The organism is Kitasatospora sp. NPDC059088 (assembly GCF_042738155.1).
In the GTDB taxonomy this organism is placed as follows: domain Bacteria; phylum Actinomycetota; class Actinomycetes; order Streptomycetales; family Streptomycetaceae; genus Kitasatospora.
In genome coordinates this window covers 121,750-177,865 of record NZ_JBHYGR010000004.1, presented here as the reverse complement: position 1 = coordinate 177,865, position 56,116 = coordinate 121,750, and the positions used below count along the sequence as shown (strand labels likewise).

General features: G+C 73.6%; 51 protein-coding genes. 31 read left to right on the top strand and 20 right to left on the bottom strand.

All coding sequences use genetic code 11. From position 1 onward, the window contains the following. The first annotated feature begins 76 nt into the window (after positions 1–76). Positions 77–1,594 carry an MFS transporter gene (locus tag ACFWXO_RS03645; protein ID WP_380521911.1) on the top strand — a complete coding sequence of 506 codons (1,518 nt, stop codon included), beginning with the start codon at positions 77–79 and terminating at the stop codon, positions 1,592–1,594. Between the two features lie 63 nt (positions 1,595–1,657). Here the strand turns inward: ACFWXO_RS03645 and ACFWXO_RS03640 are convergent, their stop codons facing one another. Then, positions 1,658–2,176, bottom strand: a complete 519-nt coding sequence (locus ACFWXO_RS03640) for a GNAT family N-acetyltransferase (protein WP_380521909.1) — start codon at positions 2,174–2,176, stop codon at positions 1,658–1,660. A 46-nt stretch (positions 2,177–2,222) separates the two neighbouring features. On the opposite strand from ACFWXO_RS03640, the gene thpR reads away from it, so the two are divergent. Then, positions 2,223–2,810, top strand: a complete 588-nt coding sequence (gene thpR, locus ACFWXO_RS03635; RefSeq protein WP_380521907.1) for an RNA 2',3'-cyclic phosphodiesterase — start codon at positions 2,223–2,225, stop codon at positions 2,808–2,810. Positions 2,811–3,089: 279 nt separating this feature from the next. On the opposite strand, the gene serC is transcribed toward thpR, so the two are convergent. Both serC and ACFWXO_RS03625 read right to left on the bottom strand, forming a co-directional pair. Continuing rightward, positions 3,090–4,214: a phosphoserine transaminase gene (serC, locus tag ACFWXO_RS03630; protein WP_380399203.1), complete on the bottom strand. Its 1,125-nt coding sequence runs from the start codon at positions 4,212–4,214 to the stop codon at positions 3,090–3,092. A 151-nt stretch (positions 4,215–4,365) separates the two neighbouring features. Then, positions 4,366–5,466 carry a citrate synthase 2 gene (locus ACFWXO_RS03625; RefSeq protein WP_375888543.1) on the bottom strand — a complete coding sequence of 367 codons (1,101 nt, stop codon included), beginning with the start codon at positions 5,464–5,466 and terminating at the stop codon, positions 4,366–4,368. A 417-nt stretch (positions 5,467–5,883) separates the two neighbouring features. Between ACFWXO_RS03625 and pdxH the strand changes: the two genes are divergently transcribed. The 13 genes from pdxH to ACFWXO_RS03560 all read left to right on the top strand — a co-directional run bounded on the left by pdxH (position 5,884) and on the right by ACFWXO_RS03560 (position 23,238). Next, positions 5,884–6,516 (top strand): pyridoxamine 5'-phosphate oxidase, encoded by a 633-nt coding sequence (pdxH, locus tag ACFWXO_RS03620; RefSeq protein ID WP_375888851.1) that lies wholly within the window; start codon positions 5,884–5,886, stop codon positions 6,514–6,516. Positions 6,517–6,723: 207 nt separating this feature from the next. Continuing rightward, positions 6,724–6,918 carry an FxSxx-COOH cyclophane-containing RiPP peptide gene (gene fxsA, locus ACFWXO_RS03615; RefSeq protein ID WP_350504982.1) on the top strand — a complete coding sequence of 65 codons (195 nt, stop codon included), beginning with the start codon at positions 6,724–6,726 and terminating at the stop codon, positions 6,916–6,918. A 133-nt stretch (positions 6,919–7,051) separates the two neighbouring features. Then, positions 7,052–8,449: a TIR-like protein FxsC gene (locus tag ACFWXO_RS03610; protein WP_380521903.1), complete on the top strand. Its 1,398-nt coding sequence runs from the start codon at positions 7,052–7,054 to the stop codon at positions 8,447–8,449. Further along, positions 8,446–12,459, top strand: coding sequence for an FxSxx-COOH system tetratricopeptide repeat protein (gene fxsT / locus ACFWXO_RS03605; protein WP_380521901.1), 4,014 nt, complete (start codon positions 8,446–8,448; stop codon positions 12,457–12,459). Before ACFWXO_RS03610 ends, fxsT (ACFWXO_RS03605) begins: the two co-directional genes overlap by 4 nt. A 44-nt stretch (positions 12,460–12,503) precedes the next feature. Next, positions 12,504–13,745: an FxsB family cyclophane-forming radical SAM/SPASM peptide maturase gene (locus tag ACFWXO_RS03600; protein WP_380521899.1), complete on the top strand. Its 1,242-nt coding sequence runs from the start codon at positions 12,504–12,506 to the stop codon at positions 13,743–13,745. Between the two features lie 80 nt (positions 13,746–13,825). Further along, positions 13,826–14,914: an aKG-HExxH-type peptide beta-hydroxylase gene (locus ACFWXO_RS03595; RefSeq protein ID WP_380521897.1), complete on the top strand. Its 1,089-nt coding sequence runs from the start codon at positions 13,826–13,828 to the stop codon at positions 14,912–14,914. A 349-nt stretch (positions 14,915–15,263) separates the two neighbouring features. Beyond that, positions 15,264–15,449, top strand: coding sequence for a hypothetical protein (locus ACFWXO_RS03590; RefSeq protein ID WP_380399192.1), 186 nt, complete (start codon positions 15,264–15,266; stop codon positions 15,447–15,449). Positions 15,450–15,505: 56 nt separating this feature from the next. Next, a complete protein-coding gene (locus ACFWXO_RS03585; RefSeq protein ID WP_380521917.1) occupies positions 15,506–17,905 on the top strand; it encodes an FxsB family cyclophane-forming radical SAM/SPASM peptide maturase in 2,400 nt (799 codons plus the stop codon). Between the two features lie 31 nt (positions 17,906–17,936). Continuing rightward, the gene (locus tag ACFWXO_RS03580; RefSeq protein WP_380521894.1) at positions 17,937–18,731 is read left to right on the top strand and encodes an aminoglycoside N(3)-acetyltransferase; all 795 of its coding nucleotides are present in this window, start codon (positions 17,937–17,939) and stop codon (positions 18,729–18,731) included. A gap of 209 nt (positions 18,732–18,940) precedes the next feature. Next, positions 18,941–20,161, top strand: a complete 1,221-nt coding sequence (locus tag ACFWXO_RS03575) for an FG-GAP repeat domain-containing protein (protein ID WP_380521892.1) — start codon at positions 18,941–18,943, stop codon at positions 20,159–20,161. 246 nt (positions 20,162–20,407) lie between these two features. Further along, on the top strand, positions 20,408–21,076 hold the full coding sequence (locus ACFWXO_RS03570) for a DUF4097 family beta strand repeat-containing protein (RefSeq protein ID WP_380521890.1): 669 nt from the start codon (positions 20,408–20,410) through the stop codon (positions 21,074–21,076). Positions 21,077–21,129: 53 nt separating this feature from the next. Next, a complete protein-coding gene (locus ACFWXO_RS03565; RefSeq protein WP_380521888.1) occupies positions 21,130–22,233 on the top strand; it encodes a serine hydrolase domain-containing protein in 1,104 nt (367 codons plus the stop codon). A 126-nt stretch (positions 22,234–22,359) separates the two neighbouring features. Continuing rightward, positions 22,360–23,238 carry a hypothetical protein gene (locus tag ACFWXO_RS03560; RefSeq protein ID WP_380521886.1) on the top strand — a complete coding sequence of 293 codons (879 nt, stop codon included), beginning with the start codon at positions 22,360–22,362 and terminating at the stop codon, positions 23,236–23,238. Positions 23,239–23,333: 95 nt separating this feature from the next. On the opposite strand, the gene ACFWXO_RS03555 is transcribed toward ACFWXO_RS03560, so the two are convergent. Then, on the bottom strand, positions 23,334–23,747 hold the full coding sequence (locus tag ACFWXO_RS03555) for an SRPBCC family protein (protein WP_380521884.1): 414 nt from the start codon (positions 23,745–23,747) through the stop codon (positions 23,334–23,336). Between the two features lie 32 nt (positions 23,748–23,779). Beyond that, positions 23,780–24,169 (bottom strand): VOC family protein, encoded by a 390-nt coding sequence (locus ACFWXO_RS03550; RefSeq protein WP_380521882.1) that lies wholly within the window; start codon positions 24,167–24,169, stop codon positions 23,780–23,782. Between the two features lie 128 nt (positions 24,170–24,297). Here ACFWXO_RS03550 and ACFWXO_RS03545 point away from each other — a divergent pair, with 128 nt between their 5' ends. Beyond that, positions 24,298–25,122 (top strand): helix-turn-helix domain-containing protein, encoded by an 825-nt coding sequence (locus ACFWXO_RS03545; RefSeq protein ID WP_380521880.1) that lies wholly within the window; start codon positions 24,298–24,300, stop codon positions 25,120–25,122. On the opposite strand, the gene ACFWXO_RS03540 is transcribed toward ACFWXO_RS03545, so the two are convergent. Together ACFWXO_RS03540 and ACFWXO_RS03535 are read right to left on the bottom strand one after the other, a co-directional pair. Further along, complete coding sequence (locus tag ACFWXO_RS03540; protein WP_380521878.1) at positions 25,119–25,313, bottom strand: DUF397 domain-containing protein; 195 nt, start codon at positions 25,311–25,313, stop codon at positions 25,119–25,121. The two genes, ACFWXO_RS03545 and ACFWXO_RS03540, sit on opposite strands and share 4 nt — an antisense overlap. A gap of 2 nt (positions 25,314–25,315) precedes the next feature. Then, positions 25,316–26,185 carry a helix-turn-helix domain-containing protein gene (locus ACFWXO_RS03535; RefSeq protein WP_380521876.1) on the bottom strand — a complete coding sequence of 290 codons (870 nt, stop codon included), beginning with the start codon at positions 26,183–26,185 and terminating at the stop codon, positions 25,316–25,318. Between the two features lie 142 nt (positions 26,186–26,327). Here ACFWXO_RS03535 and ACFWXO_RS03530 point away from each other — a divergent pair, with 142 nt between their 5' ends. The 4 genes from ACFWXO_RS03530 to ACFWXO_RS03515 all read left to right on the top strand — a co-directional run bounded on the left by ACFWXO_RS03530 (position 26,328) and on the right by ACFWXO_RS03515 (position 28,083). Then, positions 26,328–26,705, top strand: a complete 378-nt coding sequence (locus ACFWXO_RS03530) for an ATP-binding protein (protein ID WP_375888510.1) — start codon at positions 26,328–26,330, stop codon at positions 26,703–26,705. Then, on the top strand, positions 26,702–26,947 hold the full coding sequence (locus ACFWXO_RS03525) for a hypothetical protein (protein WP_375888509.1): 246 nt from the start codon (positions 26,702–26,704) through the stop codon (positions 26,945–26,947). Before ACFWXO_RS03530 ends, ACFWXO_RS03525 begins: the two co-directional genes overlap by 4 nt. Positions 26,948–27,050: 103 nt before the next feature. Next, complete coding sequence (locus ACFWXO_RS03520; protein ID WP_380521873.1) at positions 27,051–27,509, top strand: MarR family winged helix-turn-helix transcriptional regulator; 459 nt, start codon at positions 27,051–27,053, stop codon at positions 27,507–27,509. Positions 27,510–27,555: 46 nt separating this feature from the next. Next, the gene (locus ACFWXO_RS03515; protein ID WP_375888505.1) at positions 27,556–28,083 is read left to right on the top strand and encodes a hypothetical protein; all 528 of its coding nucleotides are present in this window, start codon (positions 27,556–27,558) and stop codon (positions 28,081–28,083) included. 56 nt (positions 28,084–28,139) lie between these two features. Here ACFWXO_RS03515 and ACFWXO_RS03510 read toward each other — a convergent pair whose 3' ends face one another. The 4 genes from ACFWXO_RS03510 to ACFWXO_RS03495 form a co-directional block, all read right to left on the bottom strand. Further along, on the bottom strand, positions 28,140–28,721 hold the full coding sequence (locus ACFWXO_RS03510) for a hypothetical protein (RefSeq protein WP_380521870.1): 582 nt from the start codon (positions 28,719–28,721) through the stop codon (positions 28,140–28,142). A 105-nt stretch (positions 28,722–28,826) separates the two neighbouring features. Then, the gene (locus ACFWXO_RS03505; RefSeq protein ID WP_380521868.1) at positions 28,827–29,387 is read right to left on the bottom strand and encodes a GNAT family N-acetyltransferase; all 561 of its coding nucleotides are present in this window, start codon (positions 29,385–29,387) and stop codon (positions 28,827–28,829) included. A 115-nt stretch (positions 29,388–29,502) separates the two neighbouring features. Beyond that, positions 29,503–30,063, bottom strand: coding sequence for an NIPSNAP family protein (locus ACFWXO_RS03500; protein ID WP_380521866.1), 561 nt, complete (start codon positions 30,061–30,063; stop codon positions 29,503–29,505). Beyond that, positions 30,060–30,566 (bottom strand): hypothetical protein, encoded by a 507-nt coding sequence (locus tag ACFWXO_RS03495; protein WP_380521864.1) that lies wholly within the window; start codon positions 30,564–30,566, stop codon positions 30,060–30,062. The genes ACFWXO_RS03500 and ACFWXO_RS03495 overlap by 4 nt, the downstream gene beginning before the upstream one ends. A gap of 56 nt (positions 30,567–30,622) precedes the next feature. On the opposite strand from ACFWXO_RS03495, the gene ACFWXO_RS03490 reads away from it, so the two are divergent. Then, on the top strand, positions 30,623–31,567 hold the full coding sequence (locus tag ACFWXO_RS03490; protein ID WP_380521861.1) for a helix-turn-helix transcriptional regulator: 945 nt from the start codon (positions 30,623–30,625) through the stop codon (positions 31,565–31,567). Positions 31,568–31,631: 64 nt separating this feature from the next. Here the strand turns inward: ACFWXO_RS03490 and ACFWXO_RS03485 are convergent, their stop codons facing one another. Continuing rightward, positions 31,632–31,829, bottom strand: coding sequence for a DUF397 domain-containing protein (locus tag ACFWXO_RS03485; RefSeq protein WP_375888879.1), 198 nt, complete (start codon positions 31,827–31,829; stop codon positions 31,632–31,634). 198 nt (positions 31,830–32,027) lie between these two features. On the opposite strand from ACFWXO_RS03485, the gene ACFWXO_RS03480 reads away from it, so the two are divergent. The 3 genes from ACFWXO_RS03480 to ACFWXO_RS03470 are packed head-to-tail and all read left to right on the top strand — an operon-like array spanning position 32,028 to position 38,699. Beyond that, positions 32,028–33,713, top strand: a complete 1,686-nt coding sequence (locus tag ACFWXO_RS03480) for a TIR-like protein FxsC (RefSeq protein ID WP_380521858.1) — start codon at positions 32,028–32,030, stop codon at positions 33,711–33,713. Next, the gene (gene fxsT, locus ACFWXO_RS03475) at positions 33,710–37,708 is read left to right on the top strand and encodes an FxSxx-COOH system tetratricopeptide repeat protein (RefSeq protein ID WP_380521856.1); all 3,999 of its coding nucleotides are present in this window, start codon (positions 33,710–33,712) and stop codon (positions 37,706–37,708) included. Before ACFWXO_RS03480 ends, fxsT (ACFWXO_RS03475) begins: the two co-directional genes overlap by 4 nt. A 28-nt stretch (positions 37,709–37,736) precedes the next feature. Then, complete coding sequence (locus tag ACFWXO_RS03470; protein WP_380521854.1) at positions 37,737–38,699, top strand: 2-hydroxyacid dehydrogenase; 963 nt, start codon at positions 37,737–37,739, stop codon at positions 38,697–38,699. 6 nt (positions 38,700–38,705) lie between these two features. Here ACFWXO_RS03470 and ACFWXO_RS03465 read toward each other — a convergent pair whose 3' ends face one another. The 3 genes from ACFWXO_RS03465 to ACFWXO_RS03455 form a co-directional block, all read right to left on the bottom strand. Then, positions 38,706–39,560, bottom strand: coding sequence for an alpha/beta fold hydrolase (locus ACFWXO_RS03465; protein WP_375889199.1), 855 nt, complete (start codon positions 39,558–39,560; stop codon positions 38,706–38,708). Between the two features lie 22 nt (positions 39,561–39,582). Further along, entirely contained in the window at positions 39,583–40,482 is a 900-nt protein-coding gene (locus ACFWXO_RS03460) for a DUF4231 domain-containing protein (RefSeq protein ID WP_375888890.1), read from the bottom strand. A gap of 193 nt (positions 40,483–40,675) precedes the next feature. Continuing rightward, complete coding sequence (locus ACFWXO_RS03455) at positions 40,676–41,440, bottom strand: SIS domain-containing protein (RefSeq protein WP_375888891.1); 765 nt, start codon at positions 41,438–41,440, stop codon at positions 40,676–40,678. Between the two features lie 220 nt (positions 41,441–41,660). On the opposite strand from ACFWXO_RS03455, the gene ACFWXO_RS03450 reads away from it, so the two are divergent. Further along, the gene (locus ACFWXO_RS03450; RefSeq protein ID WP_375888894.1) at positions 41,661–42,359 is read left to right on the top strand and encodes a metal-dependent transcriptional regulator; all 699 of its coding nucleotides are present in this window, start codon (positions 41,661–41,663) and stop codon (positions 42,357–42,359) included. A 443-nt stretch (positions 42,360–42,802) separates the two neighbouring features. On the opposite strand, the gene ACFWXO_RS03445 is transcribed toward ACFWXO_RS03450, so the two are convergent. Continuing rightward, positions 42,803–43,507: a bifunctional DNA primase/polymerase gene (locus tag ACFWXO_RS03445; RefSeq protein WP_375888897.1), complete on the bottom strand. Its 705-nt coding sequence runs from the start codon at positions 43,505–43,507 to the stop codon at positions 42,803–42,805. Positions 43,508–43,812: 305 nt separating this feature from the next. Here ACFWXO_RS03445 and ACFWXO_RS03440 point away from each other — a divergent pair, with 305 nt between their 5' ends. Further along, positions 43,813–45,189, top strand: coding sequence for a transcriptional regulator (locus ACFWXO_RS03440; protein WP_380399140.1), 1,377 nt, complete (start codon positions 43,813–43,815; stop codon positions 45,187–45,189). Between the two features lie 164 nt (positions 45,190–45,353). Next, on the top strand, positions 45,354–46,568 hold the full coding sequence (locus ACFWXO_RS03435) for a hypothetical protein (protein ID WP_380521849.1): 1,215 nt from the start codon (positions 45,354–45,356) through the stop codon (positions 46,566–46,568). A 97-nt stretch (positions 46,569–46,665) separates the two neighbouring features. On the opposite strand, the gene ACFWXO_RS03430 is transcribed toward ACFWXO_RS03435, so the two are convergent. Then, complete coding sequence (locus ACFWXO_RS03430; RefSeq protein WP_380521847.1) at positions 46,666–47,967, bottom strand: ABC transporter substrate-binding protein; 1,302 nt, start codon at positions 47,965–47,967, stop codon at positions 46,666–46,668. Between the two features lie 175 nt (positions 47,968–48,142). On the opposite strand from ACFWXO_RS03430, the gene ACFWXO_RS03425 reads away from it, so the two are divergent. Together ACFWXO_RS03425 and purU are read left to right on the top strand one after the other, a co-directional pair. Further along, positions 48,143–48,658: a hypothetical protein gene (locus ACFWXO_RS03425; protein ID WP_375888906.1), complete on the top strand. Its 516-nt coding sequence runs from the start codon at positions 48,143–48,145 to the stop codon at positions 48,656–48,658. Positions 48,659–48,772: 114 nt separating this feature from the next. After that, the gene (gene purU / locus ACFWXO_RS03420) at positions 48,773–49,639 is read left to right on the top strand and encodes a formyltetrahydrofolate deformylase (RefSeq protein WP_380521845.1); all 867 of its coding nucleotides are present in this window, start codon (positions 48,773–48,775) and stop codon (positions 49,637–49,639) included. Between the two features lie 15 nt (positions 49,640–49,654). Here purU and ACFWXO_RS03415 read toward each other — a convergent pair whose 3' ends face one another. Together ACFWXO_RS03415 and ACFWXO_RS03410 are read right to left on the bottom strand one after the other, a co-directional pair. Beyond that, positions 49,655–50,872: a zf-HC2 domain-containing protein gene (locus ACFWXO_RS03415; protein WP_380521843.1), complete on the bottom strand. Its 1,218-nt coding sequence runs from the start codon at positions 50,870–50,872 to the stop codon at positions 49,655–49,657. 37 nt (positions 50,873–50,909) lie between these two features. Next, on the bottom strand, positions 50,910–51,485 hold the full coding sequence (locus ACFWXO_RS03410) for a sigma-70 family RNA polymerase sigma factor (RefSeq protein WP_380399131.1): 576 nt from the start codon (positions 51,483–51,485) through the stop codon (positions 50,910–50,912). Positions 51,486–52,144: 659 nt separating this feature from the next. On the opposite strand from ACFWXO_RS03410, the gene ACFWXO_RS03405 reads away from it, so the two are divergent. Continuing rightward, a complete protein-coding gene (locus tag ACFWXO_RS03405; protein ID WP_375888915.1) occupies positions 52,145–52,618 on the top strand; it encodes an ATP-binding protein in 474 nt (157 codons plus the stop codon). A 447-nt stretch (positions 52,619–53,065) separates the two neighbouring features. Here ACFWXO_RS03405 and ACFWXO_RS03400 read toward each other — a convergent pair whose 3' ends face one another. After that, entirely contained in the window at positions 53,066–54,037 is a 972-nt protein-coding gene (locus ACFWXO_RS03400) for a GlxA family transcriptional regulator (protein ID WP_380521841.1), read from the bottom strand. Between the two features lie 185 nt (positions 54,038–54,222). Here ACFWXO_RS03400 and ACFWXO_RS03395 point away from each other — a divergent pair, with 185 nt between their 5' ends. Then, positions 54,223–55,548 (top strand): MFS transporter, encoded by a 1,326-nt coding sequence (locus ACFWXO_RS03395; protein ID WP_380521839.1) that lies wholly within the window; start codon positions 54,223–54,225, stop codon positions 55,546–55,548. Positions 55,549–56,116: the final 568 nt, after the last annotated feature.

Genomic DNA, 56,116 nt, shown 5'->3' with positions numbered 1-56,116 from the left:
TCTCCCCCCCGCGCCGCTGGGCCCCGGGGCCGGGCCCCCCCGCCCGCGCCCCGCCCCGCCGCGAGGGGAGACCACCGTGACACCGCCGGCCGCAGCCAGCGCCGCCGCCCGTACCGACGACCCGACCAACGACCCCGCCGCGGACCGCACCGCGGCCGCCGACGCCCAGGCCCCCGCCCCCAGCGGGCTGCCCGGCAGCGGCGACGACGACCCCGACGAACGCACCGCGGCGCACCCCGCCGCTCAGCGCCGGACCCACCCGGCCGCATCTCCCACAGGAGCCCGCTTCACCAGGCCCGGGGGGATGTTCTCCTCCCTGCGCGTTCGCAACTACCGCTACTACTTCGCCGGCCAGGTGGTGTCCAACACCGGCACCTGGATGCAGCGGATCGCCCAGGACTGGCTGGTCCTGAGCCTCACCGGCAGCCCGCTCGCGGTCGGCATCACCACCGCCATGCAGTTCCTGCCGATGCTGCTGCTCGGCCTGTTCGGCGGTGTGCTCGCCGACCGGATGCCCAAGCGCCGACTGCTGATCTGCACCCAGGGCGCGATGGGCCTGCTCGCCGCCGGCCTGGCCGTGCTGACCGTCGGCGGCGTGGTGACGCCGTACTACGTGTACGCCTTCGCCCTGCTGCTCGGCCTGGTCACCGTGGTCGACAACCCGACCCGGCAGGCCTTCGTGTCCGAGATGGTCGGCCCCAAGGACCTGGCCAACGCCGTCAGCCTGAACGCCGCCAACTTCCAGACCGCCCGGCTGGTCGGCCCCGCCGTCGCGGGCCTGCTGATCGCCGCGGTCGGCAGCGGCTGGGCGTTCGCCGTCAACGCGCTGTCCTTCGCCGCCGTGATCGGCGGACTGCTCGCGATGCGCGAGTCCGAACTGCGCCCGACCGAGCCGATCGCCCGCGAGAAGGGCCAGCTGCGCGAGGGCCTGCGCTACGTGAAGGAGCGGCCCGAGCTGCTCTGGCCGATGGTGCTGGCCGGCTTCATCGGCACCTTCGGGTTCAACTTCCCGACGCTGCTCGCCGGATTCGCCCACGACACCTTCAAGGTCGGCGCCGGGCAGTACGGCCTGCTGAACACCATGATGGCCGTCGGCTCGCTGGCCGGCGCACTGCTCGCCGCCCGCCGCGGCGCGCCCCGGCTGCGCCGGCTGGTCGGCGCGGCCCTGGCCTTCGGCGTCCTGGAGGTGGTCGCGGCCCTCGCGCCCGACTACTGGACCTTCGCGCTGCTGCTGACGCTGATCGGGGTGTTCGGGCTGAGCTTCAACACCTCGGTCAACTCCATGCTGCAGCTGTCCACCGACCCCGAGATGCGCGGTCGGGTGATGGGCCTGCTGGTGCTGGTCTTCACCGGCGGCACGCCGATCGGCGCCCCGGTCGTCGGCTGGGTCACCGCCTCGTACGGGCCCCGGCTGGGCCTGTTGGCCTGCGGCGTGGTGTCCGCGCTGGCGGCCGGCGCGGTCGGCCTGGTACTGGCCCGCAGCGCGGACCTGCGGGTGCGGTTCGACCTGCACCCCGGTCGCGGCGGGCGCGTGGTGGCCGTCGTGCCGCGGCACGTCCCGGCCCGCACGTCGGAGCTGGCCACGGCCTGCTGACGGCTCGTCAGGACGCCTCGGGGCTCGACCTCCGGGCGTCCTGACGCTGTGTCAGGACCGGATTCAGAGCCGGATCTCCAGCACCTGGCCGAGCCAGGTGCCGGTCGGCTGCTCGACCTCGAAGTCCGCGGTCTCGGTGAAGCCGAGCGCCCGGTACTGGCCGACCAGCTTGCGGTCGTCGCCCGCGTAGCAGTCCACCCGCAGCAGGTCGAGGCCGCGCCGGCGGGTCTCCTCGACCGCGTCGGCGATCAGCGCCGCGCCGATGCCGGAGCCCTTGAGGCTGCGGTCGGTGACCAGCAGGCGGACGAACAGCTCGGGCTCCTCCGAGACCGGGACGAACTTGCCCCGCTGCTCGGCCAGCACGCAGCAGCCGATCGTGCGGCCCTCGTCGTCCACCGCGATGCGGACCAGGAACGACTCCCCGGTGTACGAGGCGACCTGGTCGACCCGGGCCTGGTCGGTGCTGAACGGCCGGTCGCCCCACTGGCCGGTGCGTTCCCCGGCGGCCAGCCAGGAGACGGCGCCGTCGAGCAGGGACAGGATGTCGGGGACGTCCGCGGGCCCCCCGTTGCGGATCTTCATGGAAAACCGTTCTACACCGAACGGCCGGGCGAGGGAAGCTTGGATCATGAGACTGTTCGTCGCGGTCCTGCCGCCCGCCGAGGCACTCCAGGGGCTCTCCGACGCGGTCGCGCCGCTGCACGGGCTGCCCGGGGCGGACCGGCTGCGCTGGACCGCCGTCGAGGGCTGGCACCTGACCCTGGCCTTCCTCGGCCAGGTACCGGCCGAGCGGCTGCCGGAGCTGGAGACCGCCCTGGCGGCCGTCGCCGGGGCGCACCCGGCCCACCCGCTGCGGATCGCCGGCGCCGGCCGGTTCGGCGACCGGGTGCTCTGGGCCGGGGTCGAGGGGCGGACCCGGGCGCTGCGCGGGCTCGCGGAGGCCGTGGCCGGGGCCACCGCCGAGTTCACCGGGGAGGCCGACGCCCTCGCCTTCCACCCCCACCTCACCCTGGCCCGGGCCGGCTCCTCGCGCGGCCACCGGCGGGCCGCCCAGCGGGTCGCGGCGGCCGAGCTGGAGGGGCCGGCGGCGGCGCTGGCCGGCTACCGGGGGCCGGAGTGGGAGGCCGCCGGGCTGCACCTGATGAGGAGCGACCTGGCCGGGGGGTTCGCCCACTACGAGTCGCTGCGCTCCTGGGCGCTGGCCGACTCGGGCTGAGGGGGTCGAGGGGTGAGCTCTGAACAGGGCCTCGGATTCGCGCGGGTGCGAGCCGCAGGTACGCTCGTTGACCGTGGATCCCAAGACTCGAATGCGCATCGTCTCCGGCACCCTGGTGCTGCTGCTGGTCGTCGTGCTGATCAGCTCGCTGTCCGGCAAGTAGCCCGGGCCCGAACGGCCCGAGTGGACTGAACGGTCCGAGCAGCCCGAACGGCCCCGGAAAGGCGAGAGGGCCACCGCCCGCAGGCGGTGGCCCTCAGCCGTGTCCCTCGGGGCGGCTCAGCCGGCCAGCTGCTCGACCACGTGGTCGATGCAGTGGGTGAGCGCCTCGACGTCCGCCGGGTCGATCGCCGGGAACATCGCGACGCGCAGCTGGTTGCGGCCCAGCTTGCGGTACGGCTCGGTGTCCACGATGCCGTTGGCACGCAGTGCCTTCGCGACCGCGGCGGCGTCCACCGACTCGTCGAAGTCGATGGTGCCGACCACCTGGGAGCGCTCGGCAGGGTTCGCCACGAACGGGTTCGCGAAGGAGGACTTCTCGGCCCAGGCGTACAGCCGGGACGAGGAATCAGCCGTACGGGCGACGGCCCAGTCCAGCCCGCCGTTGCCGTTGATCCACTCCAGCTGGTCGGCCAGCAGGAAGAGGGTGGCGAGCGACGGGGTGTTGTACGTCTGGTCCTTCGACGAGTTGTCGATGGCCGTCGGCAGCGAGAAGAACGGCGGGATGTAACGGCCGGAGCCGGCGATCTCGGCGGCGCGCTCCAGGGCGGCCGGGGAGAAGGTGGCCAGCCACAGGCCGCCCTCGGAGGCGAAGGACTTCTGCGGGGCGAAGTAGTAGACGTCGGTCTCGGTGATGTCCACCGGCAGGCCGCCGGCGCCCGAGGTGGCGTCCACCAGCACCAGCGAGCCCTCGTCCGCGCCCGCCGGACGCCGGATCGGCATCGCGACGCCGGTCGAGGTCTCGTTGTGGGTGAGGCCGTAGACGTCCACGCCGGCCTCGGCGACCGGCAGCGGGTGGGTGCCCGGGGCGGTCTTGATCACCGTCGGCTCGGCCAGCCACGGGGCGGCCTTGACCGAGGAGGCGAACTTCGAGGAGAACTCGCCGAAGTCCAGGTGCTGGGACTTCTCCCGCACCAGGCCGAAGGCGGCGATGTCCCAGAAGGCGGTGGAGCCGCCGTTGCCGAGGACGACTTCGTAGCCCTCCGGCAGCGAGAACAGGCTGCTCACGCCCTCGCGCACGCGCTTGACCAGGTTCTTCACCGGGGCCTGGCGGTGCGAGGTGCCGAGCAGGGAGGTCTGGGTGGCGGCGAGGGCACTCAGGGCCTCGGGGCGCACCTTGGACGGTCCGCAGCCGAAACGGCCGTCTGCGGGCTTGATGTCAGCGGGGATCTGGATCTGAGCCACGCGCGCAGCCTACCGGCGCGGGACTCGCCCGGGATACGGTCGTCCGCCCGCTGAGACTGTGATCTCCGTTGCTCGGGGGACGCCGACAGCGGGCCCGGACGGAGCCGGACCCGCTGGTCAGAGGCGTTTGTTCGGGTGTGCGGGCGCGGGGTCAGTGCGCGATGGCGTCCCAGCCCTCGATCTCCTCGGGGCGGCGCGGGCCGGGGCCGATGTAGCGCGCGGAGGGGCGCACGAGGCGACCGGTGCGCTTCTGCTCCAGGATGTGCGCCGACCAGCCGGCGGTGCGCGCACAGGTGAACATCGAGGTGAACATGTGCGCGGGGACCTCGGCGAAGTCCAGCATGATCGCGGCCCAGAACTCGACGTTGGTGGCCAGCACGCGGTCGGGGCGGCGGTTGTGCAGCTCCTCCAGCGCGGCCTTCTCCAGCGCCTCGGCGACCTCGAAGCGCGGCGCGCCGAGCTCCTTGGCGGTGCGGCGCAGCACGCGGGCGCGCGGGTCCTCGGCGCGGTAGACGCGGTGGCCGAAGCCCATCAGGCGCTCGCCCTTGTCCAGCGCGTTCTTGACCCAGGCGGTCGCGTCGCCGGTGCGCTCGATCTCCTCGATCATGCCGAGCACGCGGGACGGGGCGCCGCCGTGCAGCGGGCCGGACATCGCGCCGACCGCGCCGGAGAGCGCGGCCGCGACGTCGGCGCCGGTGGAGGCGATGACCCGGGCGGTGAAGGTGGAGGCGTTCATGCCGTGCTCGGCGGCCGAGGTCCAGTAGGCGTCGACGGCCTTGACGTGCTTCGGGTCCGGCTCGCCCCGCCAGCGGATCATGAAGCGCTCGACGACCGTCTCGGCCTTGTCGATCTCGCTCTGCGGGACCATCGGCAGGCCCTGGCCGCGGGCGGACTGGGCGACGTAGGACAGCGCCATCACGGCGGCCCGGGCCAGGTCGTCGCGGGCCCGCTCGGCGGAGATGTCGAGGAGCGGCTTGAGGCCCCAGACCGGGGCGAGCATGGCGAGCGCGGACTGGACGTCGACCCGGATGTCACCGGAGTGCACGGGGATCGGGAAGGGCTCGGCGGCGGGCAGGCCGGGGTTGAACTTGCCGTCCACCAGCAGGCCCCAGACGTGGCCGAAGGAGACGTGGCCGACCAGGTCGTCGATGTCGACACCGCGGTACCGCAGGGCGCCGCCCTCGCGGTCGGGTTCGGCGATCTCGCTCTCGAACGCGACGACTCCCTCAAGCCCGGGTACGAAATCGGACATGCGACGGCTCCTTCAGTTCTGCGATCGGTGCTCCGCCGTGGTGGGGCGGCGCTCCAGTGACCGAATCGTGGTTGGCACTCGGTGCCAGAGTGACAGGCACGGGGTGCATTGCGCCATACACCACCGCGGTGATGTTTCCCGTGGGACCACTTGACTTCCCCGTCGAGGGTCGGTCGTGCCCGGGGGACTCCCGGAACCAAACGTCAAGTTCCGGACAATTCCCCGTACGGCGGGCAGTCAAGCGGTGGCGAGTCACCATATCTCCGACCGGGGTTTGTCCGGAGGTAGCGGTGCCGGTTGCTTGTCGTACGGGATGATGTTGGCGTGCAGACCCCGGAACGCGCCCAGTCGACGCCCCTGAGCCCCGCCACCCGGACCCCGGCCGACGAGCCCCGCCCCGGTCCGGACCCCACCGTGATGCGCAAGCACTACGTCCACGAGGGCCTGGCCGAGGACCAGCTCGCGCCCGAGCCGGTCGGGCAGTTCGCCCGCTGGTTCCACGAGGCGGACGACGCCGGGGTGGCGGAACCCAACGCCATGGTGCTCTCCACCGCCGACGAGCGGGGCCGGCCCAGCTCGCGCACCGTCCTGCTCAAGGGCTTCGACGTCCGCGGCTTCGTGTTCTTCACCAACTACGGCTCCCGCAAGGGCTCCGAGCTCGCCGCCAACCCGTACGCCGCGCTGCTGTTCCCGTGGATCGTGCTGGGCCGCCAGGTGATCGTCCAGGGCCCGGTGGAGAAGGTCGGCCGGGACGAGACCGCCGCCTACTTCCGCACCCGCCCGCACGGCTCCCAACTCGGCGCCTGGGCCAGCGAACAGTCCAGCCCGGTCGAGAGTCGCGCCGTCCTCGAACAGCGCTACGCCGACCTGGAGCGCCGCTACCCCGAGGGCGAGGGCGTCCCCGTCCCGCCGTTCTGGGGCGGCTACCGGGTCGTCCCGGAGGCGGTCGAGTTCTGGCAGGGCCGCGAGAACCGGCTGCACGACCGCCTCCGCTACCTCGCCGACCCGACGGCCCCCGGCGGCTGGCGGGTGGAGCGCCTCTGCCCGTGACCGCCGCGGCGCGGGGCGGTCACGGGGGTGCCGTGCGTCCGGGTGGTGCGTCCGGGCGCGGCGGGCGACCGGATCTGATGAACCGTCACCGTTTTGTGTAGAATGTGCGCGTCACGGACCGGGGTCGAGGATTTTTCGGCCGCCGGCCCGCTGCACCTGCGTGATCGGGTCGTGCCTGCGTGCATCGTAGTGAGGACTAAGGGACTGATGGGCGTCACCGGTGCGGAAACCGTCGCTGGCCTCGACTCCGACCTGGTCGACGTCGCCGCCCTGCCGCTCGACGAACTCGACGCCCTGCCCGACACCGTCCTCGGCGACCTGCTGCGCAGGGTCGTGGCGGACGCCCTGACCCCCGGGGCCGAGCCGCTCGCCGCGTTCCAGTCGGCACTCGAGCTCCGCTGACCCCGCCGCTGACCGCCGGTTAAACCCCCGTTGGCGAATGAATTCGCCAACTCTTGCACCAGTGGGTGCGGTTGGCGACATGCTGGGTAAAGAACCAGCGCCGTCACGGCACCGTCAGGGTCGGGGGGAACAGGTGAGTGAACGGGAACAGCAGCAGCGCCCGTACTTCTTCTTCAGCTACGCGCGTCGGGACTTCGAGGCGGGGGACGCCTTCGTCGACCAGTTCTTCAACGACCTGAGGGACGAACTCGGGCGCATCCTCGGGCCCGCCGTGCAGGCCGACGAACTCGCCTTCCGGGACACCGAACGGCTCCGGCTGGGCGACGAATGGGCCGAGAAGCTCGCGCTGATGCTCGGCCGCAGCCGGACCATGGTCGCGCTCTACTCCCCGGCCTACTTCGCCAGCCTCTACTGCGGCAAGGAGTGGACGGCCTTCCGCGGCAGGGTCCGGCGCCACCACGAGGAGACCGCGGAACTGGTCTCGGCGCTGATCCCGGTGCTCTGGGAGCCCGTCGCGCCCGGGGACCTCGTCACCGAGGTCACCAGGATCCAGTGGGCCCAGCCGGACATGGGCGAGGCCTACGCCCGGCACGGCCTGCGCGCCCTGCTGCGCACCGCCCAGCAGGACGCCTACCGGCAGGTCGTCCGGGTCGTCGCCGGACGGGTCCGGGACGCCGCCGTCCGGCGGCTCGCCGAACTCCCCGAGTTCGACCTGGAGGCCGTCCGCGGCTACTTCCCCGGGCCGGCCGCGCCGGCGCCCGCCGCCGAACCCGGGATGGTCCGGCTGTTCATCGCGGCCGGCCGGGCCTCGGAGGCCGCCGCCGAGGGCGGCTCCCGCTCGGGCGGCTGGTACGGGGCCAGGCCGTGGAACTGGACGCCGTTCTACCCGCCCGCCCAGCCCTCGCTGGCCTCGCGCGCCCAGCAGGTGATCACCAACGCCGGGCACATCACCACGCTGGAGGAGATCGGCGCCGGACTCGGCGAGAAGCTCGACCAGGCCCGGGAGGACAGCCAGGTCAGCGTCCTGCTGGTGGACCCGTGGGCGGCCGAGGCCGAGCGCTACCGCTTCGCCCTGCGCGAGTACGACGACCAGAACCACCCGGTCACCGGCGTGGTCGTGCCGATCGGCGGCAGCGACCCGGACGGGGAGCGCGAACCACCGTGGACCGGCGTGCGCGCCGTCTTCCGACGCAACTGGTTGCGCCGGCGCGACCCGGAGCACTTGTTCCGGGTCAGAGTGAGCCAGGAGAGCTTCGACAGCGACCTCGCCATCATGGTGACGGTTGCTCAGAACAAGCTCATGGACGACAACTTGGATTGGGGGGACGATGGCGGCGACGCCTTCGGCTTCGGCCCGGGCGGCGGCCCGGACATGCCGGGCCTCGCCATTCCGGCCGGTCCGCCCGGCCCCTCCGGTCCGCCGCGGAGCCCGTCCGCGCGCCGGGAACCCGAACCGCCACCGAAGGACCTGCCCGGCCAGCGCCCGGGCAGCCACGACGGCTCAGTCCCGCTGAGGGGAGACGGACGATGAGCATCGAGCCCGGCACGGAGCCCGGACGCGGCGGACCGGGATCGGTCGTCACGTTCTACTCCTTCAAGGGCGGCACCGGCCGGACGATGGCGCTCGCCAACGTCGGCTGGATCCTCGCCAGCCGGGGCCTGCGCGTCCTGGTGGTCGACTGGGACCTGGAGGCGCCCGGCCTCCACCGCTACTACCACCCGCTGCTGGTCGACCCCGAACTCCACTCCACCGACGGCCTGATCGACCTCCTGCGCGGATACGTCAAGCAGGCGCTGCCCTCCGCCGCCGGCCCCACCGGCCGGTCCCCGGCCGCCTGGCTGGACGAACCCGGGCGGCTGGACGGCTACATCTGCGGCCTCGCCCTCGACCTGCCGGCCGGCGGGCGGCTCGACTTCCTCCCGGCGGGCCGCCAGAACGCCGCCTACGCGGCCGCCGTCACCAGCTTCAACTGGCGCAGCTTCTACCACGGCCGGGACATCCGCGGCGGCGAGTTCCTGCGCGAACTGCGCGAACGCTGGGCCCGGAACTACGACTACGTGCTCATCGACAGCCGCACCGGGGTCAGCGACACCTCCGGCATCTGCACCGTCCTGATGCCCGACACCGTGGTCGACTGCTTCACGTTCAGCGCCCAGAACATCCGCGGCGGCGTCGACGCCGCCAAGGCCATCGCCGAGGCCGAGGAACGGGCCATCCGGGTCCTGCCGGTGCCGATGCGGGTCGAGGACGCCGAACAGGAACGCCTCGAAGCCGGCCGGGACTTCGCCCGCGAGGCCTTCGCCCCCTACCTCGGCCGCTGGCTGCCCGGCGACCGCCGGGCCGCCTACTGGGCCGACGTCGAAGTGCCGTACAAGCCCTTCTACGCCTACGAGGAGGTGCCCGCCACCGTCGCCGACCGGCCGCAGGAGGCGCGCAGCCTGCTCAACGCCTTCGAGCGGCTGGCCGAATGGATCACCGACGGCCGGGTCCGCTCGCTGCGCCCGCTCGGCTCCGAGGCGCGCCGCCGGCTGTACAGCGCCTACCTGCGCTCCGCCCGGGCGGTGCCCCGCCAGGTCTACGTCAGCTACGCGCCCGAGGACCGGATGTGGGCCGAATGGGCGGCCGGCACCCTCACCCGCTTCGGCTACCAGACCTCCCTGCACAACGCCGCCGAACCGTACACCGGCCAGCGGCCGCCGGAGGTCACCGGACCGCTCGACGGCCAGGGCCGGCTGCTCGCGCTGCTCTCGCCCGAGTACACCGCGCTGCCCCGGGCCGGCGAGGTCTGGCAGCTCCTCCAGGGGCGCGAACTCCCTTCCGGCACCTCGGCGTTGGTCGCCCTGCGGCTGCAGGACTCGGACGAGCCGGTGCCCCGGCCGTTCATCGGCCAGGCGGTGCCCGACCTGGTCCGTTCCTCGGCGACCGGCGCCGAGGCCCAGCTGTACGGCGAACTCGGCCCACCGCCCGGCAGCAACCGCCAGTTCGACACCGACAGCGGCGAGTTCATCGCCCCCGCCCGCTTCCCCGGCACCGCCCCGCAGGTCCAGGACGCGCCCTCGCGCAACGCCGCCTTCATCGGCCGCGGCAAACTGCTCGAACTGCTCCGCAACCGCTTCACCGGCGGCCCCGCCGCCGTCCTCAGCCAGGTGCTCTACGGCTTCGGCGGTGCGGGCAAGTCCCAGATCGCGGCCGAGTACGCGCACCGCTTCAAGTCCGCCTACGACGTCATCTGGTGGGTGCCCGCCGAGGAACCCGCCAACATCCCGCAGAAGCTCGCCGAACTCGCCCCCCGGCTCGGCGTGCCCACCAGCGACGACGTCGCCCACACCGCCGCCGCCGTCCTGGACGCGCTGCGCCGCGGCCACCCGTACCGCCGCTGGCTGCTGGTCTTCGACAACGCCGGCACCCCCGAGGAACTCGCCCCCTGGCAGCCCGGCGGCTCCTCCGGCGGGCACGTGCTGATCACCTCGCGCAACCAGGGCTGGGCCCGGCACGCCGGCCTGGTCGAGGTCGACGTCTTCCTGCGCGAGGAGAGCATCCGACTGCTGCGCCGCTTCAACGGCGGCCTCTCCCCGGAGGACGCCGACCAGGTCGCGCACCGCCTCGGGGACCTCCCGCTCGCCGTCGGCCAGGCCGCCGTCTGGCTCCAGGAGACGTCGATGCCGATCGCCACCTACCTCGAACTGCTCGACGACGAGCTCACCGAGATGCTCGAACGCACCCGGCTGCGCCCCGCCGAGTACCCCCACTCCGCCGCCGCGACCTGGCGCATCTCGGTCGAGGAACTGCGCCGGATGAACGCCCCGGCCGCCCAGATACTGGAACTCTGCGCCTTCTTCGGCCCCGACGCCATCCCGATGCGGCTGCTCTACAGCCGGGCCGTCACCCGCGCCCTGCGGCTGTCCCCGCGCGCCCCGCGCGACAAGCTCGCGATCGGCGAGTTCCTGCGCGCCATCAACCGGTTCGGGCTGGCCCGCACCGACCAGGGCAGCGAGACGATCACCGTCCACCGGCTGGTCCAGGCCGTGCTCCGGGACCAGGTCGAGGAGGAGCGCCAGGCCGCACTGCGCGGCGTCGTGCACGCGGCCCTGGCCACCGCCAACCCCGGCGACCCGGACATCCCCGCCAACTGGGCCGAGTACGCCGAACTCCTGCCCCACCTCTGGCCGTCCGGCGCCGTCGACAGCGGCGACGAGGACGTCCGGCAGTGGATCATCGACTCGGTCCGCTACCAGTGGAAGCGCAGCCTGCACGAGTCCGGCCGGGAACTCGCCGAACGGGCCCTGGAGCACTGGCGCGCGGACGCCTACGGCGGCGCCGACTTCGACGTCGACAACGACGCCCAGACCCTCATGCTGCGCACCCAGCTGAGCAACATCCGCCGCTCCCAGGGGGCCCTCCAGGAAGCCTACGAGATGGACCGGGACATCCTGGAGCGGTTCACCGCGACCCTGGGCCCGGAGCACTCCCACACCCTCGCCGTCGCCAACAGCCTCGGCGCCGACCTGCGCTTCCTCGGCCGCTACGACGAGGCCAGGGCGCTCGACCGCAGGACCCTGGACGCGGCCCGGCGCACCCTCGGGCCCGACCACCCGCGCACCCTGATGATCACCAACAACCTGGCCGTCTCCGACTACCTGGCCGGGGACCGCTACGCCGCCCTGGAGCGGCACCGCAGCAACTACCTCCAGCAGCGCGACGCGCTCGGCGCGCACAGCCTCTACGCGCTCTCCTCCGCCTCCAACTACGCCCGCGACCTGCGCGAGACCGGGCGGCTGCGGGAGGCGCTGGACCTGCTGGAGGAGACCGTGCGGATCTACCAGCAGACCATCGGCGACAGCCACACCGACACCCTGCGGGCCCGCAAGAACCTCGCCGTCGCGCTGCGCCGGGCCGGGCGCTACCACGAGGCGCTGGAGATCGACGAGGACATCTACCAGCGCTACCTGGACATCAACGGCCCCGAACACCCGGACACCCTGGCGGCCGCCACCAACCTGGCCAGCGACCTCAACGCGCTCGGCGACACCGAACGGGCGATCCCGCTGGCCGAACGGGCCCTCGCGCGGTACCGCGACTACCTGGGCGAGAACCACCCGGTCACGCTGGCCGGCGCCAACAACCTCTCGGTCTACCTGCGGCTGGCCGGCCGGATCGCGGAGGCCCGGGAACTGTCCGGGCGCACGCTGGCGCAGTTCCGGACCGTCCTCGGCCCGGACCACCTGTACATCCCGATCGCGATGATGAACCACGCGAACGACCTGGCGCTGGGCGGCGAGATCCGGGACGCGCTCGCCCTGGAGCAGGAGGCCGAGCCGCTGATGACCAGGGCGCTCGGACCGGACCACTACGACTCGATCGGCATCAACTCCAACCTCGCGCTGTCCCTGGCGGCGGTCGGGGAGACCGAGCGGGCCGCCGAACTGCGGGCCGACTGCATCCGGCGGGCCCGGATCACGCTGGGGGAGGAGCACCCGACCACCGTCGCCGTGAAGGCCGGTACCAGGCTCGACTCGGACGTGGAGCCCCCGCACGTGTGACGGACGATCAGGAGATGCCGCCGGGCGGTGCTAGGTTCACGCGCATGGTGCCGTTCCGGCAGTTCCTGCTGAAGATCCACAGCCGTTGCAACCTCGCCTGCGACTACTGCTACGTGTACGAGGGCGCCGACCAGAGCTGGCGCGACCGGCCGCGGCGGATGGAGCTCGCCACCGTCCGCCGCACCGCCCGCAGGATCGCCGAGCACGCGGCCGGACAGGGGCTCGACGAGGTCTCCGTGGTGCTGCACGGCGGCGAGCCGCTGCTCGTCGGCGCGGCCCACCTGGACGCCCTGCTCGCCGAGTTGGCACGGATCGCCGAGACCGGGCCGCGCGTGCGGTTCAGCCTGCAGACCAACGGGCTGCGGCTGCTGGACGAGCCCGCGCTGCTCGACGTGCTGCACCGCCACCGGGTCGGCGTCGCCGTCTCGCTGGACGGCACCCGGGCCGACCACGACCGGCACCGCCGGCTGCCCTCCGGCGCCGGCAGCTGGGAGCGCACCGCGGACGCGGTCCGGCTGCTCGGCTCCGAGCCGCACCGGGAGCTGTTCGCCGGCTTGCTGTGCGTCGTCGACCTGGCCGCCGACCCGGTCGCCACCTACGAGGCGCTGCTGGAGTTCGCCCCGCCCAGGCTCGACCTGCTCCTGCCGCACGCCACCTGGCGGAGCGGACCGCCCGGCGTCCACCGCGGCCTCCCGACCGGCCCGCCCGGCCCCGCCGACCCGGCGCCGTACGGGGAATGGCTGATCGCCGCCTTCGACCGCTGGTACGACGCGCCGTACCGGGAGACCGGGGTGCGGCTGTTCGAGGAGCTGGCCGTCCTGCTGCTCGGCGGGCGGGCCGCCAGCGAGGCGGTCGGGCTGGCGCCGGTCGACCTGGTGGTGGTGGAGGCGGACGGCACCGTCGAGCAGGCCGACAGCCTCAAGGCGGCCTACGACGGCGCCGCCGGGACGGGCCTGGACGTGTGGCGGCACGGCTTCGCGGAGGCGGCCGCCCACCCGGCCTTCCGGGCCCGCCAGCGGGGCCTGGCCGGGCTCGGGCCGGAGTGCGCGGCCTGCCCGCTGGTGCGGGTCTGCGGCGGCGGGCTGTACGCCCACCGCTACGCCGGGGACGGCTTCGCGCACCCCTCGGTGTACTGCGCCGACCTGGACCGGCTGATCCGGCACATCGCGGGGCGGCTGCGGGCCGGGGTGGCGGAGCTGGCCGGGGGCCGGGCGCCGGCGGTAGCGGGGGTGTCGGCGAGGGGCGTGCTCACCCGTCCGGGTCATGCACGGGCCGGGACCGGCTGAGTCGGCGTCGCGCGGGGAGACTGCGGGCGGACCGGGCGGGGCGCCCGGCGATCCAGGGGACCTCACGAGAGGACGGACCGGTGACGGGTACGGGCGAGGCGGTGGCGGCCGGGCTGCCGGGCGCGCGCGGGAAGCAGGGGAGCGGTGCGGCCGGAAGCGGTGCGGCCGGGTTGCCGCGGCACGGCCTGGACCGGGCGACCTTCCGGGCGGTCGCGGCCGCCCGGGGCGGCCCCGAGGCCGTCCGGCTGCTGCGGGCCGGCCAGTTGAGCAAGCGGGCGCTGCTGCTGCTGGCACTGCGCCGCACGGCGCCGCAGGACGAGGGCTACCGGGAGGCCTACCGCGCGGTCCGCGAACTCCAGCGGGCCGACCGGGCGCGCTGGGAAGAGGTGCTGCTGCGACCGGAGTTGGACGCCTGGGCGGCGGACTGCCTGCGTGCCCTCGCGCTGGACCGGGCGGCGCCGCTGGACGGCCTGGGCGAGTTCCTGCGGGCCGGGGCCGGACCGGCGCTCGACCTGGAGTGCGAGGGGCTGCGCTGGACGCCGGTGATCGACCACCTCGGACCGCGCCGGGTGGACTACGGACGGCCTCCGGACGGCCCGCTGACCGCCGCCGAACTGGACCGGTGGGAGCACCAGTTGGCGAGGGCCTGGGAGGTCCTGGTGCGCCGTCACCGGCGACACGCGGAGGCCGTGGCGGCCTGCGTCGCCGTGGTGGTGCCGCTGCGGCCCGCTCCCGGCGGGGAGGCGGTCAGCGCCGCCGCCCGGCGGGCGTACGGGGCGGTGGCGGCCTCGCTGCCGGCCGAGCCGGTCCTGCTCGCGCTGGCCCTGGTGCACGAGTTCCTGCACGTCCAACTCGGCGCCCTGCTGGACCTCGTACCGCTCCACCGGCCGAACGGACCGGCGGTCTACCACGCCCCCTGGCGGCCCGACCGCCGCCCGGCCGGCGCGCTGCTCCAGGGGACGTACGCGCACCTGGGGGTGGCCTCGTTCTGGGCGGCCGAGGTCGCCGCCGGGGTGAGTGAACCGGCCCGCGCGGAACGGGAGTTCGCCTGCTGGCGGGCGCACACCCTGACGGCGGCCCGGACTCTGCTGAACTGCGGCGAACTCACGCCGAGCGGAAGGGAGTTCACCGAGGAGCTGGCGCGTGCCGTCCGGGAGCTGGGGGTCTGAGGCGCGGCGCTCCGGACGGATGCGGCCGGTCGGGCGACGGTGCGGCGGCGCCGGGGGCACCCGCGCGGGGCGCCGCCCGTGCCCCCGGCGTGCATCCGTACGGCGACCGGCCGGACGGCTCGAACGCCTGCTCCGGTCAACGCGCTTCGGCGCGCGCGATGGCGAAGCGCGCGACCGCTGAACGGGTGAATTCTCGGGCTTTCGCGCGCCGTGGTACGGCGTCGGCCAGCTGGGCAGACCAACTTGGGGAGGCAAGGTGCCGCGCGGAGACCTCGCGGGCACTACATTGGTCGCAACCGGGTGACCTACCCGGACTCGGCAGGTCCTAACCGCGCCTAAGGAAACGAATATGACTCCGGTAACCAGCACCAGGCCGGCCCGTAACCTCACTGACACTCAGGAGACGCCGGATCGCCCGTCCCTCGCCGAGCTCGCCGCCCTGGGTGCGGAGGAACTCGCCGCCCGGCTGCAGCGCGCCCTTCCCGGCGCGGAATCCGGCCTCGTGCCGGTCGCGGCCTTCAACTCCTCGATCTGACCCGCTCCGGAACCTCGAAACGGACCCCAGGCCGAGCTGAACCCGCCACACCCATGATGACGCGAATTCCGGTGCCACTGACGCAATTCGTGGTCAAGATGCACAGCCGGTGCGATCTCGCATGCGACCACTGCTACGTCTACGAGCACGCGGACAGCAGCTGGCGCTCCCGCCCCAAGGTGATCGGGGAGGGGATCCTGGCCAAGGCCGCCGAGCGGATCGGTGAGCATGCGGTCGCCCACCGGTTGTCCGCCGTCCGGGTCGTCCTGCACGGGGGAGAACCCCTGCTCGCCGGCCCGGACCGGTTGCGCCGCGCGGCCGAAGCGCTGCGGGCGGCGCTCCCGCCCGGCTGTGCCCTCGACCTGCGCATCCACACCAACGGCGTGCTGCTCAGCCGTGCGTTCTGCGAGCTGTTCGCGGAGCTGGACCTCAGGGTCGGCATCTCGCTGGACGGGGACCGGGCCGCCAACGACCGGCACCGGCGCTTCGCCGACGGGCGGAGCAGCCATCCACAGGTGCTGCGGGCGGTCGGGCTGCTGAACGAGCCCGAGTTCCGGCACCTGTTCGCCGGGCTGCTGTGCACCATCGACATCGAGAACGACCCGGTGGTCGTGTACCGGGCGCTGGTCGAACTGCGGCCCCCCGCCGTCGACTTCCTGCTTCCGCACGCGACCTGGGAGGACCCGCCGAAGCGGCTCGCGGGCGGCCCGGAGGACCCGTACGCGGACTGGCTGCTGGTTGTCCACAGGCTGTGGGAAACGGACGCGCGGCCGTTCGCCGTGCGCACCTTCGAATCCGTGCACCGGACGGTGCGCGGACTGTCCAGCCTCACCGAGTCGCTCGGGCTGGAGCCCTCGGACCTCGCCGTGCTGGAGACGGACGGGACCTTCGAGCAGGCGGACAGCCTCAAGACCGCGTACGACGGGGCGCCCGTCACCGGCATGAACGTTTTCGCGCACAGCCTCGACGACCTCGCCCGCCACCCCGGCATCGCCGCCCGCCAGTCCGGCCTGGACGGGCTGAGCGCGACCTGCCGGGCCTGCCCGGTGGTCCGCGCCTGCGGCGGCGGACTGTACGCCCACCGCTACCGGGCGGACAATGGCTTCGACAATCCCTCCGTCTACTGCGGTGACCTCATGACGCTCATCAACGGCATTGCGGGCAAGGGGGGTTCGGCCTCCGCGCCGGCGCCCGTGCCCGCTCAGGGCGGCCGTCCGCTGCTGCCGGCCGCACTCACCCCGGCCCAACTCGACGAGCTGGCACGGGGATACGGCGGCACCGACACCATCGCCGCCCTCGGCGCCGCCCAACTCTCCCTCACCCGGGCGATGCTGGCCGCCGCCTGGGACGCCTCCGGGCACGGCCGGGCGGCCGCCTGGGAGCTGCTGTCGGAGCTCGACGGGGCGGCGGCCGGGGCCGTGGACGCGGTGCTGGCCCACCCGTACGCCCGGGCCTGGGCCGCGCGGCGGCTCGCCGGGGACCTCACGGTCGGCCTCGGGCCGATGGCGGCACTGGCCGCCGCGGCCGCGGTGCGGGCCGGGCGCGGGGACGCCGTCACGGTGCCCGCCCGGGGCGGCCGGCTGCACCTGCCGACGCTGGGGCGGATCGCGGTGCCGGACGGCGAGGCGGTGGTCACCGGGCACGCCGACGGCTTCGAGGTGCGGGCCGCCGACGGGACGGTGTTCACGGAGCTGGACGACCCGCTGCGACGGATCCGGCTGGCCGGCGGCTGGACGGTCGCCCTGGAGGACCTCGACCCGCTGCGCGACAGCCACGACCACCCGGTGGCCGACCGGCTGCCCGAAGCCGAACTCCTCGGCTGGACGGGCGCGTTGCGCGAGGCCTGGGAGCTGCTCGGACGCGACCTGCCCGACTACGCGGAGGGCATCCGGGCCGGGCTGACGACGATCACCCCGCTGCGGCCCGGCCCCGCCGGGCGCGACGTCAGCTCGGCGGCGCGGCAGGCGTACGGCGCGGTCGGCATCGCCCGGCCCGCCACCGCGCCCACGCTGGCGCTGCTGCTCGCCCACGAGTTCCAGCACGTGAAGCTCGGCGCGGTGCTCGACCTGTACGACCTGTACGACCGGTCCGACGACCGGCTGTACTTCGCCCCCTGGCGGCCCGACCCGCGCCCGCTGGAGGGGCTGCTCCAGGGCACGTACGCCCACCTGGCGGTCACCGAGTACTGGGGCACCCGCACCGCCGCGTACGACGGCCTGGCGGGGGAGGCCGCCGACCGGGCGCGGGCGCAGTTCGCGCTCTGGCGGCAGTACACCGCCGAGGCCGTCGAGCGGCTGGCCGGATCCGGGGCGCTGACCGGGCTGGGGGCCCGGTTCGCCGCAGGGATGGGGGAGAGCGTCGCGCCGTGGCTCGCCGTACCGCTGCCGGCGGCGGCGGAACGGGACGCGGAGAAGGCGCGGGAGGAGCGGAGTCGGCTCCGGTACGTCGAGGCCTGAAACGAAGTGGTGTTGAACGAAGGGGTGTCGGATGATCTCCACCGCTGAACTGGCCGACGGCTTCGCCCGGTTGGGCGTGCGGCCGGGCACGGTGCTGCACGTCCAGGCGTCGCTGCGGACGCTCGGGCCGGTCGAGGGCGGGGCGGCCGGGGTGGTCGACGCCCTGCTCGAAGTCCTGGGGGAGGAAGGGACGTTGGTGGCGTTCACCAGCACCCCCGAGAACTCCTCGACCTCACGGATCCACCAGGCCGCGACCGCCGGGCTGACCCCGGCCGAGATCGCGGAGCACCGGGCGCGGATGCCGCGCTTCGACCCGGCCACCACCCCGGCCTCCCCGACCCTGGGCGCGCTCTCCGAAGCCGTCCGCACCCGGCCCGGCGCCCTGCGCAGCAGCCATCCGCAGACCTCCTGGGCGGCCCTGGGCCCCCGGGCGGAGGAGATCACCTCCCGGCACCCGCTCACCTCCCACCTCGGCCCCGACTCCCCGCTCGGGCGGCTGTACGAGCTGGACGCCCGGGTGCTGATGCTCGGCGTCGACATGGCCCGCTTCACCGCCTTCCACCTCGCCGACCTGCGCCAGGCCGACGTACGGCACCGCGAGTACGGCTGCGTCACGACGGACGGCTGGATGTCCTTCCAGGCGCCCGACCTGGACGACCTGCACTTCGCCGAGCTCGGCGCGGAGGTGCTCGCCGCGGCCGAGGGCGTCACCACCGGGCGGATCGGCGACGCGGACTGCCGGCTCGTCCCCGTCCAGGAGGCGGTCGACCTCGCCGACGGGCTGCTCCGGGCGCGGGCGCGGGCGCGGGCCCGGGCTTCGGGCTGAGGGCGCCGGGCTGGGTCCAGGGCCGTCGGGTCCTGGGTCGTCGGGTCCTGGGTCGAGGCCGTCGGGTCGGGCTCCTGGATCGCCGGTTCGGGCGGTCCGGGGGCCTCCCAGGGTGTCGGGGCCGGCACCGCGCTCCCGTTCGGGCGACCATCGCGCCGAGAGCGGTGCCGAGCGGCGCCGAGCGGGCGTCCGGACGGGAGAGGTGCGGAATGCGTGGACTGAGGCGTGGTCAGGCCGTCGCGGCGGCGGTCGCGGTCGTGGTGGCGGCGGGGGCGGTGCCGGCGCTGCCCGGCGGCGCGTCGGCCGTCGAGCCGGCGGCCCCGAGGGCCGGGGTGTTCGCCCCGAAGACCGACTACCCGGTGGGACACAACCCGCGCGCGGTGGCCGCCGGGGACTTCACCGGCAGCGGCCGGGCCGACCTGGCGGTGGCGAACGCCGCCGACGGGACGGTGTCGATCCTGCTGAACGACGGCCACGGCGGGTTCGGCCCGCAGCGGACCTTCCCGGCCGGCCCCGGGCCGACCTCCGTCGCGGTCGGGGACCTCCGGGGCATCGGCGTGCAGGACCTGGTGGTCGCCGACCAGGACGACAGCGGGGTCTCGGTGCTGCTCGGCAACGGGGACGGCACCTTCCGGGCGCCCACCCGCTTCGCCACCGGCTCGCACCCGGACGCCGTCGCGATCGGCGACTTCCGGGGCACCGGCACGCTCGACCTGGCCGTCGCCGACCTGGGCGACTTCGGCGACGGCAGCGTCTCGCTGCTGCTGGGCAACGGGGACGGCACGTTCCAGGCGCCGCGCACGTACTCCACCGGCACCGACTCCAACCCGGCCTCGATCGCGCTCGCCGACCTCGGCGGCAGCGGGCACCTGGACCTGGCGGTCGCCCTCGACGGCGTCGGCGAGGTGGCCGTCTTCCCCGGCAACGGGGACGGCACGCTCGGCACCCTGACGGACTACCGGGTCGGGGGTGTCCCGTACTCGCTGGCCGCCGGAGACCTGCGCGGTGACGGCCGGTACGACCTGGTGGTCGCGGACGGGGAGCACTCCGCCGTGGTCCTGCTGGGCAACGGGGACGGCACGTTCCAGCCGGCGCGGGCGTACCCGGCGGGCGGCGGGCCGGTCTCGGTCGTGGTGGGCGACTTCACCGGCCACGGCACCCCCGACCTGGCGCTGGCGACCGACGACAGCTCGGTGGCCCTGCTGCGCGGGAACGGCGACGGGACCTTCCGGGCACCGGAGTCCTACCCCACCGGGTCCGGCGACGGCTCCATCCCGGACACCGTGGTGGCCGGCCGGTTCCGGCAGCGCGGGCGGCTCGACCTGGCGGTCACCAACGCCCAGGACAACAGCGTCTCGGTGCTGCTGAACTCCCACGGCCACCGCACGACGCGGGCGGCGGCTCCGTCCGGTGCGGACCGGCTCCGCTAGCGCCTGCTGCCTGCTGTCCGCCGCAACGCCTGTGCATAGCGTTCACCCCCAGTCCATTGCAATAGATGGGCTGGGGGTCGTTGCATTCCCGGCAGAGTTGTTGCAATGATATATAGGCGTTCACCTGCAACTATTGGTTCTCCGTGGGGGCTGTCGGTTGCCTGAACTCCGAACGCAACGTAGCGTTTCTCTTGCCAGAAAGCGGCGGGCCACCGGGCCCGCGCCGCAGAAGCGAAGGAGAGCACGATGCAGAAGTTCGCCACCCCCGCCCCGGTCTCGGCCGTCCTGGACATCCCCGCCGGCCGCATCCGGCTCATCGCCGCCGACCGTGCCGACACCGTGGTCGAGGTCCGGCCCGCCGACGCCGGGAAGAGCCGCGACGTGAAGGCCGCCGAGCGGGTCGAGGTCGCCTACGTCGACGGCGTGCTGCGGGTCGAGGCCCCGGAGGCCGGGAACCGCCTCCTCGGCAGCTCCGGCTCCGTCGAGGTCACCGTCCAACTGCCCACCGGCTCCCGGGTCGATGCGACGGCCGCGCTGGCCGAGTTCCGGGGTGTCGGCCGCCTCGGCGACGTCACCATCGAGGCCGCGCAGGGCACCGTCAAGCTCGACGAGACCGCCGGCGCCCGCCTCGACCTCCAGGCCGGCGACATCGCCGTCGGCCGACTCGGCGGCCCCGCCGAGATCCGCACCCAGAAGGGCGACCTGCGGATCACCGAGGCCGTGCAGGGCACCGTCGCCCTGCGCACCGAGTACGGGCAGATCGAGGTCGGCGCCGCCCGCGGGATCTCCGCCGCCCTCGACGCCGGAACGGCGCACGGCCGGATCCACAACGCGCTGCGGAACGCCGACAGCACCCCCGGCCTGACCATCCACGCCACCACCGCCTACGGCGACATCACCGCCCGCAGCCTCTGATCCGCCCGCAGCCTCTGCTCCGCACTCCACGACCCGCGAGAGAAGGAACGACGATGAACGCCGCCACCACCACCACCACCACCACCCAGGACCGTCCCGAACTCCACAAGGCCGCCCAGGACTTCGTCGACGCAGGCTTCGCGGGCGTGCAGCTGCGGGTCCGCGACGAACGCGGCGCGTGGACCGGCAGCGCCGGGGTGCACGAGCTCGGCGGGAGCGCGCAGCCCGCCACCGACGGGCAGTTCTGGATCGGCAGCACCACCAAGACCTTCGTCGCCGCCCTGGTGCTTCGCCTGGTCGCCGACGGGCTGATCGACCTGGACGCCCCCGTCGCCGAACACCTGCCCCGGTTCGGCGGCCTGGACGGGCGGATCACCGTACGGATGCTGCTCCGGCACACCAGCGGCGTCCACAACTGCACCGGCGAGCTCGACGAGAAGGGCGAGTTCGTGCCCGGGCTGCCCTCGATCGGCAAGGCGTGGGTGGACAACCGCTTCCACGACTACCGGCCCGACGAGCTGGTCGAGTTCGCGCTGACGAAGCCGGCCCGGTTCGAGCCGGGCGCGGACCAGGGCTACTCCAACACCAACTACACGCTGGCCGTGCTGCTGGTCGAGGCGCTCACCGGGCACACCTACGCCGAGGAGATGCAGCGCCGGATCCTGCGGCCGCTCGGCTTGACCGACACCCTCGTGCCGGGCAGCCTCTCGGAGATACCCGGCCCGCACGCCCACGGCTACTACCGCTACCAGGACGGCGAGAAGTGGAAGGTCGTCGACGTCTCCCGGCAGAACCTCTCGCTGCTGTGCGGCTCCGGGGACATGATCTCCACCACCCGTGACCTCCAGGTGTTCTTCGCGGCCCTGCTCGGCGGCCGGTTGCTGCCCGGCGAGCTGCTGGAGCAGATGCGGACCCCGCACGGGATGCTCGGCTACGGACTCGGCCTGTTCGTCCAGGAGTTGGGCCCGGACAGCGGCGACGTCACCATCGTCCACCACAACGGCGGCGCCCCCGGCGGCTACGGCGCCCTGATGATCGCCACCCCGGACGGCTCCAGGGTCCTCACCGCGGGCCTCACCACCGGCGACTCCGACCAGGACCCGGCCCAGACCTTCCCTCCCGCCCTGGAGCGACTGATCAAGGCGGTCTTCTGCTGATCCGCCCTGTTACCCGGTGCTTCGAGTCCCTCAAGCGCAGGAAGTCGGCCACGCCGACTTCCTGCGCAGCTGCGTTGCCTCGGAGGTGGAGGATGAGGGCGCGCAGGGCGAGCGGAGGAGGCGGCGATGGCGAGTGAGCCGGCGGCGGCCGTACGGGTTCTCACCGGGCGGTACCGGGCGGTGCGGCCGCGGGTGGGCAACGGGCTTGGGCATCCTCCGGCCGAGGACGTCGAGACGGTCATGGGGTTCGCCTTCCGGGCGCCGTCGCTGTGGCGGCACGAGTACGGTGGCCGCGTCGCCGTGGCCGAGACCAATTTCCCCCCGTGGGTGGAGCCGGGCCTCTCCTTCCCCGGCGACGGCTGGCCGTGGAGGTTCGGCCCGGACCCTGCCCGGCTGGTCGTTCCCGCGCTGCGGGAGCTTCCGGCCGGTCGTCCGACGGAGCATGACGGCCGGGCGGCGGTGCGGACCGAGATGGCCGGGCCCGAGGGGATGACGCTGGAGCTGGTGGTCGACAGTGGGACCGGCATGGTGCTGCGGGCCTCCGCGCCGGGAACGGCCTACGTCGAGGAGCTGTCCGAGCTCGCGTTTCCCGAGGCCCTGCCGGACGACCGGTTCGTCCGGCCCGAGGACGACGGCAGCGCCGACCGGGCCGAGCAGCTGCGGTGGGAGCGGATCCGGGAGCACTACCGGACCCGGCCACTGCCGGTGCCCGCGTCCTGGCCCGGCCCGCTCGGCCGCCCGAGCCCGATCGACGGCGATCCCGACACCGGGTACGTGGTCGTGGACCTCGACAACGAGCCCTCCCCGGGCACCCCGACGGCCGCCCAACTGGTGCGCCAGCCCCTGGGGGAGCCGCCGTACTTCGAAGGATGGGCCAGGGATCCTGGGCACCACCTCCAGCGGTGGCGGGACGCCCGGTGGCAGTGGACGCTGGTGCTGTCCGACCACCCGCTCACGGTCGAGCAGTTGGAGCGGGTCCGCCGGGAACTGGCGAGCGGCGAGTAGGAGTTGCGCGCAGGAAGTCGGCCCATCCGACTTCCTGCGCACGAGGATGACGTGCTCAGAGCCGTCGAGGGTATGTCGCGGGCATGCCGCGGGCGTCAGGAAGCGAGGGCGGCGGCCTCCAGGGTCCGGCGGATCACCCGGATTCCCTGGTCGACCATCGCGGCGATGGGCTCCGCCAGGCCGTGCGGCTGCACGTCGGTGACCCAGACGAAGCGGCTGCGACCGCCGGGTTCGGCGAACACCTGCATGGAGGCGTGGTGGTGGGCGACGTCCATGGAGCCGCCGACCACCGAGTAGGCGATGCGCCGGAGGTCGTCGTCGAGCGAGACGATCAGCTCGTGCACCACCGTGCCGTCCGCGAAGGTCACCACCCGGACATCCCCCTCGACCCGGGTGTCGACCACGAACGCGGGGGCGAGCCGGTGATGGACCTCGCCCCAGTCGCGGATCGCCGCCCAGATCCCCGCGGGGTCGGCCTCGATCAGGACCTCTCGGTGCACGGTTGCCATGGGGGTACTCCTTGTCTGGGGGGGGGGGACAGTCAGTTGGCGGTGGGCGCGGTGGCCGTCACGGCCGGGACCAGGCAGAAGGGGTGGCCCTGGGGGTCGGTGAGGACGACCCACCGGCCCTCGCCCGGCTGGAACTCCGGCCGGGACGCGCCGAGGGCCAGCAGCGCCTCGACCGCGCCCTCCAGGTCGGCGACGGCGAAGTCGAGGTGCAGGTGCTTGCTCCCCTCGGGCCACTGCGGCGCCTGGTAGCCCTCGACGCGGACGAAGGCCAGGCCGGACCCTGTGCTGCCCGCGCCGATGGAGGCGAAGTCCTGGTCGCTGTAGGTGAGTTCCCAGTCGGTGGCGTGCTGGTAGAAGGCGGCGAGCGCCACCGGGTCGGCGCAGTCGACGACCACGGTGGTGAGCTGTGCGAGAACGGGCATGTGCGGACTCCAGAATCGTGAACGACCGGAAGCCTTACGGGCTTCGATGAGGAGCCTCGCCCAGCAGCCCCGCCCCGGTCTTGAACATCCTTGCGCGGCTGTCAGACCCGGTGCGTAGCGTTCGAAGGGTGCTCACCGCCGACCCTGTCGCCACCCGCCCCGGCTTCGCCATCAGCGCGGTGTCCTGCCGGTCCGACCACACCCGCTGGTCCGCGCCGGAGGTACGGGCCGACTACCGGGTGGTGCTGGTACGCCGTGGAAGGTTCCGCAGAACGGCCGGCGGCGCGCCCGCCGACATCGACACGGTCCTCGGCTACGTGGGCGTCCCGGGCGAGGAGGAGAGCTTCGCCCACCCCGCCGGGGGCGACACCTGCACGTCGATCAGCGTGGCGCCGCACCTGTGGCGCTCCCTGGCCGGGGACGGGGCGGAACCGACCGCACAGACGCTCTATACGGACCCGAAGCTCGACCTGGCCCACCGGCGCCTGCTCGCTGCCGGTCGGTCGGAGGACATCGACTACGCGCTCGCCGAGGAGCTGCTGGGGCTGCTGTCGACGGCCATCGGCCGCACCGTCGCCGGGCGGACCTTGGTGGGCGACGCGGCAGCCGAGCGCGACCGGAGCCTCGTCGCGGCCGCCCGCGAGGCGATCACCGAAGCGGACCCGGCCGCGGGGACGCTGTTCGGACTGGCCGAGTCGCTCGGAGTATCCCCCTACCGCCTGAGCCGGGCCTTCCCGCGCCACCTCGGCGTCTCGGTGACCCACTACCGCCACCGCGTCCGCATCGGCCAAGCCCTCGACCGCCTGGAGGCCGGCGAGACCAGCATCAGCACCCTCGCCGCCGAGCTTGGTTATGCCGACCAGGCCCACCTCACCCGCACCGTGCGCCAGCACCTCGGCCACACGCCGACCGCCCTGCGGCGGCTGCTGAGCCCCGAGCCTGGGCTTAGTTAGACGGTGAAGTGGTCGAACTCGCCGGCCTTGGCGCCCTGGATCCAGGCGTTGAGCTTGGTGCGGGTGGTGGTGACGACGATGCTGGGGTCGTCCGATTCGCGGAGGTAGACCAGCTCGCCGGCAGAAGCGATCTCGACGCAGTTGGTCTGGTCGTTGCTGTAGCTGGACTTCTGCCAGTTGAGCTGGTGCATGGCTATCTTCCCTGGACCTTGTAGCGGACGTGCTGGAGCAAACCCAGCGAGTCCCGCTGAGCTGGCGATGACTCGGATGTTGCCGCTGACAGGGGTGGTAGTGCCAAGCCCCTGAGCCGGTCGAACTTCCGATCAAATGTTGTCACGATCTCAGGGTCACCGATGAAGTCGCCGCCGTGCGGGTGGTCGAGTAGAACGGTGTCGAGGCGGGAGTGTGCTCCTCGGATGAGGAGGAAGGAGCTGTCGTTCGAAGCGTACGTGGTGCAGTCGAACGGGAGGATCTGGATCGTCACGTTCGGCAGTCTGCTCATCTCGATCAGATGGTTCAGCTGGTCCCGCATGACAGCTGCCCCTCCGTACATCATGTGCAGGGCTGCCTCGTGAATCACGGCGCGGTACGGGGGCGCGTTCTTGCCCGTGAGTACCCTGCTGCGCTCGCCGCGGAACTCGACCATCTTCTCGTTGTACCCCTGGATGACCTCGCTGTAGGCCTTGGTCTGCAAGAGCCCGGGGATCAGAAGGGATTCGTAGGTATCCAAGGCCGTTGCGCAGCTCTCCGCTTCGGCCAGGTCGAGCGCACTGCGCGTCGTGTGGTGCTTGAACTCGGTCCACCAGCCCTTGCCCGAGCTCTCGCTCATGGCGATGAGGCCAGCCCGGTACTCGGGGTCTGTGACCTTGCAGATGTCGAACCAGGCTTTCAAACGTTCAGTGTTGAGGCCGAGCCTGCCGGCCTCGGTGTGGCTGATGTTCGGACCTTTCACTCCCAAGGCCTCGCCGATCTCCAAGGCTGAGAGGCCTGCGGCGTCTCGAAGTCGGCGAAGTTCCTCGCCGAAGCGACGTTGGCGCTCGCTGATGCCAGTCCTGAATCCCATGAGCATGTCCTTCCCGCAACATGTGGCTACGGAAAGTGTAGAGGCATGTGCGGAGTGTGTTGCAGAGTTGAGGCAGATTCACCTACAGTTCAAAGCATGCCGTCGATCAGACGGTTCGTCAGTAGTGTTTGGGAGACTCCCCATGTGTGACCCCAACCTCAACTCCCCCTCCCTCCTCGTGTCCCGCGAGCTGTTGCGCGAGGCCATGGCGCGCGCCGGGTACGACCTCTCGGCGATCGCGGACGCCGAAGTCGCCCTCGCCGAACTGATCGTGAACGCCTGGAGGCACGGCCGGACCCCCTCGCCGGCCGTCGTCATCTCCGTCGAGTCCCGCACCCTCCGGGTCGACGTGGCCGACCTCAGCCCCCTCCTCCCCGCCCGCCGCAAGCCCACCGAACTCTCCGAGTCCGGCCGTGGATTGCAGCTGGTGGAAGGCCTCACTCACCGGTGGGGCGCCGAGCCGCAGAAGACGGGCAAGCGGGTCTGGTTCGAGCTGTCGCAGGACGGTGGTGCCGCGTGAACGCCCTCCACCCCATCCATCCGGCCGATCCGGCGATCCACCACCTCACCGGCCCGCAGCTCACCGAACTCATCGTGGAACTCCGGACCGAGGGGCGCGAGTTCGGCATCCTCTGGCCGTCCGCCAAGCCGGGCGAGACCGTCCTGAACGGCCGGGTGCTCGTCGACCTGGGCAACGTTCCCGCCAGTACCGTGATCAACCTCCTGGCGCTGCTGCGCGAGTTCAAGCGACACCGGAGCTGAGTGCCAAGTTTGCTACCGCCGGAAAGGAGCTTGACCTCAAGTCGGCTTCACCTCCTAGCGTCGGTCCTGCCGAAGTGATCGACGCGAAGGGGAGGGATCGGCCGTGGAGTACTCGCACAGCGATGCCGAATTGATCAAGCAGCCCATCGGCTACTGGAGCTGGGCCGCGTACAAGGCCGTCGTCAACCGCACCCGTGGGGCGCTGGCCGAGTTCGGCACCACGCAGCCGCAGTGGTGGGTGCTCGCCCAGCTCGCCCGGGCCGAGGAGCCGAGGACCCGCGACGAGGTCTCCGCCGTGCTGCGCGACTACCTCGACACCGGACAGGACGCTCTCGGTGCCGAGATCGACGCGACCGTCGAGCGCGGCTGGGTCGCCGAGTCCGCCGGGGGCCGGCTCGTACTGACCACCGAGGGGCGGGAGTTCTTCGACCGGCTCGCCGCTCTCCAGGACGAGCTGTGGGCCGAGCGCCACGCGGACATCTCCGACGAGGAGTACCTGACCACGCTGAAAGTCCTGCAGCGGTTCGTCCACAACACGGGCGGGCAGGCCTGGCACCACTGAGCGCAGGGGGGTCGGACTGTCCGACCCCGTTCCTAGGATCGACGCCATGCCCGATGCCTTCACCGTCCTGTGGACCCACGACACCTGCCGTTCCCTCCGCAAGGGGGGCCGGGTGGGTGAGCGGCCGCCCGTCGCCTACAGCGGGGTGCACCAGTCGCTGCCCGCCTGGTCGACGGCCAAGGCCGGGGACGAGGTGTACGCGCTGCACGTCAACCGGTGCGAGGTGTTCGTCGTCAGCCGGATGCGGATCGTCGACCGGGAGCGCGGCGAGTGCTGCGGCGCCGCCCGAGCGACCTGGCAGGACCCGGCCTTCCCGGGGCACGACGCCTGGTGGATGCTCGGTGCGGGCGGCTGCGGGGCCGAGGCCGTCCACGTGGACGGGACGCCCGTGCGCTTCGACCAGCGGATACCGGGGGAACTCCTCGGGCAGCTCACCTGGCGCAACCAGCGGGGAAAGGTGCGGGGGTTGAAGTACTTGGTGGACGGGCGCCTCGAACGCTCCGTCAGCCTCCAGGGCTTCTACCGGCTGACCCCCGAGTCGGCCGACGAGCTCGCGGAGCTCGTCGGCCCGTGAGCCGGACCGCTGTGCACGGGAAGTCGGACCGGCCGACTTCCCGCGCACAGCGGCGATCAGGGGCCGACCCGCCCGGCGAGGTTCAGGGCCACCGCGATGTGGCTGTACCCGGGGAGGGACGACCCGACGGCCTTCTCGAAGCGGACGACGTCCGCGATCCCGAGCTTCTCCCCGCCGGGGAGGGTCCGGTTCGAGGTCCACAGGAGCAGCCGCAGTTGCTCGTTCTCCGCGCCGAGCATCGCCGCCGAGGGCTCCAACGGCTTGCCGTTGGCGGCCCGCCACTCGGCGACCTCGGCCCAGAAGGCGGCCACGGTGTCCCAGCAGACCGCGGCCCGGGGGCCGAGCAGGAGCCGGGTCTCCGCAGGAGAGCGGAACACGTCCAGGCTGTGGGAGGCGAGGTTCTGGAGATTCTCCAGGAAGGTGACGGCGAACGCGTACTCGGCCTCGTCCGCCAGCAGCTCCTCGATCAGCGCCAGGACCTCGGCCGTCCCGCCGTGATCCCGCCGGGCGACCCGGAAGGCGACCTGCCGGCAGACGTCCAGGTCCTGGTCGGCGTCCACCGAACGCGGGTCGACACCCGCGAGGTCGAGCAGTCGTGCCGACCGCCCGACCGGCCGTCGGCGACAGGGGAAACGCATGGTGTTCCTCTCCGCCGAGGCGGTGGTGGGCATGATCGTCAGTGCCGGGGAAGCATGGCACGGTGTTCCACGCGGGCTGCGGGCGGGAGGGCCCCGGGGGAGTCGTCAGCGGCGCCGCTGCCACTCGGCGCGAGTGAGCTCGTACTCGACCTCGCCGTGCTCGGAGCCGGGGATCGCGTCCGGCCAGTCGCCGGTGAAGTTCCGCAGGAACGTCAGGCCGGACTTCTCCATCACGCGCCGGGAGCGGGAGTTGACCGTCATGGTGTTCGCGGTGACCCGCTCCACGCCGAGCTCGGTGAAGCCCTTGTCGATCAGCGCCCGTGAGCCCTCGGTGGCGTAACCCTTGCCCCAGGAGGCCTGGTTGAGCCGGTAGCCGAGCTCGACGACGGCGGGGTCGTGGTCGTCGAGCGGGCGGAACTCGAACCAGCCGAGGAAGGTGCCGGTGGCCTTCTCCTCGGCGGCCCAGAAGCCGCGGGTGCCGGAGCACGGGTGGTCGTGGAGGAGCCGGGGGAGGACCTTCGCCTCGACCGTCTCCCGGCGGGTCGGCTCGCCGCCGTTGATGAAGCGCATGACCTCGGGGTCGTTGTCCAGCGCGAGGAGGTGGTCGGCGTCGGCTTCGGTGAACGGGCGCAGGACGAGCCGTTCGGTCTCAAGGAATACATGCATGGCGCGATCCTGTCCGCCCGCGAACGAGTGTGCCACCGGATATCCGGCGGCCCACCGGCCGGCGCAGGAAGTCGGACGGGCCGACTTCCTGCGTGCAGCCGCCAGCGGTCAGCTGCTAGCCGGTCACCGGGGCCAGACGGAGGTGGTGGTGGGGCCAGGGGGGCGGCTCCGCCGCCGGGCCGAACCAGACCCGGACGTCCTCGCCGGTGCGGACGGGGAGGGCGGGGAAGTCGTTCTCGGCGTGTTCGGTGCGGTGCAGGGCGTGTTCCGGGGCGAGGTGCCGAGCGGCGTACGCGTCGAAGACCTCGAAGGCGGCCGGGTCGGGGTGGCAGACGGTGGCGAGCACCTCGCGGGCGCCGGGCGGCGGCAGGAACCCCGGGCCGCGCAGCAGCAGGACGTCGTCGCTGTCGACCATCGTCGCGTTGGCCGCGTCGCGGTGGGCCCGCCAGACCGGGCCGAAGTAGAAGGCCTCCAGGGCCCGGCGGCGCGCGGCCATGTCGGGGAAGGCGCGCAGCCAGACGAAGCGGTCCGGGTGGTCCAGGTCGCGGAAGCGGCCGCCGAGGGTGATGCCGACGGCCTCCTGCCCGGTCACGAACTCCCGCTCGAAGAGCTCGATCAGGGTGTCCCGGGCGCCGGGGTGCAGGGTGTACCGGCGCAGTTCGACGACGAGGCTCATGCGGCGAGCCCCTTGAACGCCCCGCCGGTACGGGTGAAGTCCATCGTCCAGTTGAGCTCCCAGCTGCGGCCGCCGTCGGCGGAGAACTCCTGCTCCCAGCGGGCGGCGTCCGGGCCGAGGCGGTACCAGGTGAAGTGCACCCGGATCGGGCGGCCGCCGTAGGTGTCGTCGCCGTGGAAGTCGCCGCGGTCGCCCGTGAAGCCGCCGGTCACCGGCGGGTCGAGCCGGCCGGTGCGGCTGTCGGACCAGAAGATCGACCACTGCCGCGCCTCCCGGTCGTACAGGCGCAGGGTGGCGCCCCGGCGGCCGAGGGTGGGGAAGGCGATCTCGTCGATGTTGCCCGCGCCCCCGAACAGTGGCCGGACCACGGACTCGCCGGGGAACTCCTCCCAGCCGATGTCGCTGCCGATGTCGCTGTCGCCACCGCTGAGCGGGGCGGTGAGGCGGCGGTTGGCCACCTGCCAGGTGCCGTGCAGGAAGTCGAAGTCGTTCGTGCCGTTCATGTGCCGCAGGCTAGGAGCGGTCCACTGACATCCACTGTCAGTGGATACTGCTGGGTATGCGCGCGAGCCGACTGGTCACCCTGCTCCTGCTGCTCCAGAACCGGGGCCGGATGACCGCCCGGGAGTTGGCGCAGGAGCTGGAGGTGTCCGTCCGGACGGTCTACCGGGACGTGGAGGCGCTGGCCGCCGCCGGGATCCCGCTGTACGGCGAGGCCGGGCACGAGGGCGGCTACCGGCTGGTCGACGGCTACCGGACCCGCCTCACCGGGCTGACCGCCGAGGAGGCCCAGGCCGCGTTCCTCGCCGCGCTCCCGGGCACCGCCGCCGACCTCGGCCTCGGCGGGGCCCTCGCCACCGCCCAGCTCAAGCTGCGGGCCGCGCTGCCCGCGGAGCTGCGCGAGCACGCCGGGCGGATCCAGGAGCGCTTCCTGCTGGACGCCCCCGGCTGGTACGGCCGCGCGGACGAGACCCCGCACCTGGCGGCCGTCGCCGCGGCGGTGTGGGCGCGCCGGGCGGTGGTGCTGCGGTACCGGCGGTGGCGGGCGCCGGAGGAGATCGAGCGGCGGGTGGAGCCGTACGGGCTGGTGCTCAAGGCGGGCCGCTGGTACCTGGTGGCCGGCGGGCCGTCCGGGACGCGGACCTACCGGGTCGACCAGGTCATCGAACTGCGGCCGCTGCCGGAGGAGTTCTCCGTGCCGGAGGGCTTCGACCTGCCGGCGTACTGGCAGGCCCACCTGGCGGACTTCCGGGCCCGGCTGCACACCGGGGAGGCGCTGGTGCGGTTGACCCCGGAGGGTGCCCGGCGGCTCGGCGTGCCGCCGGGGGAGGGCGGCTGGACGCAGGCCCGGGTGCCGATCGAGTCGGTCGACCACGCGCACGGGGAGTTCCTGCGGCTGGGCGCCGACATCGAGGTGCTGGAACCGGCCGAACTGCGCGAGCGGATCGCGGGGACGGTCCGGGCGCTGGCCGTCCGCTACGGGAGCGCCGATTCCGGGAGGTGAGGGCCCAGGGCCGCCCGGAGTCGCCCGTAGTCGCTCAGAGCCGCCCGTAGCCGCCCGGAGCCGCTCAGAGCCCGACGAAGTGGTCGAACTCGCCGTCCTTGGCGCCCAGGATCCAGGCGTTGAGCTTGACCCGGGTGGTGGTGACGACCAGGTCGGGGCGGTCGGACTCGCGGATGTAGACGAGCTCCCCGGCGGAGGCGATCTCCAGGTACCTGGCCTCCCCGGCGCTGAAACTCGACCGCTGCCAGTTGAGCTGGTCCATGCGTGCTCCTCCTGATCGTTCACCACAGCCGCAACGAGGGTACTGCTCCACGCAAGAGGGCAGCGGCACCGTTTCGGTCATGTCAATTCGTGCGGGTCGCTGTGCTATTCCATTGGGGTGTCAGTCGTTCCTACACTGAGACCCCGCCGCACGGGGGCTGCGGGAGCCAGGTTGCCGACGGGCCCGGGGGAGGCACGTGTGACTGACCGGGGCTGGGACGAGGACGAAGCCCGGCCGTACTTCTTCCTCTCCTACGCGCACACGCCGAAGTCCGGTGCGCGGGGCGCCGGCGACCCGAACCACTGGGTGCGCCAGCTGTACCGGGACCTCTGCGAGGCGGTGCTCCAACTGACCACCGTCCCGGCCGGGGTGCCGGTCGGATTCATGGACGAGTCCATGCACCAGGGCGAGTTGTGGGCCGAGCGGCTGTCCGAGGAGCTGGCGACCTGCCGGGTCTTCGTGCCGCTGTACTCACCCCGGTACTTCAACAGCGTTCCGTGCGGCCAGGAGTGGCACGCCTTCACCCGCCGCCCGGTCTACCCGGCGACCATGGAGGTGGAGCGCACCAGTGGCATCGTCCCGGTGCTGTGGGCGCCGATGAGCCGCTACCGGCTGCCCCAGGTGGCCGGCGAACTCCAGTTCAACCACGCGGGGTTCGGGCCCGACTACGCCACCGAGGGCCTGTACGCGCTGATGAAGCTCAGCTACTTCCGGGCCGCCTACGAACTGGCCGTGCACCGGCTGGCCGCGCGGATCGTCCAGGTGGCGGAGGAGACGGTGATCCCGGTCGGGCGGCGGCTGGAGTTCAACGGGCTGCCCAGCGCGTTCAACGTGTCCGCCCCGACCAAGCAGCTGCGGATCTCCGTACTCACCTACCACCAGGGCGAGTTGCCGCAGGACCGCAACCCCGACTTCTACGGCGCCCGGCGCACCGACTGGCACCCGTACCGGCCGGCCGGCTCGCCCATCGCGCAGCACGCCGTACGGCTGGCACGGCAGTTGGGGTTCCAGCCGACCGTGCACGAGTTCGACGACGAGGTGGAGTCCATCATCGAGGGCAACGCCGAGGCCCCCGGACTGCTGCTGCTGGACCGGTGGGCGCTGCGCGACCCGCGCCGCCGGGAGCTGGTCCGCCGCTTCGACCGCTCCGACGCCACCTGGGTCAGCGTCCTGGAACCGTGGAACACCGAGGACCGGGAGTGCCTCGAACGGGACGGCGAGTTCAGCGGGCTGAGCGACCAGACGCTGCGCAAGACCCGGCGGGCCGGGCGCCCGAGCTTCCTCGGCGTCACCGGCCCGACCGGGCTGAACAGCCTGGAGGACTTCGACGACGCGCTGCCCCGCGCCGCGATGAAGGCCAAGTACGCCTTCGAGAGCCGGACCAGGGCCGAACCGGAGGAGCCCCCGGCGCCCCGGCCGAGCCTGCGCGAGGCCTTCCGCCGCGGCCCCGGCGGCTACGGGCCGGACGGCTTCGGCGGGCACCGCACCGAACCCTTCGGGCCGGACCCCTTCGACCGCGACCACGACCCCGACCGGGACGACCGCGACGACAGCCCTGGCCGGGACGACAGCCCCGGCCGGGACGGCCGCGCCGCGCGGGACGACTACGGCGCGCGGGACGGCTACGGCGCCGACGAGGAACGCACCGTCCGACTCTCCCGCGCGGACTACGCCGCCCCCGACGCCCGGACCGCCCCCGACCCCCGGACCGTCCCCGACCCCCGCGCCGCCCCCGAGGACCGCACCACCCGTATCACCCGCACCACCCGCACCACCCGTGACGACCGCACCGCCCGTGACAACGATCGCCCCTACCGCAACGACCGTGACGACGGCGATGACCCCGATGCTGGGATGGCGCCCTTGGGAGGACCGCACCGATGAGTGACAACACCACCAGGAACCTGCGCCTCGGCGCCGCCGAACTGGCCGCCACCCGCGAGGCCGCCCGGCGGGCCGCCGAGCAGGACCGCCAGGGCCGGATCATCACCTTCTACTCCTACAAGGGCGGCACCGGCCGCACCATGGCCCTCGCCAACACCGCGTGGATCCTCGCCGCCAACGGCTTCCGGGTGCTCACCGTCGACTGGGACCTGGAGGCGCCCGGCCTCGCCAAGTTCTTCCACCCCTTCCTGGACCCGGCTTCGCTGGCCGGCACCACCGGGATGATGGACCTGATCGCCGAGTACCGCGAGGAGGCGCTGCGCCCGGTCGAGCACGCCGAGGGCTGGCACCTGGACTTCGCCCGGGTGCACCCGCACGCCCTCTCGCTCTCCTGGCCGCACTTCCCGGCCGGCGGCAGCCTGGACTTCCTCTCCGCCGGCCAGTTCAACCGGGACTACTCCGAGGCCGTCACCCACCTCGACTGGGACATCTTCTACGACCGCTTCGACGGCGGGCAGTTCTTCGACGCGCTCAAGGCCGACATGGCCAAGCGCTACGACTACGTGCTGATCGACTCCCGCACCGGCCTGTCCGACATCGCCGAGATCTGCACCGTGCAGATGCCCGACGACCTGGTGGTCTGCTTCACCCTCAGCGACCAGTCCATCGACGGCGCCTCCCGGATCGCCCAGCACATCCACGACCGCTACCGCGACCGCGGCATCCGCATCCTGCCCGTCCCGATGCGCATCGACGAGGGCGAGAAGGAGAAGGCCGACGCCGGCCGCGCCCTGGCCCGGGTCCGCTTCGACGGCCTGCCCGCCGGCCTGGGCAGCGAGGAACTCGCCGGCTACTGGGGCTCGGTGGAGATCCCGTACCGGCCGTTCTACGCCTACGAGGAGATCCTCGCCACCTTCGGCGACCAGACCGGCACCCCCACCTCGATGCTGGCCGCCTGCGAGCGCCTCACCTCGATGATCACCGAGGGCCGGGCCGCCGGCCTGCCGCCGATGGACGAGGAGGTGCGGCTGCGCTACGTGGACGCCTTCACCCGCCGCCGCCCGTCCGTGCCCGCCGACCTCTACCTGTCCTACGTGCCCGAGGACCGGATGTGGGCGGACTGGATCGAGTCCGTGCTGACCAGGGCCGGCTTCCGGGTGCTGCCGCGCGACCTCAGCGCCGGCACCGACCCGCGCGAGGAGACCGAGCGCGGCATCGACTCCGCCTACCGCACGGTCGCCGTCCTCTCGCCCGCCTACCAGCGCTCCCCGCAGGCCCGGGCGCTGTGGGAGTCGGTGGTCAACTCCGACCCCTCCGGCACCCGGCGCCAGCTGCTGCCGGTGCGCGTCGGCGACGTCCGGCTCACCGCGCCGTTCAGCAACCGCAACCCGGTCGACCTGGTCGGCCGCGACGAGAACCAGTCCATCCAGAGCCTGCTGCGCGCCCTCGGCCGCGGCGACGCCGTGCTCGGCGACGCCCCGGCCGGCGGCCCGCGCTTCCCCGGCAGCAAGCCCTCGGTGTGGGACGTCCCGCCGCGCAACCCCTCCTTCACCGGCCGCGCCGCCGTCCTGGAGCAGCTGCGCAACCAGCTGCGCGGCGGCATGGCGGCCGTGCTGCCCACCCCGCAGACCCTGTACGGGCTCGGCGGCGTCGGCAAGACCCAGGTCGCGCTGGAGTACGCCCACCGCTTCATGTCCGACTACGACCTGGTCTGGTGGATCGACGCCGAGCAGACCGAACTGGTCGCCCCGGCCCTCGCCGAACTCGCCCGCCGCCTCGGCCTGCGGGTCGGCGACTCCGTCACCGAGGCCGCCGAGGCCGCCCGGGAGGCGCTGCGCCGCGGCGTGCCCACCTCGCGCTGGCTGCTGATCTTCGACAACGCCGACGAGCCCTCCGAGATCCGCCGGTTCTTCCCCGGCGGCTCCGGCCACATCCTGGTCACCTCCCGCAACCAGGCCTGGACCGGGCACGCCGAGGCGCTGGAGGTCGACGTCTTCACCCGCGGCGAGAGCGTCGAGCACCTGTGCCGGCGCGCCCGCAGCCTCTCCCGCGCGGACGCCGACCGGGTCGCCGAGGCCGTCGGCGACCTGCCGCTGGCCGTCGAGGTGGCCGCCGCCTGGCTGGACACCACCGGCACCCCGGTGGAGACCTACGTCGCCCAGCTGCACGCCGAGGCCGCCCGCGCCCTCGCCGTCGACCACCCCACCGACTACCCCACCCCGGTCGCCGCGACCTGGAACGTCTCCATCGGCCGGCTGCGCCAGCAGTCCCCGGCCGCCGTCCGGCTGCTCCAGCTGTGCGCCTTCTTCGCGCCCGAGCCGATCTCGATGAACCTGTTCTACAGCGACCAGATGATCCGGGCGCTGGTGAAGTACGACGCCGACCTCAGCGACAAGTTCATGCTCGGCAAGGTCATCCAGGCGATCGGCCGGTACGCGCTGGCCAAGGTCGACGCCGGCAGCAACAGCTTCCAGGTGCACCGCCTCGTCCAGGCGGTGATCCGGGCCGGGATGACCGACGACGAGCAGGAGATCGCCGTCCACGAGGTGCACCGCATCCTCACCGGCGCCCGGCCCGTCCTCGGCGACACCGACGACCCGGCCAACTGGCCCGCCTTCGACGAGATCTGGCCGCACCTGTCGCCCTCCAAGGCGCACAACTGCGACGAGGCCGACACCCGCCAGCTGCTCATCGACCGGGTCCGCTACCTGTGGAAGCGCGGCGAACTCGACCGCGCCCGCGACCTCGGCCACGCCCTCGACGCCGAGTGGACCAGCAAGCTCGGCGAGGACGACCGGCAGACCCTGCTGCTGCGCTTCCAACTCGCCAACGTGCTGCGCTCCCAGGGCAACTACGCCGAGGCCCTGGCCCTGGACGAGGCCACCCTGGAGCGCCAGCGGGTGCTCCTCGGCGAACACCACCCGTACACCCTGATGACGGCCGGCTCGCTCGGCGCCGACCGGCGGGCGCTCGGCCGCTTCCAGGCCGCGCTCGACCTCGACCAGGAGATCCTGGAGCAGTTCCGCGAACTGTTCGGCGACGACAACCCGCGCACCCTGTCGATGGCCAACAACCTCGCCATCGACTTCCGGCTGGTCGGCAACAGCGAGGCCGCCCGCGAACTCGACCAGGAGACCCTCGACCGGCGCACCGCCGTCCTCGGCCCCAAGCACCCCTACACCCTCTCCACCAAGTCCAACCTGGCCCGCGACCTGCGCGAACTCGGCGACTACCGCGGCTCGGTGGACCTCCTCCAGGAGGTCACCTCCGACCTCGGCGACGTCCTCGACCCGGACCTCCCGGAGAACCTGCGCAACGCCAAGTCGCTGGCCGTCTCCCTGCGCCGGATCGGCCAGCTCGCCGAGGCCCGCCGGATCACCAAGGAGACCTACGAGCGCTACCTGGAGCGCTACGGCGCCGACGCCCCCGACGCGCTCGCCTGCGCGCTCAACCTGGCGGCCGACCACAGCGCCTCCGGCGACAAGGAGGCCGCCCGCGACCTCTGCTCCACCGTCTTCGAGGGCCACCGGCGGCTGTTCGGCGACGAGCACCCGTTCACCCTGGCCTGCGCCAACAACCTGGGCATCTACCTGCGCGGCAGCGGCGACGTCCAGGGCGCCATCGAGCGCGGCCGGCTCACCGTCGACGGACTGACCCGCTCGGTCGGCGCCGAGCACCCGTACACCCTCAACGCGGTGATCAACCTGGCCAACGCCTACGGCGACGACGGGCAGACCGACCTCGCCGAGGCGCTCGGCCGGGCCGCCTACTCGGGCCTGTGCGGGCGGTACTCGCCGCAGCACCCGGACGCCGTCGCCTGCGAGGCCAACCTGGCGATCACCCTGCGCTCGGCCGGCCGGCACACCCAGGCCGCCGAACTGCGCGCCCGGGCGATCTCCGAACTGATCCGGCAGTTCGGCGAGGAGCACCCCAACACCGTCTCCGCCCGCGGCTGGAAGCGGATCAACCGCGACCTGGAGCCGCAGCCGGTGTAGTCACCGGGGCGGGGTATCGTGCGCAACCATGGATACTCCGCCCCCGGTCCTGGTCACCCGGCACCCCGCGCCCGGCGTCCTGGAACGGCTCACCGACCGGTACGCCGTCACCGTGCGCGAGACCGACGAGGAGCTGGACCGGGCCGAACTGCTCGCCGCCGTCCGCGGCCGCCGGGCCGTGCTCACCACCCTCAACAACCGGGTGGACGCCGAGTTCCTGGACGCCGCCGGCCCCCAGCTGGAGATCGTCGCCAACCACGCCGTCGGCTACCACAACATCGACCTGGCGGCCTGCGCCGAACGCGGCGTCGTCGTCACCAACACCCCCGGTGTGCTCACCAACGCCACCGCCGAGACCGCCTGGGCGCTGCTGCTGGCCGCCGTCCGCCGGCTCGGCGAGGGCGAGCGGCTGCTGCGCTCCGGCACGCCGTGGACCTGGAGCCCGAACTTCCTGCTCGGCCTGGAACTGGCCGGCACCCCGCTCGGCGTGCTCGGCATGGGCCGGATCGGGCAGTCGGTGGCCCGCCGGGCCGCCGCCTTCGACATGCCGGTCGGCTACCACAACCGCCGCGCCCTGCCGCCCGAGCAGGCCCACGGCGCCGAGTGGAAGCCGCTGGAGGAACTGCTCGCCACCTCCACCGTGCTGGTCGTCACCTGCCCGTACACCGAGGAGACCCGGCACCTGCTGGACGCCCGCCGGCTGGCCCTGCTGCCGCCCGGGGCGGTGGTGGTCAGCATGACCGCCGGCGTGGTGGACGAGGAGGCGCTGGCCGCCGCGCTGGAGTCCGGCGCGCTGTTCGCCGCCGCCGTGGACAACTTCGAGCACGAGCCGGACGTCCCGTCCGCGCTGCTCGCCCAGGAGCGCGCGGTGCTGGTCCCGCACCTGGGCAGCGCCACCGTACGGACCCGGCAGGCGATGGGAGGCCTGGCGGTGGACAACATCCTCGCGGTGCTGGGCGGCTCCGAACCACTGACCCCCGTGAAGCGCTGACCGGGGTTACCCCGCCGCCCAGGCCAGGGCCGTGGTCATCACCCGGAACGCCCCGAAGTGCGCGGCGCCGGGCTCCAGGAAGAGCTCGGCGCCGGGGACGTGGTCGGCCAGCCAGCGGGAGTGGTCCACCGGCGAGAACTGGTCGTCCGCGCCGTGCCACAGCCAGGTCGGCACCCCGATCGACCCGACGTCGAAGCCCCAGTCGGCGGTGAAGGCCAGCACGTCGTCGATCCAGCCGTCCGCGCCGTGCCGGAACGCCTCCCGGTAGTTGCTCTGCAGCATCCGGCGCAGCCCGCTGTCCGCCACCACCTCCCGGTCGGCGGGCGACAGTTCGGTGCGCAGCCCGTTCAGCAGCCGGACCGGGTCGTCCTTGATCTGACGGGAGCGGAACTCCATCGCGTCGGCGATCCGGCCGTGCCCGCGCTCCGCCTCCCGGTAGGCCCGGACGTTGGACGGGGTCATCCCCGCGTACCAGTCAAGGCCGGTCGCGTTCCGCGGCGCCAGCCCCACCAGCACCGCCACCCGGCTGACCCGCCCCGGCAGCATCGCCGCGCAGGCCAGCGCGTGCGGGCCGCCGCCGGAGCGGCCCAGCACGGCGAAGTCGCCCAGGCCCAACTCGTCGGCGATGGTGCGCACATCGGCCGCCGCGTGCGACACCCGGCGGCCGAACAGCCGGGTCGAGTCGCCGTAGCCCGGCCGGTCGTAGGAGATCAGCCGCACCCCCAGCCGGTACAGCACGGTGCTGCGCGGATGCGGCCCGACCCTGCTGCCCGGCATGCCGTGCAGCAGGAACACCGGACGGCCGCGCGGATCGCCGAGGGACTCCACGGCGAGGGCGCGACCGTCCGCCGCTTTGACCATCCGTAACGCCACGCGTTCCTCCTCAGTGCTCCCGGTCGGTGGTGGTGCGCACCTCCCGGCGGGCCTGCCAGGTGGTGTGCTCGCGGGACACCGCGTCCTCGGCGTCCCGGGCCAGCCGGGCCCAGATCTCCTCGGCGTCCATCGACTCCAGGTCCAGCCGGGCGAGTTGGAGGCGGATCAGCTCCAGCTCCTCGGCGGCCAGCCCGTACGCGGCGGCCAGCGGGCGGTACTGGCGCAGCTGCGCCCAGGCGGTGACCGAGGCGGCCACCGCCGACACCGTGCCCAGCGCGTCGTAGGTGAAGGCGCCGAGCGCCCGCAGCACCGCCAGCGCCAGGCCCAGCGCCGGCAGCAGCACCCCCAGGACGTCCGTCCAGTAGCCGGCCCGGGCGCAGTAGCGGGCCTTGCCGCGGTACCAGTCGTGCTGCACCCGGATCCGCTCGTTCAGATACACCTCGCGGCGCACCGCCAGCGGCTGCCCGCGCAGGTCGCGCATGGCCGGGGTGATGTCCACCCCGGTCGCCGGCACCCCCACCGGGCCGCCCCGGAACGCGCCCAGCACCCGGGCGAGTTGGAAGCGGTACAGGCCCTCTGCGTCCGGCAGGCTGTGCGGCGGCGGCTGGTAGGCGTCCGCCCGGACGGCGAACTTCCAGGCCAGCGTCTTCACCGACTCGGCGGCCGCCCGGCCCTCGTACCAGAGGCCCTGCGGGTTCTGCCGACCGATCACCACCGCCAGCGCCACCGCGCCCAGGTAGGCCGCGGCGGCCGCCCAGGCCCACGGCTCGCCGTCGGCCGAGCCGGTCGCGGCCGCGACCAGCAGCAGGAGCAGCTCCCAGGCGGAGAGCAGCACCGAACGGCGCTGGCCGCGCAGCGAGGCCGCGTCGGCGGCCCAGAAGAACTCGGGCAGCAGCTCCCGCTCGCGCACCCACCCGGTCCGTCCCGCACCAGACGCCATGCTCGGCCCCCACCCGTCGCTCCGGTCCCTCCGCTCTCCTGCCCCGGGCGGGTCGCCGGTACGCCTGGCCGCGGCGGGGGCGCCGCGCAATGGCCGGGAAGGCCCGGTGGATTGTCCGGTACGCCCCGTGGTCGGACGGTTGCGAGCCGTCAACAAGGTGTCGTCAGTAGGTGTAGAGGATGCGCTCGGCGTTGTCGGCCATCTGCTTGGTGTTCCACTCGGTGCCCCCCGGGACGTTGCCGGAGCGGAACAGCGGCGGCGCGGCGGCGTCCCCGGCGGCCGCCCGGTCGGCCAGCCGGCCGACCGCGGAGGCGACCACGGCCTGCATCAGCGCGCTGGTGACGATGGTGGAGACCGGGCCGAAGGAGGTCTCGGCGCCCGGGTGGGTCAGCTCGCCGTCGCCCACCGCGACCTTGCTGTCCAGCACCACGTCGCAGTGGTCCTTGAGGTAGGTGCCGGAGGGGTGCGCCGAGGGCACCTCCTCGGGGTAGGCCAGCGAGGTCACCCCGATCACCTTCAGGCCGCGGTCCCGGGCGTACCGGGCCAGCTCGACCGGCATCACCTGGCGGCCGGAGAGCGAGATCAGGAACAGCAGGTCCCCGCTGGTCGCCGGGGTCAGGTCCAGGGTCGAGGTGGCCAGCCCGGACACCCGCTCCAGGGCGCTGGCCAGCGGCGCGGGCATCATCGTCACCCCGGCCATCCCGGGCACGTTCAGCAGGTTCATCGGGACCAGCCCGCCGGCCCGGTAGACCACGTCCTGGGCCGGCAGCGAGGAGTGCCCGGCGCCGAAGGTGAACACCCGGCGGCCCTCGGTGATCGCCTCGGCCAGCAGGGCGGCCGCCGCCTCGATGGTGTCGGACTCCTCCGCGCGGACCCGGTTCAGGTGGGCGATCGCCGCGTCGAAGTACCGGCCGACCAGGTCGTTCATCGGTTGCCTTCGCTCTCTGCCGGTGGGGGCGCCGGCCGGGTGGGGCGACCGGGACGGCCCGGACGCCAGTGGAGAAAGCTACGGCGAGCACGGTCGCGCCCCGGCGGCACCGCTGTCAACAGGAACGAAAACCGGTCCCGGAAACCCCGGGGCGGGCCCGGTTGTCGGTGCGGTACGTCAGAATTGGCGGTGAGGACACCGAAGAACGGAGCCAGCGGCGATGTCTGGGCTGATCGACACCACTGAGATGTACCTTCGCACCATCCTGGAGCTGGAGGAAGAGGGCATCGTCCCGATGCGTGCCCGGATCGCGGAGCGCCTGGAGCAGAGCGGTCCCACGGTCAGCCAGACGGTCGGCCGGATGGAGCGCGACGGGCTGCTCCAGGTCGCCGGCGACCGCCACCTCGAACTGACCGAGGAGGGCCGGCGGCTCGCGGTGCGCGTGATGCGCAAGCACCGCATCGCCGAGTGCCTGCTCGTCGACGTGATCGGCCTGGAGTGGGAGCAGGTGCACGAGGAGGCCTGCCGCTGGGAGCACGTGATGAGCGAGACGGTCGAGCGCAAGGTGCTCGCCATGCTCGGCCACCCGACCCAGTCCCCGTACGGCAACCCGATCCCGGGGCTGGACGAGCTGGGCGACACCAAGGCCGAGGGCGAGGGCTTCGACGCCGCGCTCGTCCCGCTGGACACCGTCAAGCCGGGCGAGGCCGGCGCGGACGTGGTGGTCCGCCGGATCGGCGAGCCGATCCAGACGGACAGCGAGCTGATGAGCACCCTGCGCCGGGCCGGCGTCCGGCCGGGCTCCACGATCAAGGTGGCGGCCGGCACCGGCGTCGGCGGCGTGCTCGTCGGCACCGGGGACAACGCGGCGGAGCTGGGCAAGGACATCGCCCAGCACGTCTTCGTCGCCCAGGCCTGACCCCGCCCGGCCGGGCCCGATCGCCGCGCCCCGTGCGACGGTCGGGAAGCCCCGGGTGACGATCGGGGCCCGCTGCTCCCCGTGCAGCGGGCCCTTCCCGTCCCTCCCCGGCTCCCTCCCGGTCCCCTCCTGCCCCTCCCGTTCCCTCCCGGCCCCTCCACCGCCTCGCCCGGCTTCCCCGTCCGAGCGACCCTTCCGGCGACCCCACACACCGCAATTCCTCCCCTCGGCCGATCATGGCAATCCTTGAGCGCTGTCACTCGTACGAGGGGCTTTCCCGGTTGACCAGCGGGTAGACCGAGGCCTTATCCGCACATGCGTGTGACGGGCCCCGCCTCCGGTGGGAGACAAGGCCCGTCACTCCCGCGCGTTGTGTCGCGCGGTGCACGCCCTCACCCGATCGGCGCAGGGCGGCAGGCTTCGGCCGTTCGGACGCCGGCCGTTCAGACGCCGGCCGGCTGGGCTGCCTGGAGCTGCTGGGCGGGCGCCTCGCGGCCGCAGGCGTAGGCGAGCGGACTGATCAGCTCGGCGGCGTCCGGCAGCCAGCGGTTGGACTCGGAGGGGGAGCGGGCCCACTGGGCGTAACCGGTGGAGCCGATCCGCGAGGGCGGGGCGACCGTCCAGTCCCCCTCGCCGCGGGCGACCAGGTCCAGCCGCCCGGGCGGCCAGCCGAGCTTGCGGAGCATCTCCGGCAGCTTGGCCGCGACGCCGGGCAGCACCAGGAAGTGCAGCCGCCGCCCGACCCGGCCGGGCGAGCTGGGCAGCACCACGACCGGGCCGAGCTGGAGGTCCATCCGCTCCATCCGGGCCAGCGCCAGGCACCCGGCGGTCTCCGGCACGTCCAGGACGTCGAAGGACCGGCCGGTGGGCAGCAGGATCGAGGCCTTGGGCCGTTCGGTCCACCAGCGCCGCACCGCGCCCGGCCCGGCGCTCGCCTTGCGGGCCCAGTCCGCGTCCAGCGGGTGGGCGCCCGGCTGGGGGCAGCGCTGGTCGCCGCAGGAGCAGCGGGCGGGCCCGTCGCCGTCGATCAGCCAGGCGCCGGGGGCCACCTCCCAGTGGCGGTTCTCGGCGTAGCCGACGGCTTCGATCAGCAGCGGGGGCAGGCCGGCGTTCTTGTCCTGGCCGGGGGCGTCGGGGATGTCTTCCACGGGCTGCTCAACTACCGTGCGTGAGGCTGGTTACGGCCCGGCGGGCCCCGGTCGGCCGCATCCCGGCAATGTCACCCGAACCGGTGACTCAAGCGAGTTGGGGCGGGCGGAGGCAGGCGCAGCGGGGGCGCACGGAAGCATTCCCCAGGGCGCGCGGGGGGTGCGGTTCGTCACCGTGGGTATCCCGCTGACGTTGCTGATCGCTAACCTGGTGTCAGATTCCTTGGACGGTCGGACAGTCGGCAACAGATCAGCACATCGTCGCCCGCCGGCCGGGACCGGAGGGTGTGGGGAGGCGAAGCCCAATGGCCGCGAGACCACTCGTCGCACGACAGCCCAACGAGCGCCTGCAGCAACTGATCCAGGAGGCCAGTTGCTCCAACGCCGGTCTGGCCCGCAGGGTCAACCTGTGCGGCGCGGAGCACGGACTGGACCTGCGCTACGACAAGACCTCCGTCGCCCGCTGGCTGCGCGGGCAGCAGCCGCGCGGTCAGGCGCCGGCCGTGATCGCCGAGGCGCTCGGGCGCAAGCTCGGCCGCAGCGTGTCGGTCGAGGAGATCGGCATGGCCGACGGCAAGAACCTCAGCTCCGGCATCGGGCTGCAGTTCGCGCCGACCCTGAACGCGGCCCTGGAGCAGGTGTGCGAGCTGTGGCGCAGTGACGTCGGCCGGCGGGACTTCCTCACCGGGGCGACGGTCGCCGCCTCCGCGCTGGTGGAGCCCAGCCGGGACTGGCTGATCACCCCGCCCGACCCGGTGGTGGCCCGCACCGGCGGCCCCCGGGTCGGCCCGACGGACGTGTCCGCGATCAAGGCCACCACCGCGATGCTGGTCGACCTGGACCACCGCTTCGGCAGCGGCCATGTGCGCCCGGTCGTCGTGCACTACCTCAACTCGGTGGTCTCCGGCCTGCTCGGCGGCGCCTACCGGGAGGAGACCGGGCGCCAACTCTTCGCCGCGGTGGCCCGGTTGACCGAACTGGCCGGCTACATGGCGGTGGACACCGGGCAGCCCGGGCTCGCCCAGCGCTACTACATCCAGGCCCTGCGGCTCGCCCAGGCCGCCGACGACCGCGGCTACGGCGGCTACGTGCTGGCCGCCTCGATGAGCCACCTGGCGGCCACCCTCGGCAACCCGCGGGAGATCGCCCAGCTCGCCCGTGCCGCCCAGGAGGGCGCCCGTACGGTGGCCACCCCGACGGCGATGGCGATGTTCTACGCCGCCGAGGCCCGCGGCCACGCCCTGCTCGGCGACGCCCGCTCCTGCGAGGCGGTGTCGGCGAAGGCCCTGGAGATGATGGAGAAGCGCCGCCCCGAGGACGACCCGGACTGGATCGCCCACTTCGACGACGCCTACCTCGCCGACGAACTCGCCCACTGCCACCGGGACCTCGAACAGGCCGGGCCGGCCGAGCACTACGCCCGCCGGGCGCTCGACCTGCACCCGCCGACCCGGGTCCGCCGCCGCGCGGTGGACCTCGTGCTGCTCGCCACCGCCCAGCTCCAGCAGCGCGACCTGGAACGCGCCTGCGAGACGGGCACCCAGGCGGTGCGGCTGCTCAGCGGGCTGCGCTCCAACCGGGGCGTGGAGTACCTGGACGAGTTCCGGCGTCGGCTGGAGCCCTACCGGGAGCAGCGGGTGGTGCGCGAGTTCCACGCCAGGGCGGACGCGGAGGCGGCCTGACCACCGTCTGTGCAGGGAGCGTGTGGGAATGTCCCGCCCGCGTGGTCACCCGGTGAGGCGAACCGGTAGCGTGGGCGCGACGTCCAAGGAACTGTGATGCTCCCAAGAACCGACGAGATGTGGTCCGCCGCCAGTGCGCGGTCCTGCACAGGTGAGGAATCGCGTTGAGTCAGCGCCGCTCGTACAACTCGGGTGACTTCAACCTGGACGACCTGTTCCGCCCCGAGCCCGGCCAGCCCCAGGGCCAGCCGGGCCAGCAGCAGGGCCCCACGGCCGTGCCGCCGGTGGGCCGGCCGTCCGGGCAGCCCGAGTACCTCGGCGAGGGCGCGCAGGCGCCGCCGACCCAGGCGATGCCCCCCCAGCAGCCCGCCTGGGGTGCACCGCCGCAGGCCGGTTACGGCGCCCCGCAGCAGGCCCAGCCGGCCCCCGAGACCCAGCACCTGCCGCCGTACCCGGCCGGCGACCCGCAGGGCGGCTACCCGGCGCCGCAGCCCGGCTACGGCGTCCCGCCGCAGACCGCGCCCGGCTACCAGGGCTACCCGCAGGCCACCCAGCCGCAGCTGCCGCAGCACCAGCAGCACCAGGCGGGCTACCCGGTGCAGGGCTACCCCCAGCCGGACGGCTACGCCCAGGACGGCTATGCCCAGGACAACTACGCCACCGACGGCTACGGGTCGGACGGCTACCGGCCCGACCAGGACGCCACCCAGGCGGGGCGCGGCGGCCGCGGTGGACGCTCCTCCAACAAGCTGGTCATCGGCGGCGTGGTCGCGGGCTTCGCGGCGGCCGGCGTGCTGGTCGCCGTGCTGATGAGCGGCGGCGACGACACCACCAAGAGCGGCCAGAAGACCGCCCCGGTCGCGGCCACCGGGGGCACCGCCACCGGCGCGGCCGGCGCGAGCGGCTCCGGCGCCGCCGCCGACCCGGAGGCCAAGGCGCAGGCGCAGCCGCTGTCCGACCTGCTGGGCACCGCGAGCGACAGCCGCAGCGCGGTGGTCTCGGCGGTCGCCTCGGTGCAGAAGTGCGACAAGCTGCCCGACTCGCAGCAGGCGCTGGCCGCCGCGGCCGGCAAGCGGCGCGAGCTGCAGACCAAGCTCGGCCAGTTGAAGACCGACAAGCTGCCCGGCGGCCAGCAGCTGGTCGAGCAGCTCAACGCGGCCTGGACGGCCTCGGCCCAGGCCGACGACGAGTACGCGGCCTGGGCGACCGACGCCCAGTCCTCCTGCGACCCGAAGAAGCCGGACACCGGCAACCAGCACTACAAGAACGCCGTGCAGGCCAGCGGCACGGCCACCACCGCGAAGAAGCAGGCCTCGACCCTGTGGAACGCGATCGCCACCCAGACCGGCCTGCCCAGCCGCGGCGACGGCGACCTGTAGCGGGACCCCCGGAACACCGGAGGGCGGGCCCGCGCGGGGCCCGTCCGTCCGTGTGCCGCACGCGGTGCGGTGCGGGGAGCGGTGCGGGGAGGAGGGATCAGGACGGGCTGCGGGCCCCGGTGAGGACCCAGCGGACGTCCACGAAGCCCGGCTGCTGCAAGGTCATCCGGCCGCCCTTGACCACCTGGTAGGTGACCCAGGTGTTGACCAGCCGGGGCGACTCGGTGCTGGGCAGCATGTTGGTGGTGCCCCAGTTCAGCGGCGGGGTGAGGCCGACGTCGATGCCCTCGCCGCTGTCCAGCAGGGCGTCGATCGACTTCGCCTCGATCGGCCTGCCGGCCGCGGCGAGCTTCTCCACCACCACCCGGAACACCTCGTAGGCGACCCAGGTGGTCTGCACGCCCGGGTCGGAGACGTCGATGGCGTTCCCGTCGGTGGCCTGGGAGCGGACCACCGCGCGCAGCCCGTCCCAGGTCTTGGCCGACTCCGGCGGGTACCAGCTGGTGACGAACGCGCCGGCCAGCGGGCCGGAGTCGCCGCCGGTGGAGTCGACCACCGACTGCTGGACGCTGCCGATCACCGAGGCGATCCGGGTGTTCTTCACGTTCTGCCGCCGGTAGGCGTCCAGCAGGTTGCTGGTCGGCTCGGCGGCCAGGGCGCTGGTGACGCAGTTGCCCGGGTCGTCCCGGCCGATCGCCTTGCGGACCACCTGGCTGTAGTCGGAGGACTGCTCGGGCGCCTTGACGTCCAGCAGTTTGATGCCGGCCGGCTTGAGCGCGTTGCCGAGGTAGCCGAGCAGGTTGTCGCCGGCCGGGGTGTCCGGGCGGATCAGCGAGACGGCCTTGCAGCCGGCGTCGACCAACTGCCGGCCGCTGCCCGCGATCAGCGCGGGCATGCCGCCGTCCACCGGGTAGGACAGCGGGCTGGAGAACTCGGGCTGGGACAGGCCGTAGCCGCCGATCAGCGGGATGCCGGCGCGCTCCAGCATCGGCATGAAGGCGTCGCCCCACTGGCTGTAGGAGCCGAGCACGGCCACCGCCTTGGCGTCCACCGCCTGCTGGGCGCAGGCCTTGGCGCCGTCGGCGGTGTTGTGCTCGTTGCAGGTGATCACGTGCAGCCGGTGGCCGCTCAGACCGCCCTTGACGTTGACGTCCCGGCCGATCGACTCGGCGAGCGCGGTCATGCCGGGACGGTCCGCGGAACCGGTGCCGGACGGGGCCCAGGTCATCACGGTCAGGTCGTCGGCGCCGGTGGAGGCTCCGGCCGGTCCGCCGCACGCGGAGGCCGAGAAGAGGGTGGGGAACAGCACCGCGGCGGTCACCGCGGCGGCGATCGGGCGGCGCGGGCGGCGTCCGCTGATCGTGGGACGGGCCCGGGACGAGTCCCTTCGGCGGGTCATCGGTCTTCCCTCTCTGGGGCGCCATCCGGCGCACCGGGGGACAGCCAAGCCCCGGAGCCACAAGCCGAGAGGGACGAAATGTGAACGCCCGGCCAACGGACGCCGAAATCCGGGGCGGTACGCGTGTAGATCGCGAGTGGAGCACGAACAGACGGGGAACGTACGATCGTTCACCATGTCCGCCAGCACAGATTCTTCGCACCGGTCCACCCGAAACCCTTCTCGTCCGGGCCACCGCTCCAGCACGATGGGCGGCATGCCGCTCAACGACCTGCCCTGGTGGCGCTGGCGAGCCCGACTCCGCTCGGCGCTGCACATGCTGTCCGACCCCGGTTTCCAGCACGAGGCCTGGCTCACCGGCCGGGAGGGCTACGGCGATGTGACCGACGCCGTCTACCGGCTGGTCGAGGACACCTGGCTGGACCGCTGGTCCGCCGAGAAGTACGTGGGCACCATCTTCCGCGACTCCGCCGAGGCCGCCCTGGTCGACGTCGCGGTGCTGCGCGCGGTCCAGATGCTGCACGAGGTCGGCGCCGACGCCCCGGCCTCCGCCTACCTCGGCCACCCCGGCTGGCCCGAGACCGTCCGGGCCGCCCGCGAGGCGCACGTCGCCCTCGCCACCGGGGACGGGGACGACCCGGACGCGACGCCCAAGTCCCTCGACGTGCTGCGCATCCTCACCCAGGTCTGAGCCGTTCCACCGGCCGGTGCCGTCCCGCAGTACGGGCAGCGGGGCGGCGGCTGTCCAGGATGTGACACGCTGGACCATTCACGCACGTCACCAGTTCAGAACGGGATACCCGCAGTGGAACAGCAGCCGGCCAGCGCCCAGTACGTCCTCACGCTGTCCTGCCCCGACAAGCAGGGCATCGTCCACGCTGTCTCCAGCTACCTCTTCATGACCGGCTGCAACATCATCGACAGCCAGCAGTTCGGGGACGGGGACACCGGACTGTTCTTCATGCGGGTGCACTTCTCCGCCCCCGAGCCGGTCACCGCCGACAAGCTGCGGGCCAGCTTCGCCGCGATCGGCGCCTCCTTCGGGATGGACTGGCAGATCCACCCGACCGAGCAGCGGATGCGGATCGTCCTCATGGTCAGCAAGTTCGGGCACTGCCTGAACGACCTGCTCTACCGCACCCGGATCGGCGCCCTGCCGGTGGAGATCGCCGCGGTGGTCTCCAACCACACCGACCTCCAGGACCTCACCGAGAGCTACGGCGTCCCCTTCCGCCACATCCCGGTCACCCGGGACACCAAGGAGGAGGCGGAGCGGCAGCTGCTCGACCTGGTCGAGAAGGAGAACGTCGAACTGGTCGTGCTGGCCCGCTACATGCAGGTGCTCTCCGACCGGCTGTGCACCGAGCTGTCCGGCCGCGTGATCAACATCCACCACTCCTTCCTGCCGAGCTTCAAGGGCGCCAAGCCGTACCACCAGGCGCACGCCCGCGGGGTGAAGCTGATCGGTGCGACCGCGCACTACGTCACCGCCGACCTCGACGAGGGCCCGATCATCGAGCAGGAGGTGGCCCGGGTCACCCACGACATCAGCCCGGACCAGCTGGTCGCGCTCGGCCGGGACGTCGAGTGCCAGGCGCTGGCCCGCGCGGTCAAGTGGCACAGCGAGCACCGGGTACTGCTGGACGGGACCAGGACGGTCGTCTTCGCGTAGCCGCCTTGGGGCGGGTCAGGGCCTCGCCAGCAGCGGCAGCGCGTGCAGCACCTCGCGCACCGCGGCCCGGTCGCCGTGCTCGCCCACCGGCAGCCGGTCCGGGTCCCGGTGCGCGGCCGCCAACTGGCACAGCTCCAGGCCGTCCAGCACCATCGAGGCCACCGGCTCCCCGGCGGCGGGACCGGCCGACCGCGCCGACCAGGTCGATCCGGCGGGACCGGCCGGTCCGCTCGGTCCGCCGTCCAGCGGCACCAGCCACTCGCCGGCCGCCGGACCGTCCACCACCAGCCGCACCCGCCGAACGGTCCGACCGTCCCCGGACGGCGCCCCGGCGGGCGCGGGCCGCGCCGCGCGCAGCCCCGCCAGCGCCCGCGGCAGCAGCCGGACCACCAGCTCCACCATCTGCCGCAGGTGCTGCGGCGCCGGCGGAGCGTACGGGTAGGCCACCGCGCGGGCCACGTCCTCGCCGTGCACGAAGCACTCCAGGGCGCGCTCCACGAAGGCGTCGCGCAGCGGCAGCACCGCGAAGCCGAGGTCGACCGGGGTGCTGCCCTGCGGCGCCAGCGCGGCGCTGCGCACCAGGTCGTGGGTCTGCTGCCGCCACCGGGCGCGCACCGACCGGGGCGGCAGCCCGGCCTGGTCGGCGAGCAGCCGGGCGGTCCGCGCCGCGTCCGCCGCGTACCGGCCGCCCTGCGGGGGCACCCGCGGCGCCGGGACGCCCGCCTCCTGCGGCGGCACCCGCCGCTCCGCGCCCGGGACCGGCCCGGGTCCGGCGGCGGCCGGCACCGGGTCGGGCAGGCCGAGGGCGAGCGCCAGGAAGCCGTCCGCCGCGGTCAGCCGGCCCAGCACCTCGGCCGGGCGCAGCAGCTCGGTGCCGCCGTGCCACGGCAGTTCGGCCACCTCCTGCCACTCCTCCGGGCCGAGGTCGCGCAGGAGTGCGTCCAGCTTGGCGGTCTCCGCGGTGTACGGCATCCCCCAGGCGGGGACGGGCAGTTCGGCCGGGCGGCTGGCCAGGCACCAGTCCAGCACCTGCTGGCGCAGCGAACCGGGCTGGTCCAGCGGCTCGTCCAGGGAGAGCCAGCCGGCCGCCTCGCGCAGCCGGTCCGCCTCGTCGGCGCACTCCGGGCAGGCCGGCAGGTGCTGCTCCAACTCGGCGGCCTCGCGCGGCGGGCAGGCGCCGAGGGACCAGGCACCGAGCAGCGAGCGCAGGGCGTCGTGCCGCTCCTCGCTCATCCGCCCGCGCACCTCTCGACGGTTCGCACGCTCACCTTCACCTGCCCCCGTTCCCGTCCCCGTGCTCCTGGCGGGCGCGTTCGTCGGCCAGTTCGGTGGCCAGCAGCTCCAGGCCGAGCCGCATCCGCTGCTTGGCGGCCTGCTCGCTGATGCCGAGCAGTCGGGCCGTCTCCTGGTAGGTACGGCCGTCGTAGTACGTCACCGCGATGGTCTCACGCAGGGGTTGGGGCAGGGAGTCGACCACGTACTGCATGCGCGCGGCGGTGGCGACGGCCCGGATCTCCCGCTCGGCCGCCCCGCCGTGCTCCGGCGCCAGCTCGGCGCCGCGGCGCGCCCGCAGCCGTTCGACCGCGCGGCGGTGGGTGAGCGCGCCGAGCCAGGAGCGCAGCGAGCCCCGGGCGGGGTCGAAGTCCCCGGGGTGCTCCCAGACGTGGGCGAAGACCTCCCGGGTGAGCTGGGCGGCGGCCGCCTGGTCGGCGAGTATCCGGCCTGCCAGGCCGTGCACCATCGGGGCGAGCCGGTCGTACAGTTCGCCGAGCGCGGTCTCCTCGCCGCGGGCGAGGCGACGCTGCAACTGCTCGTCCCAGCGCGGGATCCCGTCCGGGGTGGCCATCGAGAACCACCCTCCTGACCGGTTCGCTGGCGTTACCCAACGGTATCCCCTGGCCGGTCCGCGGCGGGAGGGATTCGGGCAAGAACGGAACCCGGTCTCGTGGTTCGCCGCCGTCGCCGCCGCCGCCGGTGCCGGTGCCGCCGTCGCCGTCGCCGATGATGATGCCGATGCCGCTGTTCGAGACCCGCTGGACATATGTCGTACGGGTGGTTCGCGAGTGGCGGGCGGGGCGGCGGGGGCGTCCGGCGGTAGGTTCCCGCCCAGGGCGGGTCCGAACAGGCCCCGCGGGACCGGCGTCGGCCCGGGCCGGACGAGTGCCGGTGCGAGGCTCGCGAGAGTGAGCGGGACAGTATGCACTGCCCTGTCCCCCGATCGCCGGAATATGCCCGAAGCGCTTGCTGCGGTCCGTCCGCCCACCCATCCTGAGGCGTATTCGTGTCGCGGTCGTTGTACGACCGACGAGTTGACGCGGGCGAGTGGCGCGGGCGGACGGGTCGGCGAGTGCCCGAGCGGGCACCGGGTGGCCCCGGTGGTCCCGGGCGGTCCCAGGTGGCACCGGTGGTCCCGGGTGGCACCGGGCGAAGTGCGAGGGCCCCGCCGGCCGGCTGATCCGGCCCGATCGGGACGTTGGCCGAACTGCGAGTGCAGGTGGTGGAGCGGTGCAGGTTCTTCAGGTACAGCTTGCGGTGCAGGCGGACCCCGCCGAGGTCGGCCGGGCCCGGCGGTGGGTGCGCTCGCGGCTGCTGAACCACGGGGTGGACCCGGACGCGCCGATGGCCGAGACGGTGGTGCTGGTGGTCTCGGAACTGGTGACCAACGCCGTGGTGCACACCGGCTGTCCGGCCGTGCTGAGACTCTGCCTGCCGGTGGCCGAGGGCCCGGCGCAGGACGTCCCGCCCGGCCCGCTGCGGGTGGAGGTGGCCGACGCGAGCCGGGCCGCCCCGGCCCCCCGGCACGCCGGGGCGGACGAGGACGCCACCAACGGGCGCGGACTGGAACTGGTCGAGCTGCTCTGCGACCGCTGGGGCTGGTACCCGGACGGTTCGGGCAAGCGGGTCTGGTGCGAGATCGGCGCCGGGGCGCGGCCGGTCGATCCGATGGCGGGCGTGGACTGGGCGGCCCTGGCGCAGTGACCGGGCGGACCCGGCGCGGCAACTGAGCGGACCCGGCGCGGTGGCGGCCTCCGGCGGCGCTCACCGGCCGAAAGGCGATCACCGGCCGAAAGCTGACGCAACCATTCCGAATTTCGGACTAGCCATTGACGTGACGTATCCGACTGATCACGCTTGGGTGCGGCTCCCGTTGCGAGGGGACGCCGAGGGAACGTCCGTCCGCCGTCACGGTGCTGCTGTCCAGGGGGATCGCGTCAGCAGGGGGGATCGTGGACTGCCGGTCGCGGACGGCTCCTCGGCGAGTGCGGAGGGCCCGGCGCGGGTTCAGGGCCCGTGCGCCGTGATCGGACGGCGGCCCGGCACGCTGCGCTCGGCGCGCAGGCGGCCGGCCGCCGTCCGTGGTGCCCGCTCCGGACGATCGAATTCCGGCCAGGCGGCTCCACCCGCCCGTCCCGGTGCGGCCGTTGCTCAGAGCGGGGCGGTCCGGAAGGTACGCCGGTAGGCGCTCGGGGCCACGTCCAATCGGCCGCGCAGCTGCAACCGCAGTGAGGCGGCGGTGCCGAAACCGGACTCCCGGGCGACCTGGTCGATCGTCAGGTCCGTGCGCTCCAGCAACTGCCGGGCCCGCTCGGTGCGCTGGGTGGTGATCCACTGGCCGGGGCTGGCGCCGGTCTCCTCGCGGAAGCGCCGGGTGAAGGTCCGCACGCTCATGCCCGCCCGCTCGGCGAGCCGGTTCAACGGCAGCGGCCCGTCCAGGTGCTCCAGCGCCCAGGCGCGCACGGCGGCGGTGCCGGCGCCCCCGGTCTCCACCGGGCTCGGGGCCTCCACATACTGCTTCTGGCCACCGTCGCGCCAGGGCGGCACCAGGCAGTTGCGGGCCACCGCGTTGGCGACCGCGCTGCCGTGGTCGCGGCGCACCACGTGCAGGCAGAGGTCCACCCCGGCGGCCACCCCGCCGGAGGTCAGGACGTCGCCGTCGTCGGTGTAGAGCACGTCCGGGTCCAGCCGGACCTTCGGGAAGGCCCGGGCGAAGCGCTCGGTGTAGCGCCAGTGGGTGGTGGCCGGGCGGCCGTCCAGCAGACCGGCGGCGGCCAGCAGGAAGGAGCCGGTGCAGATCGACATCAGCCGGGCACCGGGCCGGATCCGCCGCAGGGCGGCGGCCAGTTCGGGGGTGAAGGCGGCGTCCGCGCCGTCCGGGGCGGCGTCGTGGGAGGCCGGGACCACCACCGTGTCGGCCCGCTCCAGCAGTTCGGGCCCGTGGTCGACCGAGATCCGGAAGTCGGCGCTGGTGGCGACCGGTCCGCCGTCCAGGGTGCAGGTGGCCACCCGGTAGAGCGGCCGGCCGGAGCCGTCCTTGGCGTTGCCGAAGATCCGCGCGGGGATGCCGAGTTCGAAGGCGATCACACCCCGCAGGGCGAGTACCGCGACGAGGTGCGTCATGCCGTTCCTTTCCAGGGGGCCCGCCCGGGGTGCGGCCGGGCGGTGCGGCCGGGCGGTGCGGGCGGGCGGGCGTGCGGGCGGTGCGGGGTCCGGGCCAGGGTACGCGCCGGGCGTGGCCCGATTCTTGCGAAAGCTGTCATTCGGGCCACTCGTCCGGGCGGCGCCCGCCCGGGAGACTCGTCCACGTGACCGAACGCAGTGCCCTCGCCGCCTCCACGCCCCCCACCGTCCCGATACCCGCCCCCGGCCGGCGCCCCCGGGTGCACTACGCCTGGGTGGTGGCCGCCGTCGCCCTGCTGGTCCTGCTCGGCTCGGCCGGCTTCCGCTCCACGCCCAGCCTGATGATGGACGCCCTGCACAACGAGTTCGGCTGGTCGCTCGCGACGATCGCCAGCGCCACCTCCGTCAACCTCACCCTCTACGGCCTCACCGCCCCCTTCGCCGCCGCCCTGATGGACCGTTTCGGCGTGCGCCTGGTGGTGGTCTGCGCGCTGCTCACCATCTCGGTCGGCGCCGGCCTCACCATGCTGATGCGCCAGCCCTGGCAGCTCATCCTCTGCTGGGGCGTCCTGGTCGGCCTCGGCAGCGGCTCGATGGCCGGCGCCTTCGCCACCACCATCACCGGCCGCTGGTTCCAGGCCCGCCAGGGCCTGGTCACCGGAGTGCTCACCGCCGCCGGGGCGGCCGGCAACCTGGTCTTCCTGCCGGTCGGCGCCTGGCTGGTCGAACAGCACGGCTGGCGCTCGGCCGTGGTCGTGGTCTCGCTCGCGGCCAGCGCCGTCGCCGTGCCCGTCCTGCTGCTGATGCGCGAGCGCCCCGCCGACCTCGGCCTGCTCCCGTACGGCGCCACCGAGGCCCCGCCCGAGCCGGCCCGGGACGGCCGCGCCCTGGCCCGCACGCTGCGGGTGCTGCGCGACGCCGCCCGCACCCGGCAGTTCTGGCTGCTGGCCGGCTCCTTCGCGATCTGCGGCGCCACCACCGCCGGCCTGGTCGGCACCCACTTCATCCCGGCCGCGCACGACCACGGCATGCCCGTCACCACCGCCGCGAGCCTGCTCGCCCTGATCGGCGTGTTCGACGTGGTCGGCACCGTGTTCAGCGGCTGGCTCACCGACCGGGTCGACTCCCGGCTGCTGCTCACCGTCTACTACGGGCTGCGCGGCGTCTCCCTGCTCCTGCTGCCGCAGCTGCTGGCCGGCTCGCTGCACCCGCCGATCCTCGCCTTCGTCGTCTTCTACGGCCTGGACTGGGTGGCGACCGTGCCGCCGACCGTCGCGCTCTGCCGTCGGCAGTTCGGCGAGGACGCCCCGATCGTCTTCGGCTGGGTGCTCGCCGCCCACCAGATCGGCGCGGCCGTCGTCGCCGGGCTGGCCGGGCTGGCCCGCGACGCGCTCGGGAACTACGACCTCACCTGGTACGGCGCCGGCGCGCTGTGCGCGGTCGCGGTCGGACTCTGCCTGGCGCTGCGCACCGGGCGGTCGGGCGACCGGGCGGTGCCCGCCCTGTCCTGAGGGGCGCGGGGACGCGCGCGGGGAGGGGCGGGCGGATGGGACGGACGTACGTCTGGCACGTACGTCCGTCCGGCGGTGCGGGTGCCGGGTACGGACGTCCGTCTGACAGGTACGTCCGTCTGATCCGCCCATGCGCCCGGCCCGCCCGTGCGTCTGGATCGGACGTCCGTCCAACAGGACGCGTCCGCCCGGTTCAGACGTGCGTCTGATCCGGCCGTACGGGCCGCCATGGCCGTCCGGCCCGTCGGAGCGGAGGGCTAGGCTCCGCATTCATGGCGCTCACCTTCACTCTCGACCCGAAGCCCGACCCCGACCTGCGCACCGCCGTGGTCCGGCTGTGGACGGACGTGACCAACGCCGGCGGTGCGGTCGGCTTCGTGGCCCCGGTCACCGAGGAGGAGGTCTGGGACACCGCCGACCGTCAGTTCGCCGGGCTCGCCCCGGACGGGGCCCCCCCCCCCCCCGGGGCGCGCCCCGCCGCCGCCCCCCCCGGGGGGGGGGGGGGGAGTTTGGGGTGCATGAGGGTATCTCGCGCTGGGGTCACTCCGGGGGTGAAACAGGGGATATC

Bases quoted from the DNA above. Each gene is read 5' to 3' on its own strand.
- ACFWXO_RS03585 (WP_380521917.1), top strand. From the start codon at position 15,506: ATGACGCGAATTCCGGTGCCACTGACGCAATTCGTGGTCAAGATGCAC.
- pdxH (WP_375888851.1), top strand. From the start codon at position 5,884: ATGCGCAAGCACTACGTCCACGAGGGCCTGGCCGAGGACCAGCTCGCG.
- ACFWXO_RS03455 (WP_375888891.1), bottom strand. From the start codon at position 41,440: ATGAACGACCTGGTCGGCCGGTACTTCGACGCGGCGATCGCCCACCTG.
- ACFWXO_RS03515 (WP_375888505.1), top strand. From the start codon at position 27,556: ATGCCCGATGCCTTCACCGTCCTGTGGACCCACGACACCTGCCGTTCC.
- fxsT (WP_380521901.1), top strand. From the start codon at position 8,446: ATGAGCATCGAGCCCGGCACGGAGCCCGGACGCGGCGGACCGGGATCG.
- ACFWXO_RS03640 (WP_380521909.1), bottom strand. From the start codon at position 2,176: ATGAAGATCCGCAACGGGGGGCCCGCGGACGTCCCCGACATCCTGTCC.
- ACFWXO_RS03555 (WP_380521884.1), bottom strand. From the start codon at position 23,747: ATGGCAACCGTGCACCGAGAGGTCCTGATCGAGGCCGACCCCGCGGGG.
- ACFWXO_RS03510 (WP_380521870.1), bottom strand. From the start codon at position 28,721: ATGCGTTTCCCCTGTCGCCGACGGCCGGTCGGGCGGTCGGCACGACTG.
- ACFWXO_RS03430 (WP_380521847.1), bottom strand. From the start codon at position 47,967: ATGACCCGCCGAAGGGACTCGTCCCGGGCCCGTCCCACGATCAGCGGA.
- ACFWXO_RS03570 (WP_380521890.1), top strand. From the start codon at position 20,408: ATGCAGAAGTTCGCCACCCCCGCCCCGGTCTCGGCCGTCCTGGACATC.
- ACFWXO_RS03485 (WP_375888879.1), bottom strand. From the start codon at position 31,829: ATGGACCAGCTCAACTGGCAGCGGTCGAGTTTCAGCGCCGGGGAGGCC.
- ACFWXO_RS03450 (WP_375888894.1), top strand. From the start codon at position 41,661: ATGTCTGGGCTGATCGACACCACTGAGATGTACCTTCGCACCATCCTG.
- thpR (WP_380521907.1), top strand. From the start codon at position 2,223: ATGAGACTGTTCGTCGCGGTCCTGCCGCCCGCCGAGGCACTCCAGGGG.
- ACFWXO_RS03560 (WP_380521886.1), top strand. From the start codon at position 22,360: ATGGCGAGTGAGCCGGCGGCGGCCGTACGGGTTCTCACCGGGCGGTAC.
- ACFWXO_RS03530 (WP_375888510.1), top strand. From the start codon at position 26,328: ATGTGTGACCCCAACCTCAACTCCCCCTCCCTCCTCGTGTCCCGCGAG.
- fxsA (WP_350504982.1), top strand. From the start codon at position 6,724: ATGGGCGTCACCGGTGCGGAAACCGTCGCTGGCCTCGACTCCGACCTG.
- ACFWXO_RS03415 (WP_380521843.1), bottom strand. From the start codon at position 50,872: ATGAGCGAGGAGCGGCACGACGCCCTGCGCTCGCTGCTCGGTGCCTGG.
- ACFWXO_RS03540 (WP_380521878.1), bottom strand. From the start codon at position 25,313: ATGCACCAGCTCAACTGGCAGAAGTCCAGCTACAGCAACGACCAGACC.
- ACFWXO_RS03465 (WP_375889199.1), bottom strand. From the start codon at position 39,560: ATGGTCAAAGCGGCGGACGGTCGCGCCCTCGCCGTGGAGTCCCTCGGC.
- ACFWXO_RS03535 (WP_380521876.1), bottom strand. From the start codon at position 26,185: ATGGGATTCAGGACTGGCATCAGCGAGCGCCAACGTCGCTTCGGCGAG.
- ACFWXO_RS03580 (WP_380521894.1), top strand. From the start codon at position 17,937: ATGATCTCCACCGCTGAACTGGCCGACGGCTTCGCCCGGTTGGGCGTG.
- ACFWXO_RS03400 (WP_380521841.1), bottom strand. From the start codon at position 54,037: ATGACGCACCTCGTCGCGGTACTCGCCCTGCGGGGTGTGATCGCCTTC.
- ACFWXO_RS03425 (WP_375888906.1), top strand. From the start codon at position 48,143: ATGTCCGCCAGCACAGATTCTTCGCACCGGTCCACCCGAAACCCTTCT.
- ACFWXO_RS03505 (WP_380521868.1), bottom strand. From the start codon at position 29,387: ATGCATGTATTCCTTGAGACCGAACGGCTCGTCCTGCGCCCGTTCACC.
- ACFWXO_RS03470 (WP_380521854.1), top strand. From the start codon at position 37,737: ATGGATACTCCGCCCCCGGTCCTGGTCACCCGGCACCCCGCGCCCGGC.
- ACFWXO_RS03565 (WP_380521888.1), top strand. From the start codon at position 21,130: ATGAACGCCGCCACCACCACCACCACCACCACCCAGGACCGTCCCGAA.
- ACFWXO_RS03490 (WP_380521861.1), top strand. From the start codon at position 30,623: ATGCGCGCGAGCCGACTGGTCACCCTGCTCCTGCTGCTCCAGAACCGG.
- ACFWXO_RS03550 (WP_380521882.1), bottom strand. From the start codon at position 24,169: ATGCCCGTTCTCGCACAGCTCACCACCGTGGTCGTCGACTGCGCCGAC.
- ACFWXO_RS03575 (WP_380521892.1), top strand. From the start codon at position 18,941: ATGCGTGGACTGAGGCGTGGTCAGGCCGTCGCGGCGGCGGTCGCGGTC.
- ACFWXO_RS03600 (WP_380521899.1), top strand. From the start codon at position 12,504: ATGGTGCCGTTCCGGCAGTTCCTGCTGAAGATCCACAGCCGTTGCAAC.
- fxsT (WP_380521856.1), top strand. From the start codon at position 33,710: ATGAGTGACAACACCACCAGGAACCTGCGCCTCGGCGCCGCCGAACTG.
- ACFWXO_RS03590 (WP_380399192.1), top strand. From the start codon at position 15,264: ATGACTCCGGTAACCAGCACCAGGCCGGCCCGTAACCTCACTGACACT.
- ACFWXO_RS03410 (WP_380399131.1), bottom strand. From the start codon at position 51,485: ATGGCCACCCCGGACGGGATCCCGCGCTGGGACGAGCAGTTGCAGCGT.
- ACFWXO_RS03500 (WP_380521866.1), bottom strand. From the start codon at position 30,063: ATGAGCCTCGTCGTCGAACTGCGCCGGTACACCCTGCACCCCGGCGCC.
- ACFWXO_RS03440 (WP_380399140.1), top strand. From the start codon at position 43,813: ATGGCCGCGAGACCACTCGTCGCACGACAGCCCAACGAGCGCCTGCAG.
- ACFWXO_RS03625 (WP_375888543.1), bottom strand. From the start codon at position 5,466: ATGTCCGATTTCGTACCCGGGCTTGAGGGAGTCGTCGCGTTCGAGAGC.
- ACFWXO_RS03495 (WP_380521864.1), bottom strand. From the start codon at position 30,566: ATGAACGGCACGAACGACTTCGACTTCCTGCACGGCACCTGGCAGGTG.